Source organism: Streptomyces sp. NPDC027962 (assembly GCF_055566095.1).
This window is the reverse complement of record NZ_JBVHTA010000002.1, coordinates 293,095-345,455: the sequence shown is the minus strand read 5'-3', so window position 1 is coordinate 345,455 and position 52,361 is coordinate 293,095. Positions and strand designations below refer to the sequence as shown.

Sequence of the window (52,361 nt, the reverse complement as noted above, 5' to 3'; positions counted from 1 at the left end):
GAGGCCCTACTTGTATGCGCCGAGCACTCCGCGATCACCCAATCGGGACTCGCGTTCGATCGACAAGCCTCAAGATCGGTACGACAACAGCTACTCACACAGCACCCAAACGCAGGACGCCCTGATCTGGTACATCGCCTTGCAGGCGAACCTCTCCTACCTGGTGTCCGGTTGGGTCAAACTGCTCGGCGAGCCGTGGCGCGACGCCACAGCCCTCGGCGGCGTCATGCGGACCCGGACCTACGGCCACGAGCCCACATTCCGTCTGGTCGAGCGCTTCCCCAGGCAAGCCAAGTATCTGACGCACGGCGTACTGGCACTCGAATGCCTCTTCCCCGTGGCCTACCTGGCGGGCGGCCGCCTCGCTCGGCCGGTCATCGCCTCCGCTGCCGCCTTCCACGTCGCCAACGGATTCGTGATGGGACTCGGCCGGTTCGTCACCGCGTTCGTCTCCATGCACCCCATGGTGGCCTACACCTCGGCCCCCAAGTCCCATCCCTCCATCGCCGGACGGGACGACCGGGCGTTGGGTACGGCCGCCGTGCTGCTCGCCGGCTCTGCCGCCGCGGCCGGAGTGACCGCTGTGCAGCGCAGGATGCGCGCCCGAGACGGATGGCCGAGCTCACGTGTCGTCACAACTCGGCACGGGAACACACTGCAATACGAGACGGGTGGCGGCTCCGACCCGTCCAAGCCGGTCCTCGTCTTCGCGGCCGGCCTGGCGTCCACCTCGGAACACTTCGCATGGATCACCGAGCGGCTCGTCAAGGACTCCGGCTACGGCGTGCTGTCCTACGCACGCGCCGGGTACGCAGGCAGCGACCGCAGCAGCCAGGATTCCTACAGCCTTGACGAGTCGGTCGAGGACCTGGTCGACCTCATCACGCAGGCTGTCCCCTCCCACCGCCGGATCGTCCTCGTCGGCCACTCGCTCGGCGGCGAGATCTCCCGCCGAGCTGCCCCCCACCTCGACAACCGGCTGAGCGGCATCGTCTACCTCGACTCCTCCCACCCGGATGAACTCAACCGGTCGGCGACGCAGCGCGAGGCCGGCGACCAGCTCGGCCAGTCGATGTCCCTGATCACCTGGTCCTTGCGGCTCGGCATGGGCATCTTCATGGCGCGTCCCGATTGGCTCGAGAACCTCCCCCTCAACTACCGCAAGCGTGTGTTCGCTCAGTACACCGACGCCCGTATGTGGGTTGCCGCCCGCCGCGAATGGGACGCCGTCGAAGCCGATTTCAAGGCATTCCGTGGAGATCTGGACCCGGTTGATGCCAACGCCCTGGTGATCTCCGCACAGCGCAGCATCGACCAGTCGCCGGAGCAGCTGCTCATGCACCACGAGATCGCCGAAGCTCACCGTGGTGGCCGACGTCATGTCGAGACCTGGGTCGTCGAAGGCAGCGATCACGACACCATGCTCACTGACAGCAGGTACGCGCTGCGGATCGCAGACCGCATCATCGATTTCCTCGATGACACCCCGAACGGCGACGCCGCTGTTGCTGCCTCGCCCGGCGACGCCTCCACCACCACGTCACCAGGAGCGACCAAGTGAGGGCACTTCACCACGCCAAGTCGTTGTTCACCGGCCCCGGCGCCGCCGCGCGCATCCTCGGCGCTGCCTTCGTGGTCGGCACCGTCGCGGCCCAGCACCCCAACCCCGTCTTCAACCGGCTCCAGGCCAAGGACACCTTTTCGGTGCTCCCTAACTGGCGCTTCTTCGCACCCTCTCCGGCCATGCACGACTACCACTTCCTCTACCGCACTCTGGACGCGGACAACGTCACCTCGCCCTGGCGCACTCTGGAGGTCATCGCCGGACGGAAGATGAGCCAGATCTTCTGGTTTCCCGATCGCCGCCCGGAGAAGGCTGTCTTCGACGTGTGCGGCGAAGTCCTGCAGATGATGGACAAGGGCGGCTTCGACGCCGGCCTGCAGTCACCGCCGTACCGGCTGATCACCACCCACCTGCGGCATCTGCTGCGCTCCGAGGGACAGGAGACGGTCAAGGGATTCCAGTTCGCCCTGGCTCGCGACGGCGGATACGACACCTCGGTGGAACCAGACATGATCTTCATGTCGCCCTACACGTCCATGGATGCGGAGGCTGCGCTATGAGCGGTACCACGGTCATCATCTTCGCGATCGGCATCATCGTTGCGCTGTATTTCCTGTTCAGCACCACATCGAATAACAAGGACAAATGAGCGCCATAGATGACATCGGCTACGGTCAGCAGTTCCAGGGCTGGTACGACCGGATCTTCCCAAAGGACGCCCACGCCGACGCCACTGCTCATGTCCTGGCCGGGCTGCACCCCGACCCTGCCTCCGGGACCCTCGAGTTCGGCGTCGGCACGGGCCGCATCGCCATCCCGCTGTCCCATCGCCTCGGCCCGGTCACCGGCGTGGACTCGTCACCCGAGATGCTGCAGGCGCTGACAACCGACAGCACGGCCAAGAAGGCACCCGTCACAGCAGTGCACGGTGATATTCGCACTTACACCGATGACCGGACCTACGGCCTGGTGTACTGCGTGTGCAGCGTCGTCGGCCTGGTCACCGATCCCGACGACGAACAGCAGATCATCAGCCAGGCGGCCGGCCTCCTCGCCCCAGGTGGGCGGCTGGTCGTGGAGACCCACAACAAGCCCGGCATCGTTGCGCTGCACGAAGGGCGCCGACAGGCCACTTTCTTCACCCGCTACCCGGAGCCTGGCACCGGTCTGCAGACGCACGCCACGCTGCTAGGCGACATCTGGCAATGCCATCAGGTCTGGTTCGAAGCCGACGGCACTACCCGGGTCGGCTCAGAAGCCGTACGCCTTCTCGACCCCGACGACGTCGACGGCTACGCCGCCCAGGCAGGGCTCACCCCGCGCAGACGGCTCTCCTCCTGGGACGGCACCCCGTACACATCCGAGTCGCCCCTGTTCATCACCATCTACGAACGGGGAGACACCGCGTGAATGTATGGGAGACCGCGAAGCGGCACAGACCGCTACTGATCACCGGTATCATCCTCGGCCTTCTGGGGGCGGTTGCCTCGCTCGCCCAGCCGCTGCTCATCGGCGAATTGATCAGCGCCGTGGCCGAAGACAGCTCGCTCGTTTGGCCCATCGCCTCGATCGTCGCGCTGTTCTGCGCCGATGCCGTTCTCGCCGCAGCGCACGCCTACGCGATCGGCCGCGCCGGCGAGCACATCGTCTTCGACATGCGCCGGACACTCGTCAGCCGACTGCTGCGAGCCGACATGGCCGCCTTCGCACGCCTCGACCATGGGGACGTCTTCACCCGGGTCGTCACAGATACCTCCATCGCGCGCGTCTCCCTCTCTCAGTCACTGGCCCAGATCGTCACCTCTGGATTCATGGTTGTCGGAGGCATTGCCGCCATGGCCTGGATCGACTGGCCGCTGCTGCTTCTCAGCCTGGGCTGCCTCGGCGCGGCCAGCGCGGTCTCGCTCGTCCTGGCACGGCAGGTGCGGCTGGCCTCCCTGGGCAACCGGGAGGACACCAGTTCGTTCGGCTCTGGAGTGCAACGCGTCATGGTGGGGATGAGCACCGTCAAGACCTCACGTGCCGAGGAGCGTGAGAACGTCCGCATCACCGCCCTCGCCCGGCGCGCCCGCCGCTCCGGCATCCGTGTGAGCGCGATCTCCGCGATGCTCACGCCCGCCATGAACGTGGGCACCCAGGTGTGCCTCGCCGCGGTCGTGGGCTGGGGTATGTCCCGGGTCGCCACCGGGGCGATGCAGCTCTCGGACCTGACGGCCTTCGTGATGTACCTGTTCTACCTGGTCGCCCCCTTGGTAATGCTCTTCCTCGCCATTGGGGAGTTCCAACAAGGCCGGGCCGCGATCGACCGGGTCACCGAACTGTCATACCTCGATCAGGAGGAAGTCGTCGCGCCGCCCCCGGCCATGCTCCTCCCTGGGCCCGCCGTACGGTTCGACGAGGTGACCTTCGGCTATGCCCCGCCCCCCGCCGCACCTGTCGTCGAGGGGGTCTCGTTCACCGTGCCGGACCGCGGCCTGACCGCGATCGTCGGACCGTCCGGGGCCGGCAAGACCACCCTGTTCCAGCTCTTGGAGCGTCTCCACCGGCCCGGTGCAGGCTCCGTCCACCTGCGCGGCGTCGACATCGCCACGATGCCGCTGGACCAGGTTCGTAGCCTGGTCGGCTACGTCGAACAGGAGAGCGCGCTGATCCGCGGCACAATTCGGGAGAACCTCACCTACGCCAACCCGGACGCCGACGACACCGCCATCGCCCTCGCTGTCCAACTGGCCGGGCTCGCCGGCATCCTCACCAGCCTTCCCCAGGGGCTCGACACCCCGCTCGGCGAACGGGGCGCGGGGCTGTCCGGCGGTCAGCGCCAGCGACTGGCCATCGCCCGCACGCTGCTGCAGCGGCCCCAGGTGGTCCTGCTCGACGAAGCCACCGCCCACCTCGACAGCGATGCCGAAGCCGAACTCCGCGACACCATTGCCACGATTTCCCGACACTGTGCCGTCATCGCTATCGCCCACCGCCTCTCCACCGTCGTCGACGCCGACCGGATCATCGTCCTCGAAGCCGGCCGGGTACGCGCCACTGGAACCCACTACGAACTACTTGAATCCGACGAGCTGTACCAGCGCATCGCGACCCGGCAGTTGCTGACCGAGGATGCGGCCCGATGAGCGGCATGGTTGCGGACGCTGCCATTGTCGGCACCGGTCCGAACGGCATGGCCGCCGCCGTGACACTCGCGCGCGCGGGGCTGCGCGTGGCGCTGTACGAGGCGGCCGACACCATCGGCGGTGGCCTCCGCACCGAAGCGCTGTTCGACCAGGACGTAGTTCATGACCTGTGCTCCGCTGTGCATCCCATGGCGGCTGCCTCACGCTTCTTCCGCGACTTCGACCTGCCCGCCCGGGGCGTGGACCTGCTCCATCCCGAGATCAGCTACGCCCACCCCTTGGACAACGGACGGGCCGGCCTCGCCCACCGCGACCTGGAGAGAACCTGCTCCGAACTCGGACGGGACGGCGCCCGTTGGCGAAGCCTTATGCAGCCCCTGCTCGACCACAGCCAAGGAGTCGTCGACTTCGTTCTGTCCGGGCAGCGCACCATGCCCAAGGATGTGGTGGCGGCCGCCCTGGTCGCGCTGCGAACCCTGGAGCACGGTACGAGACTGGGCGCCGCCCGGTTCCACGGCGACCAGGCTGCGGCGCTGCTCACCGGGGTCACCGCACACGCAGTTGGCAAACTCCCGAGCATCGCCTCCGGTGCCGTCACCGCCCTGCTCGCCCACCTCGCGCACGGCACCGGTTGGCCCCTGCCCCGCGGCGGGAGCCGAAGCATCGCCGAGGCGATGGCCGCGGACATCACCGCGCACGGAGGCGTGTTCCACACCGGCCACCGCATCACCGACCTGAGTGAACTCGACGGCACCCGACTGCTGTTGCTCGACATCAGCCCTCGCGGCCTGCTGGAACTTGCCGGAGACCGGCTACCTCCACGCTACGCACGCCAGCTCCGGCACTTCCGCTACGGACCAGGAGCCGCGAAGGTCGACTTCCTCGTCTCGGATCCGATCCCATGGGCCAACCCCGACGTCGGCAGGGCGGGGACTGTGCACCTTGGGGGGACACACGCCGAGATGGTCCGGCAGGAGACGCTGACAGCACGGGGTGTACGCACCGACGAACCGTTCGTGCTCGTCGTCGACCCGGCAGTCACCGATCCCGGCCGTGCCATCCCAGGCAAACGTCCCGTCTGGGCGTACGCCCATGTCCCACATGGGGACCGCACCGACCCTGTACCCCTCGTCCTTTCGCGGATCGAACGGTACGCCCCGGGCTTCACCGACACAGTTCTCGCCGCACTCGGCACCCCGGCCGCCGAGATGGAACATCACAACGCCAACTACGTCGGCGGGGACATAGGTACGGGGGCGATGACCCTGACCCAGTCGATTCTCCGGCCAGTTCCCCGCATCGACCCCTACCCGACACCTCTGCCGGGGGTCTACCTGTGCTCGGCAGCGACCCCGCCCGGTCCCAGCGTCCATGGCATGTCGGGTCATCTCGCCGCACTCTCCGCCCTACGCCGCGAGTATGGCGTTCGCACCCGGCCCTTTCTGGGCCCTCGATCCTGATCCGTCAGCTTCGGGCTCCGTCAAGCACATACACCAGGAGATCCATGTCCACACACATGCTCCGTGCCGCCGTCTGCGCGGCCACAACGGCGGCTATCGCCGTCCTCACCGTTTCCCCAGCGACGGCTTCGAACAGCGACCAGGCTGCCGCGGAGACGCCCAAGGGCGTCGCCTTTGCCGCGACGCATGGAACGGCCGTCGCGGAAGGAACCCGGTGGCTTGAGAACGGGGCGGGCACCACCCTCGTGCTCCGTGGGCAGCTGAAGAACAGTGGTAGCGACTGCTACTCCGTGTGGTTCCAGTTCACCAACGACTTCATGCCTCGCCCCCCGCAGAAGCACGTCACCCAGTGTGGTCGCGGCACGGTTCTCATCGACTTCCAATTGCCCTCCTACCGGCCCACGACTACGGGAACCACCTTCGTCTGCAAGGGACAGGATCTGAAGGACTGTGGGCAGCGGAACAGCGTGACGTCTTGGCCAGTCGGTAACATCCCGCCGACAGCCGGATGACCTCTGGCCCGAGGAGGGGGCGGGCGTCCGCCTGCTCTCAGGCGCCTCCGCCCCCACGCGGCCAGATCCGTGAGGACAGCTCTCAGCCTCTCGGTGTGCAAGGGAATCGAGAGCACCAAGGACAGCAGTCCATGGCAGAGCATCACCTCATGGCCCATCAAGCACGACTGAACAGTCTCAGCCAAGAAGGAGAATCAGCATGAATGGGATCGACATCAACGAACTGGACGCGGTCATCGCCCAGACCTACAACGAGGTCAAGACCGCCATCAACACGCACAGCGAGAAGAGCATCCACATGTACAGCACCGCCCTGCGCACCTTGGTGGAGCTGCGCCAGCAGATTCTGACCGAGGAGCGCGTCGGCAGCTAGGCGCTGCAAGGCGTCGTCGGTCATCAAGACCCAGCCGTGGTTCTGAGGACCGAAGTGCCGCCAGGGGAGGCCCCGACCCTCTTGGCATCAGCACCAGTCACACCCGACACCAAGTTATCGTTGTGCATGACCGACGCCGTGGGCGCAGGCCCAGATCTCGAAGAACATATCGACCTGCAGAAGAGTGCCTCGCGGAACAGGAAAGCGGCCGCCGGATGGAAGCGACCCAAGAAGGAACGCATCAAGCGGATGGCTCATCCGACGAAGCCCTGAGACTCCGCGCGATGGCGCAGCTTGCCGAAGCCGAGCGGTCCGGAGCGGTAGATCTCTTGAAGGCGCTCGGACAACCTGTGCGCCTGCGCCTCATAGCGGCCACACTCCAAGGTCCACGCACCGTACGGGAACTAGCCACTCTCGACGGCCTGGGAACGAGTGGACAGCTCTACCACCACTTGCGACTGCTGACAGACACTGGCTGGCTGCACTGCCCGCGCCGCGGGCAGTACGCCATCACCGAAGAACGCGCCGAGCGCGTGGGCCTGGCCGTCGCAACCGCCCAGGCCGCATCCCGACGCCGCACCGAACGCAGAGCCTGACTGCACCTTCCCTGGCCGTTGCCAGGGCAAAGCGTCTCCAGAGATCGAACTCCGTCGGCATGCCCATCCCGCAAGACCTCCCTGCATGGCACGCCTCTGAGCGCTCCGTGCCACTACGTGCCATTCGTGGGGGTAAGCAGCGGTCACTACGGGCATCGTCCCGCCGTTGACCAACAACACACCTCGCCAGCGTTCGCGCTGGTCTCAGGGCCATGTCTGGCGATCAAGTACTGGTTGATTCCCAAGCTCAGAGCGCGGGTTCGATTCCCGTCACCCGCTCCACGAGAAAAGCCCCAGGTCAGCGACCTGGGGCTTGTTTGTTCCTCGGATCCGGCAGGACGACTGCCGAACTCACACAGCCCCGGACGGCAGCCCGCACATCGAGGACGGCAGCTACCCCGCGGCTGCTGCAGTTCGATACGAAGTCGGCACGCTCCGTATCAGGACCTCTCGCCGTACTGCCAAGCGCGGGCGAGTGCCCGGCTGCAGGCAGCCCCTGCCGACCGGTTCGGCCTCACCCGCGTCTGTCTCCCGCGCCGGCGACCTGGTGCTTGAACCGAAACCGCCGGCGAGGCGTACAGATAGGGGCGGACCGCGACCTCCCGGCCTGATTCGCGGGCCACCGCCGGGCTTCGCACGGAAGGACCTTCGGTGTCGCTCTGGACGCGCTCTCGTCAGCTGCCGACTACGGACAACACAATCATGGGGAAGGGCCTGACGCCGGGCGGGCCCCCGGAGCACACGCCGGACAACTCCGCCGCTGTTCCGGACGCCGCCGCACGTGACGACGCCGACGTCGGCGGGAACGCCACCGCAGGGGGCCCTGCCCGTGGCGACTCGGGCGAAACGGTTGCCACTGGCCGCCGGGACAAGCACTCGGCCGCTGCGCTGGTGACCGCTGCCCTGGCCGCCCTCCTGGTGCTCTGCGCTCTCCTCCTGCCGAACGAGCCCAGCCGCCTCACGCCCGGCGCGTTCGTGCGCATCCCGGTGGAGGGGATCTTCGGCACCGCCGTGCTGCTCACCCTGCAGCCGAGGGCGAGACGGATGGCAGCGGTGTTCGCGGGGGCGGGTCTGGGCCTGCTGACCATCCTGAAGCTCCTCGACATGGGCTTCCACTCGGTTCTCGACCGGCCATTCGACCCGATGCTCGACTGGATCCTGTTCGACGACGCCGAGGCGTTCCTCGGGGACTCTGTCGGCCAGGCCGGTGCATTCGGTGCAGTGGTCGGGGTCGTGGTCGCCGTCCTTGCTCTGCTCGTCCTCATGACACTGGCAGTCGTCCGGCTGAGCCGTCTCGTCGTCCGGCACAGTGCCGCGGCAACCCCTGGCATCCTCGTACTCGGGACCGCCTGGATCACCTGTGCGACGCTCGGCGTACAGGTCGGGGGCGTACCGGTCGCTTCCAGGAGCACCGCCACGCTCGTGGGGAACCATGTGCAGCAGGTGCGTGCGGGCTTGAAGGACGAGCAGGTGTTCGCCAAGGAGGCCCAGGTCGACACCTTCCGCGACGCTCCGGCCGACCGGCTGCTGACCGGGCTGCGCGGCAAGGACGTCATCTTCGCCTTCATAGAGAGCTACGGGCGCAGCGCGGTCCAGGACCCGGAAATGGCGCCGCAGGTCGGCGCGGTGCTCGCGGACGGGACCAGCCGGCTGCGCGCGGCCGGGTTCTTCTCCCAGAGCGCCTTCCTCACCTCACCGACGACGGGGGGAGGCAGTTGGCTGGCCCACTCCACCTTCGCGTCGGGCCTGTGGATCGAGAACGAGGAGCGCTACCGCAGCATCACCTCGAGCAAGCGGCTGACCCTGACCGGCGCCTTCCAGCGCGCGGGCGGATGGCGGACAGTCGGCATCATGCCGGGCGTCACCCGGGCCTGGCCGGAGGGACGGCTCTACGGCCTCGACAAAATCTACGACTCCCGGCAACTCGGATACGAGGGACCGAAGTTCAGCTGGACGCCCGTACCCGATCAGTACAGCCTGTCGGCGTTCGAGCGCCTGGAGCACGGCAAGCCGGGCCGCAAGCCGCTGATGGCATCGGTCATCCTCGCCTCCAGTCACCAGCCCTGGGCGCCCATACCCAGGATGATCGGCTGGGACGAGGTCGGTGACGGCTCGGTCTACCACGCCATCAAAGAAGCGGGCAAGGACCCCGAAGAGGTGTGGAAGGACCCCACCAAGGTGCGCACCGAGTACCGGCATGCCATCGAGTACTCGCTGAACAGCCTCATCTCCTACATGGAGAAGTACGGCGACGACGACACCGTGCTCGTCTTCCTCGGCGACCACCAGCCCGTCCCGGCCGTCACCCGCGGCGACCTCGGCCGGGACGTGCCGATAGCGATCGTGGCCCGCGACCCGGCCGTGATGGACCGGATATCCGGCTGGGGCTGGCAGGACGGTCTGAAGCCAGGGCCGAAGGCTCCGGCCTGGCGGATGGACACCTTCCGCGACCGGTTCCTCACCGCCTATGGTCCGAGGCCCGGCCCTGTCCCGTCTCCGCCGACCCGGTGACCGCCGGGTCGCACCAGGAGGCGCCGTACGAATCGTCATATGTGCCGGCCTCCGTCGTCGACCTGCCGCCTTGTCGCCGCGCGTCGGGCCGCTGTCGCAGTCAGGGCCGGTCAGGCGACAGCGAATGCCTCTGCGGGGGCCGATCGACAGCAGGGCAGAGATCGTCCATGTGTCTGCCGGCCTGTGACCGGCGGCTCCTGACCGAGCACGCCTCAGGGGGTTGCAGTTGTCTGCCGGGAAGCGTGTACGGGTGCGGTTGCACTCGAGCGTGGGATGGTCGGCTTTCGGGCCTGCCGGGTCCTGGGCCGTCCGGGCAACGTGGTCGTGCGATCTGGGCCGCCGGGTACGGTGCCGGTGAGCGGGGCCCTGCTCCACCGGAGTGATGGTTCAGGGCCTCCCCGTCACCTCTGGCCGTGTCCAACTGGACAGGTCGTGCAGGGAACCGGCCTCCCGGGCCCGGACCGCGCACAGGATGCGTGTCGCCGCCCCGGGGTCGAGTACGCCGGGGACCAGTGCGCCCAAGACCGTTCGGGGCGTGCGGCCGAGCGGACTCACTCCCGCTCAGTCCAAAGGACGGTAGGTGCCACGCCGTCAACAGGGTGACAAGGAGGCGCTCCCGGTCTTCGTGGTCCCGGCCGTTGCGCATCCCCGCCGGCGCGGGGCGGTCAAGCCCTCTCGTGCCTCGGGTCCCGGACCACCGCTGCGCTGTCACGGACGCTGACGCGCCACAGCCACCTGATGTCACGCGCGAATGACCAGACGAGCAGCGCCAGCGCCACGAGGACGGCCGTGTATGCGGGCAGGCGCGGGATGATCCCGGTGCCGACCACGAGAAGGACGATCCCCTGCAGCGCGGCCACCGCCTTGCGGGCCGTGCTCGGAGGAAGTGGCCCGTGCAGCCACGGCAGTACCCGGGCCGCCACGACGAAAGCATAGCGCATGGCGCCTATCAACAGCACCCACGCGCCCAGCGACATGGCGACGTAGACGCTGAGCACCAGGATGAGGAAGGCGTCGACCTCCATGTCGAAGCGTGCGCCCAAGGGAGACTCCGTCCCCGTGCGCCGGGCGACCTGGCCGTCGACCGCGTCAAGGATCAGCGCCACCGCGGCGAGGGCGACCATGACCGCGACCGGCGGCCGGCTCATGAAGGAATCCGCGATCAGCGCGGTCACGCCGCCGACGAGCGTCGTCCGGGCCAGGGTGACACCGTTCGCCGGGCCGAAGGGGCCGGGCCACCGCCGGCGCAGGGCACGGGTGAGCACGGCCCAGGTGGCGAGCGTGAACGCCAGGCCTGTCAGCCATCCCGCGAGCCCCAGCCCGACCACCGTGGCGAGAAGGGCAAGCAGGAGCGTCTGCGCCCCCGCCCCCGCGGCCGTCTCCGGGCGCAACAACCTCGCGTCGTAAGTGCCGCTCAGGGCCACTGCGTACCATCCTCCGGCCGTGTGACAGAGTCGATGAGTGCCGCGTACCGTTGCGGCCTCGTGATTATCAGAACGTGAACCGTCACCCGAGCGTTCACCAGGAGGATGCCGATGGAGCGCGCCGCACGCGCCTTCTGGCTCCGCTCACCCGGCCACGGCGAGATTCGCGATGCTTCCCTGCCGGAACCGGCCGACGACGATGTCGTGGTGCGCACGCTGTTCTCCGGCGTGAGCCGTGGCACGGAGAGCCTCGTCTTTCGCGGCAGCGTACCGGAGAGCCAGCACACCGCGATGCGGGCGCCGTTCCAGGACGGCGGGTTCCCCGGGCCCGTGAAGTACGGCTATCTCAACGTCGGCCTCGTCGAGGAAGGACCGCCGCACCTCGTCGGCCGCACGGTCTTCTGCCTGTATCCGCACCAGAGCCGGTACGTCGTCCCGGCGAGAGCCGTGACCCCGGTGCCGAACACCGTCCCCCCAGGTCGAGCCGTGCTTGCCGGGACGGTGGAGACCGCGGTGAACGCCCTGTGGGACGCCGCACCGCTGATCGGCGACCGGATCGCCGTCGTGGGAGCGGGCATGATCGGCTGCTCCGTCGCCGCGCTGCTCGCCCGGTACCCCGGCGTCCGCGTCCAGTTGGTCGATGCCGAGCCCGCCCGCGCCGCCGTCGCCGGGGTGCTGGGCGTCGACTTCGCGCTCCCCGAGGACGCCTCGGGCGACTGCGATCTTGTGTTCCACGCGAGTGCCAGCGAAGCCGGACTCGCGCGCTCACTGGAGCTCCTGGCCCCGGAGGGAACCGTCCTGGAGCTGAGCTGGTACGGCGACCGGCAGGTCAGCCTGCCGCTCGGGGAGGCCTTCCACTCCGGCCGGCTGGTGCTGCGCGGCAGCCAGGTGGGGAGGGTGTCACCGGCACGGCGCTCCAGTCGGACGTATGCGGACCGGCTCGCGCTCTCGCTCGAACTGCTCGCCGACCCCGCCTTCGACGCACTGATCACCGGTGAATGCGCCTTCGAGGAACTCCCGTCGGCGCTGGGCGAAATCGCCTCCGGTGCCCTTCCCGGGCTCTGCCACCGCGTGGTGTACGACACGGCCGCTGCCGCTGGTTCTGCCTGAACATCGAACGACCTGGGCCTTTGAACACGCAGTACGCTCCGGCCGTACTCAAGTGCAAGGGCCGTCAGCGGCCCGAACGCCTCGGAGACCGGGAGGTCGCAGCCGTTGTTCAGCGTCACCGTCCGCGAGCACCTCATGATCGCCCACAGCTTCCGCGGGGAGGTCTTCGGTCCCGCACAGCGTCTTCACGGAGCGACGTTCCTTGTGGACGCCACCTTCCGCCGTCCCGAGCTCGACGCCGACAACATCGTGGTCGACATCGGCCTGGCCGCCAAGGAACTGGGCGAAGTGGTGGGTGAGTTCAACTACCGCAATCTCGACGACGAATCCGAGTTCGCCGGTATCAACACCTCGACGGAGTTCCTGGCCAAGGTCATCGCAGACCGCCTGGCCGACCGGGTGCACGCCGGGGCGCTGGGCGAGGGCGCCCGCGGTCTGGCCGGCCTCACGGTCGCCCTGCACGAGTCGCATATCGCGTGGGCCAGCTACGAGCGCGTCCTGTGAACCGCACGGCCGCCACCGCCACGCCCGAGCGCTCGGTCCGGGTCGTGATGCCCGGCGGGGTCGACGATCCGGCCGCGCCGAGTGGCGGCAACACCTACGACCGCCGGGTGTGCCGGAAACTGCCCCGGCTCGGCTGGCAGGTTCACGAACACACCGTCGCCGGTGACTGGCCACGGCCCGGAGCCGCCGCACGTACGGAACTGGCGCGGATACTCCGGGAGTCGGCGGACGGCGCCCTCGTCCTCCTCGACGGACTCGTCGCGTGCGGGGTCCCCGACATCATCGTCCCCGAGGCCTACCGGCTGCGCCTGGCGGTACTGGTGCACCTGCCGCTGGGCGACGAGACCGGTCTCGACCCGGGTACGGCAGCGGCTCTGGACGCCGGGGAACGCAGGACGCTGCGAGCCGTGGCTGCGGTCGTGGCAACCAGCGAATGGGCCGCCGGCAGGCTCGTGGACCACCATGGGCTCGACCCCGGCCGGGTCCACGTCGCCGTCCCCGGAGCCGACATCGCGCCTCTGTCGACCGGCACCGCATCCGGCGCCGGCAGCGCTCCGCGTCTGCTGTGCGTCGCCGCGGTGATCCCGCGCAAGGGGCAGCACGAGTTGGTCAAGGCCCTCGGAGGCGTCGCCGACCTGCCGTGGAGCTGCTCTCTCGTCGGCGGACTGGGCCAGGCTCCCGGATACGTGGCCCGGCTACGGGAGCTGATCGAGGAGAACGGCCTCGGCGAGCGGGTACACCTCGCGGGCCCCCGGACCGGCCCCGAGTTGAACGCGAGCTACGCCGCCGCCGACCTCCTGGTGCTCGCCTCGCACGCCGAGACGTACGGCATGGCCGTGACCGAGGCGCTCGCGCGCGGCGTTCCCGTACTGGCGACGGCCGTCGGCGGCCTCCCGGAGGCGCTCGGGCACGCGCCCGACGGCAGCGTCCCGGGCGTCCTCGTGCCGCCCGAAGACGTGGCGGCTCTCGCTGCGGCGTTGCGCCACTGGCTCCGCGAGCCCGGCGAACGCCATCGCTCGAAAGCGGCCGCGCGACGGCGGCGCATCGCGCTGGCCGGCTGGGAGACGACCTCGCGGAGCCTGGCCAAGGCGCTGGAACTACTCCACCAGGACTCGCGGAGGACCGCATGAGTGGCACCGGCACAGCTCGCTACGCCCCACAGTGGCTTGCCCTGCGGGAGGGGGCCGATGCCGCCGCCCGTTCACCCGAACTCCTCGCCCCACTACGGCAGCAGCTGGCCGTTCAGGCGAAGGCGGGCGATCCGCCGGGATCGGACACGGCGTTGGTGATCCGCGACCTCGGCTGCGGCACCGGTGCCATGGGACGCTGGCTCGCCCCCCGTTTGAACGGTCCCCAGCATTGGATCCTGCACGACCACGACCCCGCTCTGCTCGAGCTGGCCATCGAACGGATGCCCCGTACGGCCGCCGACGGCAGCCGCGTGACGGCCACGGCGGAACGCGGTGACATCGCACACCTGACCGCGGACAACCTCCGTGGCACCTCGCTGATGACGGCATCCGCTCTGCTGGACCTGCTCACCCGCGACGAGTTGGACGCTCTCGCCGCCGCCTGCGCCGGGGCCGGATGCCCGGCACTGCTGGCGCTCTCCGTCGTGGGGCGGGTCGACCTCACCCCGCAGGACCCGCTGGACGCCGAGTTGGCCGAGGCGTTCAACTCCCACCAGCGCCGCGAGGATCAGGGCCGCAAGCTCCTCGGACCCGACGCAGTCTCGGCGGCCTCCGTGGCCTTCGCCCGCCATGGCATGACCGTACGGGCGCACAACAGTCCGTGGCGGCTCGGACCCGGTTCCCCGGGCGCCCAGGACCGGGCGGCCCCTGGCGACGACGGATCCGCGCTGATGGCGGAGTGGCTGCGCGGCTGGGTCGACGCCGCCGTCGAACAGTCGCCGGAGCTTGCGCCGCGTGCCCATGCGTATCTGCGGCGCCGCCTTGCGGCGTGCGAGGCGGGTGAGTTGCAGGTCGTGGTGCACCACGGCGATGTACTGGCCCTTCCCCGGCTGACGGGGGGCGCATCGTGATCAGGGCGGTCCGGGCGCGTGTGGGCATGCTTGCCGGAGCGGCCATCCTCGCCTCGATGGTGTGCTGGCAGGGCGGCGCCGTCCTCGAAGGTCTGCGCAGGATCGACGGCCCGACCCTGCTGGCCGCTCTCGGCCTCGGCCTGTTCACCACCGTGTTCAGCGCGTGGCGCTGGTGCCTGGTGGCCCGAGGGCTGAAGATCCGGATTCCGCTGGCCGGGGCCGTCGCCGACTACTACCGCGCTCTGTTCCTGAACGCGGCGCTGCCCGGCGGTGTCCTCGGCGACGTGCACCGCGCGGTGCGGCACGGGCGAAGTGCCGGGGACGTGGGGCGGGGCGTCCGGGCGGTCGTCCTCGAAAGGACCGCCGGCCAAGTGGTGCTTTTCGCCGTCGGCGTGACGCTCCTGGTCACGCACCCCTCCCTGCCCCTGGGGGAAACCGGCCACCTCCTCGCGACCCCGGGTGCCGCGGCGGCCCTGGCCGTGGCAGGCGGGCTGGCGATCGTCTGTGCCGTCCGGCTCCGCGGGAAACCGGGCGCCTCTCGATGGCGCCGCGCGGTCCGCGGCACGCTCGCCGAAGCGCGCCTCGGACTGCTCGCCCGTGGGACCTGGCCAGGGGTGTTGATTTCGTCCGTCGCGGTTCTGGCGGGCCACCTCGCCCTGTTTCTTCTCGCCGCCCGAGCCGCGGGATCAACCGCGCCCACGGCCGAGTTGCTGCCCCTGATGGTGCTGGCGCTGCTCGCCATGGCGCTACCGCTGAACATCGGCGGCTGGGGGCCCAGGGAGGGAGTCACCGCCTGGGCCTTCGGAACGGCGGGCCTGGGCGCTGCCCAAGGGCTGACCGTTGCCGTCGTGTACGGGCTGTTGGCCTTCGCCGCGAGCCTGCCCGGCCTCGGCGTGCTCGTCACCCAGTGGTTCACCGGGACGCGCCGTCCGCAGGTCGAGTTCGAAGAGAGTGTCCTCGCCGAGGGCGGCGCGTCGCGTCGGCGGACGGAGCGCGTCCCGCATCAGCTCCGGACCGGGGAAACCGAGCCCCGGGACGCCGTCACCGAGCAGCACCGGTGCCACGGTGACATAGAGCCGGTGCAGCGCACGCGCGTGGAGAAAACGCGACACGGTGACGCCGCCGCCCTCGACCAGCACGCGCCCCAGGTCGCGCCGCGCGAGCTCCCGCACCAAGCGGTGAGGGGCGAACGCGCTGTCGGGCAGGGGCAGTACGTCAACACCGTCCATGTCCGCAGCGGCCTTTCCCCGCTCGCTGCCTGCGCCCACCACCCACAGGGTCGGCGCTGCCCCGTCGGTGAACACCCTGCGCCGCAGCGGCACTCGGCCGTGCGGATCGAGGACGACGCGCACCGGGTTGGCCCCCGTACAGGAGCGGACCGTCAGTCGGGGATCGTCCGCAACGGCGGTGCCGGCCCCGACGATCACCGCGTCGGCGAGCGCGCGCAGCCGGTGCAGGTGCTCGCGGTCCTCCTCGCCGGTGACGTAGTCGGCGTCGCCCGTACGGCTCGCGATGAAACCGTCCAGACTCTGCCCCAGCTGAGCGAACGTGAAGCGGGGGCCGGCCAGGCACAGCGACAGATAGCGGTCGGCCAGCGTCTCCGCCTCGGGCGAAGCGTTTCGCCACTGGCGTCGGCCGTCCGCGCCCCGGAACAGCCCGGCGGCCTCGGCGTCCGCCTCGGATCGGATGCCACGCAGCCGCTCCCAGGCTGCCGGTGCGTCGAGCATGCCGACACAGTGCCCTGCGGCGCGGCTGGTCACCGCGTCCCCCGTCGGATGTCAGCGGGTTGCCCGATGTCTGCGGTGGCGGACGGCCGAGGCGGGGACTGCGCCCCTGCCGACGGCTCTTCCGGTGCCAGGAGTGAAAGGTATTCGGCGAATGAATCGACAAGGCCGGCCAACAATTCTTTACCCTTCCCGGGCGAAGCCTTCGACGGGCAACCGACCACGCCGGATTCCGTGTAGGCCCGCATACCGAGAGTGAGCAGATGCTCGCGGTCGTCGGCGAGGAAATCGGACGTCTCGTAACCGGTGCGGACGAGTTCTGGATGGTCATGCAGCAGGATGGACGTCTCCACTTCACCCGCGTGCATATCGCTCTGGGGGGACGTCTGCACACCGGCTCTGTCCCGCGCCGCACTCCAGTCGGCCGGACCGGGGAAAAGCGCCATGCGAATTCCACAGCCGGCGGACTCCTGAACCACGTTGCGCAGTACGTAGTTTCCACCGTGGCCATTGATCAGAACCAGGCTGTTGATACCGGAACGGCGGAGTGATTCGGCGATGTCCCGCACGACGGCAGAGAGCGTCGTTGCAGAAATGCTGACGGTTCCCGGCCAGGCAGCGTGCTCGTGCGAGCAGGAGATCGTCACGGGAGGGAGACAGTGGACCGGATACGCGGAGGCGACCTCCCTCGCGATGGCGCAGGCTATGACCGTGTCGGTCATCAGGGGGAGAAACGGCCCATGTTGCTCGAAGCTGCCGATGGGGAGGACAGCCACATCAGCTCGGCCGACCCTCACGTCCTCCGTCGTTGTTTCAAGCGGCAACAGACCCATTGTCGGCAGCCGCACGTACGGGGCACTCATGCTTCCCGACCCTCCCCTTCTTCGTTCCAGAAGTTGTGATCGCTGGGCGACCCGAATTGAAAGCGCGCGGACGGACGCTCCGCACATGCCTCCATGAGAGCAGGCTGCGCCAGCCTATGCACATCGATCGGTCGAACGTGATTAACGAATAGGTCAGTTGACTCCGTCACAGATTCGGAGCCCGACACCAGAGGTTACCCGATAGGATCTGGCCATGATAGATATGGATGACGCGTACCACGAAAGTGATCGTTCATCAGGCGTCGAACGCGTGGCAAGTGTCCGACTGTCCACCGAGCATGGCGATTTCCTCGCTGTCGGCTACCTGGACCGCGCTCGCGGGGATGAACAAATAGCCTTGATATACGGCGATGTTGAGGGATCCGGAGCGCTTACCCGCCTACATTCGGAGTGTCTGACCGGGGACACCCTCGGATCCAAGCACTGCGAGTGCGGCGATCAGCTGTCCGCGGCACTGCGAGCCATCGTGAGCGAAAGACGTGGCGTTCTCGTCTACCTCCGGGGTCACGAGGGGCGAGGTATCGGCCTGTTGGCCAAGCTTCAGGCGATGCAGCTCCAGGCGGAGGGGCTGGACACCGTCGAGGCGAATCTCGCGCTCGGGCTCCCGGCCGACTCCCGCGACTACAGGGTGGCGGCGGACATCCTGCACGACCTCGGCGTGCGATCCGTACGGCTGCTGTCGAACAACCCACGTAAGCGGGCGGCGCTGCTGCAGCACGGGATCGAGGTCACCGAACAGGTTTCGCTTCTGGCATCACCGCGCGAAGAGAACATCTTCTACCTGCGGACCAAGCGCGAACGCCTCGGTCACCACCTTCCGCACCTGGACCACGCGCCCGAACCGTCCTGAAACCTGGGCGACCCGCTGATCATCCGTATGCGGTTGGTGCTGCGCTGCGGCTCAGGGCCACGGACTGGATCGGCGACCTCGACCGAAGAGCTGAGGCCAGGCGTAACCGCTTGGGCCCTCCGGCTTCCCGAGCCTTGTTCCTGCAACGGCCGTTGTCGGGCACGCGCCGGCACAAGAGAAGTATCCAGCATCAGAGCCCAGGAGCAGTGACGAGGCCGCGTCCGCCGTGTTCGTGCCCCATCCGTGCCCTTCAGAGCGGTAACCAGCGGTCAATGAAGGTGCTGAGACGCCCCACCGACCGTATCCCCTCGAGGTGATATGTACAGGTCAGGGCATGCTTGGGCACTGGAAGCCCCGTTGATTCCCAAGCTCGGAGCGCGGGTTCGATTCCCGTCACCCGCTCGTGAACGAAGGCCCAGGTCAAAGACCTGGGCCTTCGTCGATGTGCCGCGGGATTCCCGCACTGTCCGGTTGAACCCGGCCGCCGCCTCCCGCTACCGCTCCATGTCGGAGCGCTGGTACATGAGCGCGGCCCGTTCGGCCGACTGGCCGGCGCGCACCATCGTGCTGCCGTTCTCCGGAGCGGCCGTTGCGCCCCTTGTTGCCCCTCCGGCGATCAACGCCGACGATCCGGCGCGCCTCGATGTTGCCGTATCCCTGCTGCACGAGCCGGGAGTGTGCCTCCCGCTCCCGGGACAGCTTCTTGCGCTCTTGCGGCTTCCGGTCCACTCGGATCTCGAAGTCCATCGCACCTCTTGAACCGGGGTGTTGCGACGACCGCTGGAACCCAGGGCACACGCTCAACGCCCACAGTCCTCGCAACTCCCACAGACGCGGGTGTTGCGAGGACCGTTAGAACCCAAGGACGGCGGGGCCCTTTCGTGTTCAGCGCGCGAATCGCCGCCGGTCGGCCTAGCCGGTGGCGTCCTGTCGCCTGCGGCGCGTCCACCACACCAGGGCCGCACCGGCGGCGACGACCGCCGCGGCGATGCCGGAGATCAGCCCGATCGGGGTGCTGGAGCCGGTGTCGGCAAGGTCGCCGTCCGGGTCCGGCCTGTTTGCCGGCGGGGTCGGCTTCCCGTCGTCGCCCGGGGTGGACGGGTCCGGGGCCGGGGTCGACGGCGGGTCGGTCGGCTTCGGGTCGTCCGTCGGGGTCGGAGTCGGGGTCGGAGTGGGGTCCGGGCCCGGGTCCTCGCCGCCGGCCTCGATGTTGCCGCTGCCGCCGAGGTAGAGGGTGTCGGTGTCCCGGTAGGACACGTCATCCGACTGGAGAGACGTCTTCGTCGTGGTGTCCAGGGTGCGGTGTTCGACGTTGAACCGGGTCCGGGTGATGTTCCGCTTCGGCTGCTTGGAGAAGTCCACACCGCCAACGCCCTGGTTGAAGACCTTGCCGCCGTACTCCAGCTCGAACCACTCGATGCCCTCGCGCAGCGACTTCATGTACTTCTGGTACACGTCTTCGCGGGTCCACTTGTCGTGCGGGGCGCGCAGCGGCCACGCGGCGACGTCGTTGGAGTTGATGATCTCGCGGAAGTCGGTCGGCGCCTTGGCATCCTGCTGGCGGATGTATTCGGCCGCGACACGCGCGGTGTAGACGGCGCGCAGGTCGGCGTAGCGCTTGTCGTTGTTGACCCTCTCCTCCATGAGGGGAACGATGTTGACGCGAACGCTCGCTTCCATCGACTTCTTCTGCGCGTCGGTCAGGCCCTTGCACTCGGTGCTGCCGGGCGCTTCCCACTCGATGTCGAGCCACTCGGCGGACACCTTCAGGGGCGCGTCGAGGATGTAGATTCCGCCGTCCTGCTCGCGGACCTGGGCGGTCTTGGGCTCGGCCCAGAACCGGACGCCGGGGAAGCACGGAAGGCCGTTCTGTCGGGGGGCGGTGTCCCAGTACCGCTTGCCGCCGGCGTGCTTCTTCGGGTTGAGGGCTTCGGCGAAGTCCTCCTTCATCAGATAGTCGGCCTCAAGCAGGACCCGGCCGGCGTCGGTCTTGCCGAACTTGGCATCCATGATCTTGTCCGGCTGGTCCGGGTTGAGGTTGACCCAGAACTTCTCCGGAGTGAGCGCGAGCCAGGTGAACAGGGCGTCGGAGGAGAGCTGCATGCGCGCCTCGCCGTCGAAGCCGGGGTTCTCGTCGGGGTTGGGCATCTGGTCGGCACGCATGGAGTACTGCATGCCCTTGCCCTTGCCCAGGCCGCCGACGTACCGCAGTTCCAGGGTGGTGAAGTCGACGCCGCCCGGGCCGCCGCGCGGGAGGGTGCCCCGGGGGTCGAGTCGGCGGGCGTCCGCCTGGATCTTCTTGGCCTCTTCCAGGGTCTTCCCGGAGCCGTTGATGCGGTCGTTCAGCGGGCCGCGCGTGCCGCACGAGGACGCGGCAGCGAGCTGCATCCTGCCCTGGCCGCCCTGGCAGCCCGGGGCGAACCACCGCTGATGGTCCGAGTACCCCCGGATGGGCTTGGTCCGCGGGACGGGGTTGTAGATCCGCTGGTTACCGCGTACCTGGTTCGTCTGACCGGGGCGTAGCCGGTTGACGTACCGGTTCAGGTTGTCGATCTTCTTGCGCTGACCCTCGGTGAACGGCTTCGCGCCGGTGAACCGGAACTTGTGGTCCGGCATGAACCGGGCGATCTTCCGGTCCTTCGCGAGCTGCTTGTTCGTCAGCTCCGAGTTCGACTTGAACTCGTTGAACTCCTTGGTCTTCTGGTTGTAGGCGTCGTACCGGCGTGTTTCGACGACGTTGCCCTGTGCGTCGATGAGCTCGACGGTGACCTCACACAGCCAGTCCGGCCCGACCAGGCGGAAATCACGGACGAGCTGACGTTCGAACGCCGATCCCTTGTGGTTGTTGGTCTGGTTGCGGATGAACCGGTGCTCGAACCAGTGGTCGAAGGTCAGGCCCTCCGTGTTGTGGAAGTACCGGGCGTAGATCTCGAACTTGCGGTCCTCCGGGTTACCGGACTTGTCCGCGATCTTCTGCCACGCCTTGTAGTTCTTCTCGGTGTCGTTCGCGACCTGCGACAGGGCCTTGGTCTTGTCGGCGGCCGTCGGCGGCTTCACCCCGTCGTACGCCTTGCCGGGCAGGTCGTAGTTGAAGTTCTTCGGGTTGCCCTTCCAGGCGGAGAAGTTCGAGCCGGTGGGGTCGTTGGGGAACCCCGAGTTCGTCGGCGTGCTCTGGTACGGCTTGCCGAGGTTCTTCACGTCGCAGCGCTTCGCGCCGGGCTTGACCCTGGCCGCGACGGCGCGCGGCGCGGCGGTGGCGGTGTCGGTCTCGATGCCGGGCAGACCGGTCACGGTGACCGCCGAGGCGATCCCGACCACGGCCAGAACACGGCCTGCCAGACGCCACCGCTCGGGTATGCGCAGTGCTCTGTTCAAGTGTGATCTTCCCTCACGTGTGGGGCCTGAGGGGATGCCGGGCGGCGCGCGAGGCCCCCATGACGTGTACGCGTCGCCCGTCCGACCCTAGGCCCATCCGCCGGCAGGAAGGAAACGGATATGGAGGTGTCGGCGTGTCAACTTGGCTAGAACAGAAGGAGATTGAGGCAACATCAGCTGCTGAAGTACAGGGCTTCCATGTGGCTGGTGGCGTGCTCGCTGTGCCGTACCCGCAGTGAGGAGGCGTCCAGGTCGGCCCTTCCCCACGGGTCCGCGCCGGCGAGGCAGGCCGTGGCGAGGGCGCCCCAGTCGTTCTGGTTCGGTTCGTCGTCCAGGTCGAAGTACACGTCGAGGTCTTCGAGGACTTCCGTCGTGATCCCGAGGGCGGACATCACCGCCTGCGGGTCGCCGGTCACGACGAACGGTTCGTCACCGGGCCAGCCGCAGGCATGGAACATGGTGCCGTCCGGCAGCCACACGAGGTCTTCGGTGTGCTCGGCGCCGCAGTGCACCTCTACCCGACCCACGATCCGTGCGTCGGGGAAGCGCTCCCGCAGCCGAGTGGCCTCCGCCAGAAGCGGCATGTCGTTGCCGTCGTCCGCGAACGCCGGATCGGAGATCGACACGAGGTTCCCCCACGCCCCCGCCTGCACGAGGTCCAGATCGGCTCTCGTGGCGACCGTGATCGTGTCGCTCTGCTTACGGGGGCCGAGGTCTGCGATCACCGCGTCGATCGTGCCCAGGGAGCGAGCGAACTCCGTGGCCCGCTCCGGGTCGTTGGGAGGAAGGTCGGCAGCTTCCACGGCGAACGGCGGGTGCAGGACGGTCAGTTCGTAGCGGGTGCCGCTGCCATGGGTTATGCGATCGGGCGGGAGGGTCCAGAAGTCGGTGTCAGACATGCCCGTCACCGTAACGGGTTCCTCACGTCCGTCGAGGCACTTGGCGTACCGGCTGAGTAGCACCTCGACGCCATGGCCGGCGCGTTCGGCCACTTCGGTGGCGTCCACTCCGGCGTTGAGCCATGTGGAGAGCACGCATGCCGGCCGGCCGTCCCCATCGGCCTGACCGCCTCCTGCTCGGCCACGCTCCAGGGAAGCGGCGGACGCCTCTTGCCCGACCCCTGCCCCCGCCCAAGCCGAGGCGAAAACCGCCTGCTACGGGCGGGGATGCCGACCGAAGAAGCAATCGGGGCCGCCTCGTGGACAGCACGGGACCGGCTCGGGCTGCCTGGCCTGACCGACGGAGCGCCCGCTGACGTTTCGGCAGCACCGGATGCGGCAGCGTGCCTCGGACAGCCTGGCACAGCACCACGGCGATGCGGCTTCACCCGGCGCCCTCCGAGCCGATGCGGGCGAGCAGCGCGGCGGTGCCGTCCTCTGCGGCGATCCCGCGGGCGAGTTCGGCCGCGCGGCGACGGTGGGCCGGCTCGGCCAGGCAGGCCGTGATCGCGTCGCCGAGGGCTTCGGCGGTAAGGGCCTGGAACGGCACAGGCTGCGTGGCAACTCCCAGCTCGTACAGCCGAGACGCCCAGAAGGGCTGGTCGGCCATGACGGGTACGGGCACGGCGGGCACCCCGGCTCGCAGTCCGGCTGCCGTGGTTCCCGCCCCGGCGTGGTGGACGACGGCGGCGGTTCGAGGGAACAGCCAGTCGTGCGGGACGTCGCCGATGGCCAGGACGTCGGCGCCGCAACCGCTCAGCTCGGCCCACCCCGCCTGCACCAGCGCACGCACACCTGCCCGCTTCACCGCCGCAGCCACCAGCTCACTGAGCCGTTCCCCCTGCCCCGCCGCCATACTGCCGAACCCGATGAACACCGGGGGCGGACCGGCCTGAAGGAAGTCGACCAGTTCGGCCGGGGGTTGCCAGCCGTCCGGCCGCGCGGGCCACCAGTAGCCCGCCACTTCGACCCAGGACGGCCAGTCCTCGGGGCGCGGCACCACCAGCCGACTGAAGCCGTGAAAGACCGGCCGGACATCCGCCGGTACCGAGGGCGCGCCGGCGGGCAGCCCGAAGCGGGCCCGCAGCCGGGTCACGGCGCCCGCCAATACCCCCTCCGCGCGCCTCAGCACGTCCTGGCCCGCGTCGAGGTTGCCCTCCGGTCCCAGGCCGTCGGTGCTCCGTGCATTGGGCAGCGGGAAACGTCTGGTGGCGAACGCCGGTACGAGGTAGGTGCCGATGACGGGGATGCCGAGCGCTTCGCCGGCCGTCCGGCTGAGCGGTGCCGGTCCGAAGGCGGTGAGCAGCAGGTCGGCTCCGCCCGCCACGGCCTCTGCCACCCCGTCGGCGAGCCCGTCCGCGTATGCCCTTGTCAGCGCCTGGGCCTCCTCCCGCGAGGCCGCCCGGGACCAGTCTCGGATCAGCCCCTGCGGGTCTCCCGGCACGGGCCGGTGGTCGAGACCGCATCCGCCGACGAGTGCGGCGAAGGACGGGTGAGCGGCCACGGCGACCTGATGGCCCGCGTCGAGCAGGCGTCGCCCCAGGCCGGTGAAGGGCGAGACGTCTCCCCGTGAACCGGCGGTGGTGATCAGAATGCGCATGGAGCGATTCTCCTCGGCGCATGCCACCCGGTCACCGTCGCCGGCTCGTCGACGACTGCTTCGAGGACTACTGGGGCCCGCAGTTCACCGACGGGCAGTGGCCCTCCCAGGCACAGCACTTGCGGCTCGGTGTTGAGGGGCGCGTTCAGGGTGACCTCGCCGGTCGCCTTGTCGTGGGGACCGGTCAGGGGGCGCGTCCGCCGCGCACGGCGCGGCGACTCGGGCCGCGCTCCTGGCCGTTCCGCAACCCGATGACGACGTCACCGGACGGTCGACTTGGCAGAGGGGAGCAGAGGCGGCCGACCGAGGTGCCCGTTTCGTACGCGAAGTCACGCGACCAGGGAGCCCTGCACCGGCGGGGGGCCTCCCCCGAGCGGTGGGGTGGTGCGCGACATGCGGTCCGGAGGTATTCACAATATTTTGGGGCAAAATAGTGCGCCGGCTTGCCGCCGGAGCCGCAGAACGGAGACGCCGTGGTCCGCCCCCGCCTCGCCCCCGCCGTGCTGGCACCGCTCATCGCCGTCTCACTTGCCGCCTGCGGCGCCGGGAGCGACGAAGGCCCCGGCACTCCCACGGCCACAAGCCCTCCCGGCGCGACCGAGTCCGCGTCGCCGACGGATACGAGTACAGCCACGCCGCGCACCCAGAAGGACCTCGAGGAGTCCGTGTCCGCGGAGTCGGCCCGGGTCCGGGCCTCCGCGTCGGCCGAGCTGAGCACCGTCGAGGGCCGCGGCAACGCGACGAAAGACGTGTCCCTGCAAGGAGTGGCCACCACCCGCTCGGACGGGCTGCGCACCGGTCTGGTCAGGGTGACCAACTCGACCGACACGACGGCCTTCTACTCGGTCCAGGTGGACTTCGTCACCGGTGACGGAACCGTCGTCGACTCCGTGGTGGCCGGCTTCCCGGACGTCGGGCCCGGCAAGCGGGCAGAGCGTTACATCTCCAGCCGCAAGGCAGGAGAGTCGGACACCCCGACGACCCCGCGCATCGTCAAGGCCCAGCGCAGCTGACTCTGCGGACCGACGTGTTCCGGAAGTCGCCGAAGCGTCGGCCTCTGCATCCCTTCCCGCGGGGACACGACGCCGAGGCCGACGGCTCCAGTGCTGGTGTCAGCGTGTCAGAGGTGTGCGGAACGGCCCTTCCTCCTGGCGGCGACCGACGCCGCAGCGAGCAGTCGCCGGACCGGCCGGGAGGGGCGCTCCATACAGACACGACGGCCCCGGCGGGGCCAGAGCTCCAGCCCGCAGTAGAGCGGAGTCGGCGAAGGTGACCCGCGACGCGTCAAGGGTCAGGCCCAGGTAGTCGTGGGCGGCCGCCGAGGCCAGCAGGACCCGCAGCGGGGCGGCACTCGCATGGTCGATCTCTCCCTGCAGATGCACATGCAGGACGGCGCCGTGGCCGATGCAGGAGCGGACGATCGTTATGTCGCCGGGCGCGGCGCTGTCCGCGCCCGTCTCGGCCGTCAGGGTGGGGGCGGTCAAAGGTTTCGGTGCCAGTATCAAACTGGTGCTTGCCGTACTCACGCCGTGATCAACCGCCTCCGCCGCGGCCGGGGAACGCACGGTCACCCCTGAGGAGTCGCGCGCCCCCCTGGCGGGGGAAATCCGCCACCCACAGGAAGCAACCGGGTCCCCGCCGTGAGTCTGCCACCGAATGAGTGAGCGGAGACCGCCGGATCGCCGCTCCCGGGCTCGTCTCAGCGAGCGTGCGCGGCCGCGAGCCGGCCGACGAGGGTGGCGAACGGCATGTCGGGATCGGCGTGCACAGACCCCCTCCGAGCAGGGGCTACGGGCCGTTGGGCGGAGTACAGTCGAGGCACCGGGCGCACTTCATGGTCCCGCCTTCGCGCGGGGTCGTTCCCGGCGATCAACAACACCGGACGTCCTTGACGCGCCCGGCCGCGATGCCCGCCGCTGCCGCCGTGGGTGGCCTCGCACCCGCGAGCGGTCCGACGGCCGAGGCGGCGACGACGAGTGCCGACGACGGGTGACGTTAGGGACGCCCTGAGCAGGGAACTCGCAGGGTGGACGGACGGTGGTGCAGCCCCCCGGCTGCCGGGGCAGCCGCGCGGGGCGAGACCGTCGGCCTGCGGCCGAGGGATGTGAGAAGCCATGGAGACGGTCATCACCGTGGCGGCGATCCTCGTCATGATCGCTGTGGGAGTCGCCCTGATCCGGCGCCTCGACGCGCAGCACGGAGCACGGATCGCGTCCTACCACTACAGCGACGTCAGGCCGGGGATCCGCCGCCGTCGGTCGCACAAGCACCGCCGGCCGGCCGACCGGGCCGCCGACGGCACGGAGCAGCGCGACGGCGACCCCGGATGACAGCACGGCCCCTCACAGGCGCTCGCCGCATCGGCCACGCCGGGGAAAGGGGCAGGGTCGACCGGGTGTCGGCCACCGGCATGACCTCACTCGAAGGACGACGTCCATGAACGAAGCCGTCGAATCCATACCGGCCGCCGGGCACGCCGAGGTCCGCATCGTCGCCGCCGACCCGGAGACAGCCCGGCGCGTCGCGCAGGTGCTCCGCCGCTGCTTCGCCGCCGGCGAGCAGCGCAGCTACCCCGCGGCGCGTGAGGGAGGCACGAGGCTGCAGCTGTCCTTGGACACCACGCGTGCCGCCGAGCCGGCGAGATCCTGGTTGTCCTCCAGCAGGCCGCCGTCCGACGACACCCCGGAAGGGCCGCCCGCTCCGGGTGCCCCCGATCCGCTGAGGGAGCAGAACGCATGATCCAGCCGACCGATATCCGCGAGTGGCGCGACCACGACGTCGTCGACGAGAAGGACAACAAGATCGGTTCGCTCGAAGCGGTCTACGTGGACACGAGCACCGACGAACCGGCCATGGCCACGGTCCGCTCAGGGCTTCCCACCCGCCAGCGCCTGCTCTTCGTCCCGATCGTCGACGCGGTCGTCGGGCCCCGCTACCTCCGGGTCCCGTACGCCAAGGGCCAGGTCAAGAAGGCCCCGTCCATCGACACGGACGGTTTCCTTCCCGCCGAGGACGAGAAGGCGATCTTCACGCACTACGGCATGCCCTACCGGCCCGGTGCGAACGGCGAGAGGAAGCTCGCGCGCCGCTGAACGACTCCTCTCCACCACCAACAACCGCTTTCCACCGAAGGAGGTGCTCGTCGTATGGGGGTCTTCCTGTTCCTGATCCTCGTCGCCGTCGTGCTCGGGCTCATCGGCGTCCTGGCCGCGGGCCCGATGTACCTGCTGGACATCGGCATCGCCGTCCTGGTGCTCGGCGTGGCCTTCTTCGCCGCCGGCCGGTCCCGGCGCGCCCGCCCCGCCCGCCAGGGGCGCTGATGCGCACGGCCCATGGCCCGGGCAGGGGTCGTCCATGCCCGTGATCGTCGGAACCTCGGGGTGGCAGTACAAGGACTGGCGAGGCGTTCTCTATCCGCCCGGCGTCCCGCAGCGGCTGTGGCTGGAGGAGTACGCCGGGCAGTTCGCCACCGTGGAGAACAACAACGTCTTCTACCGGCTCCCCACCAAGGAGGTTTTCGCCTCGTGGCGTGAGCGGACACCCGACGGCTTCGTGATGGCGGTCAAGGCCAGCCGTTACCTCACCCATCTGAAGCGGCTGCGCGACCCCGAGGAGCCGGTGCACCGGCTGATGGACCGCGCCGACGGGCTGGGCGACCGGCTGGGGCCCGTCCTGGTGCAACTGCCGCCGAACTTCCAGGAGGACGCCGACGCCCTCGACGCCTGCCTGAGCCACTTCCCGCGCACGGTCCGCGTGGCCGTCGAGCTGCGCCACGCGTCGTGGTGGGAGGCGGAACGCCGGCTGCGGGTCGTGCTGGAGCGGTACGGCAGTGCACTGTGCTGGGCCGACCGGGGCTCCCGCCCGGTGACCCCGCTGTGGCGGACCGCGCCTTGGGGATACGTACGCTGCCACGCCGGCCTCGCGCAGCCGGCGCCGCGCTACGGCCACCGGGCGCTGCGGTCCTGGGCGGGCCGCATCGCCGACGCGTGGCCGGACGAGGACGACGTGTACGTCTACTTCAACAACGACCCCGGCGGTGCTGCCGTCCTGGACGCCACGGAGTTCGCCCGCGCGGCGACCGCGGCCGGCCGCACGGTGAGCCGCACGCCTCCGAGGCACCAGGTGGGCGGGGCCTGACCTGGGGTGCCTTCGCAGGAGGGGTGGTCCGCCCGTTGTGCCAGGGCATGACGTTGCGCCAGGGCACGACGGGACGCAGAGCCGTCGCGTTCAGAGCGTACGGTCGACGCTGTAGGACGACAGGGCCCAGATGACGAAGAGGTCGATCGCGATCACGATCACCGACCAGACCGGGGCGTACGGCAGGAACAGGAACTGCAGGATCAGGCTGAGGGAGACCAGCACGATGCCGGTGTAGCGCGCCCAGGCCGCACCCTTGAGCACTCCCGCGCCGGTGAGGGCGACGGCGAGACCGAGGACGATGTGGATCCAGCCCCAACCGGTGAGGTTGATGCGGTACACGTAGTCGCCGACCCTGCCGTACACGTCGTCCTCGACGACGGCGGCGATGCCCTGGAGCAGGGCGATGACGCCGCCGCAGAGCATGAGGACGCCCGCGAAGGCTACTCCGCCCCTGACCCAGCCGCTGATCGGTTCGGTGTGCGGCGCACCTGAGCGGCTGTGCGGCGCGTTGCCGGCCGTTCGTTGCTCGTGGCTCATGAGGAGTCCTGTTCGTCGTCCCGGCCACCGGGCGTGGACCGGGGCTTCGAGCCTGTGCCCCCGTACGTGCGCCCGCCATCGGGGTACGGCCGTACGGGTGATCCGGCCGAGGCGGGGCCGTGTGCGCCGTTCGGCGGTGCACGGGTGGCGGACGACCGTCGGCGCCGCCGATCGTGGGGGCAGGCGGACGCGGACGGGCGCGTCATCCGCGACGTCGGGCGGGAGGCAGGCAGGTGGCGGACCGCACACCCGGCGGGGGGTCGATGCGGCTGAGGCTGGTCGGCGGCTGCCTGGCCGTCCTCATGACGGTGGCGTACTTCCTGCTGCCCCTCGAGGAACTCGGCCCGCACCGCCCCGTCATCAGCTGGACGCTCTTCACGCTGGCCCTCGCGTTGGTCGCCCTGCTGCTGGTGATCCAGATGAGGGACGCCATCACCGACAGACCGGGCACCCGCCCCGGCATCGCCATCCCGCTGCTGATGTGCCTGTCCCTGCTCGTCTTCTCCGGCGGGTACCACGCCCTGGCCAGGGATCCGGGCCAGTTCGCCGGGCTGCGGACGAGGTTGGACGCGCTGTACTTCACCGTCATCACGGTGTCGACCGTCGGTTACGGCGACGTCACCCCGCGGGGGCAGACGGCCCGCACGGTGACGATCATTCAGATCCTCTACAACTTCGTCTTCCTCACTGCCGCCGCGACCGTGCTGTCCCGGTCGCTTCGCGAGCGGCTCGCCTCCGGCCGCGGGCGGGACGGCGGTGCCGGCCAAGGCGGAGGCGACGGAGAGGGTGAAGGGGGGAGTGACGGCCCCAGCGGGGATGTCAGTGGTCGCCGCGATGATGGACGGCATGACTGAGAAGCGTCTCCCCGCTGCCGCCGTCAGCGAGTACGCGACGAACGATGTGCGCTCATCGCGGTCGCCGGACCCGTGACGGACGGACCCGCGACGGACGGGCAGCCGACGGAAGCGTGACGGCCGGGCCGGCGACGGAAGCGGGAGAGGTCCTGGTGTCACCGACGGTCTCCGCCGACGGCGGCGCCTGGAGCGACGAGGAGCAGGAGGAGCAGGAGGACGGGGGGTCACAGGACAGGAAGCGACCACAAGAGGGGCACGATCGCCACGACGAGGACTGACACGCCGCTGCTTTGTGGTCGATTCCAAGTCACCTTTCCGAGAAGGAGAGTTGAGCGACCGGATATGCGCCCGGGGCGCGTGGGGCGGGGGTAGTCTCGCGACGACCGAGCCAAGTACGCCGCGATGTCGGAAGAGGCGGAGAGCGCGCTGTGATCGACGACCACCGGCCCGAGAAGGCCTCGATACCGTACGACGTGCCCACGTCCGCGCGGGCGTACGGCTGGATGCTGGGCGGCAAGGACAACTACGAGGTCGACCGCGACTTCCTCCTCTCCACGCTGCCGGACTTCCCGGAGTGCGTCGACATCGCCCGCCAGAACCGCCAGTTCCTCTACCGCGCGGTGCGCCACCTGACGCAGGAGGCGGGCATCCACCAGTTCATCGACATGGGCTGCGGACTTCCCACCGACAACAACGTCCACCAGGTGGCGCAGCGCTTCGCCCCGGACGCCCGCATCGTGTACGTCGACATCGACCCGATCGTGCTCGCGCACGGCCAGGCGCTGCTCGCCGACAACGCGACCACCAGCGTCATCACCGCCGACATGCGGGACCAGCAGTCGGTGATCGGCCATCCCGATGTGCGACGGCTGATCGACTTCCGTGAGCCGGTGGCAGTGCTGTTCCTGTCCGTGGGCCACCACCTCGTCGACGCGGACGACCCGCGCCGGATTCTGCGTACCCTCGTCGACCAGGCAGCGCCCGGCAGCTTCGTGGGCTTCTCCCAGGTCGTCGCCGACGACCCCGTCCGGGGCGCCGAGATGACCGCCCACATCTCGGCGGGGGGCATTCCCTGGCAGACCCGCACACCTGCGGAGGTCGACGCACTGGTGGAGGGGCTGGAGCCGGTGGAGCCGGGACTGGTCGACCTGGCCGACTGGCGGCCCGACCCCGACCAGCCGCCCCTCGCTTCGGTGCACCCCGCCCTGTCCCCGTACCTCGGCGCCACCCAGGACAGCAAGGGCATCTACGAGTACGGCGGGCTGCTCCGCAAGCCCCGGTCGTAGCATCCCGAGCGGTGTTTCCGCCGGGGCAGGTCGCACCGGGTCGGTTCAGGTCAGCGCGATGAACAGGCCGAGCGTCAGCACGGCGAGACCGGCACCGTACAGGGCCGGCGTCAAGGAGCGTGCCTCCGTCGACGGGTCGGCGCCGCCCGCGCGGGCGAAGCCCACGGCGGCTTTCAACAACAGGGCGAGAGCGGCCACGCAGAAGGCGGCGATCAAGGAGTCCGTCACGCGGCGACGATCTCACGGGGCGTCAGGTTCCGCATGTCGGGAGGGCACGGCATCCGGGCCCGCGAGCTCCGCCAGGGTGTCCGTCAGCCACGTCGTCCAGAACGTCTCCAGTTCGATACCGGCCCGCAGCACCACATGGCGCAGCCGGTCCTCCCTGCTCGCCCGGCGCTCGGGCGGGAAGTCGCGCTCCTCGATCGCCACGTAGTCGGCCAACTGTGCCCTGTGCAGCTCCAGATGGCGTACGAGCTCCGCGTCCATGCCCGCGCCTCCCACCACGGCCGCCGCGCGCAGACGCAGCAGCAGCGGGTCGCGGATCTGCCGGGGATCGTCCGAGCGGTTCACCCAGGCCGCCAGCTCCTCCCGGCCCGCGGGCAGGACCTCGTAGTCCTTCTTCTGCCCGCGGGTGGGCTGTTCGGACGGCAGGGCCCTGATGTGCCCGGCCTGCTCGAGCTTGCCCAGCTCCCGGTAGATCTGCTGGTGGGTGGCCGACCAGAAGTAGCCGATCGACCGGTCGAACCGGCGGGTCAGCTCCAGCCCGGAAGAGGGCTTCTCGAGCAGGGCCGTGAGGATGGCGTGCGGGAGGGACATGGGCGCATCGTAGGACTCGCGTCACCGGGGCCTGCCACGCACCCGGCGCGGCCGGTGCCTCGTTGAAGGCCGCCGTACCTCGGCGAACCCGGCCCGGGCTCGCCGAGACGGGCGCGCCCGCGTCCGCGCCCGCCCTGCAGTGCGTCAGCCCGCCCAGACCTCGGCGTCGTCGGCCGGAACGGTGGTGGCGAGGCCGAGTTCCTTGCGGGCCGCGACCGTCTTGTTCGGGTCGATACCGGTGAAGGCCGGGTCGTAGGCGAGGTAGAACGCGTCGGCGTCGGCGGCGTTCGCGGCCTTCTTCCAGTGGCCGGCGGTCTTCTCCAGCTGCGCGCGCAGCTTGCCGGTCTCCGTGCCCTTGATGTCCTGCATGCCCTTGATGTGCGCGTCGAGGGCGGCGGCGACGGCCTTGGCCTGTCCCTTGTAGCCGTCGAGGTCGTCCTCGACGCTCTCCGCCTCGGACTGGTTCATCCACAGAGCCTCGTAGACGGCGTTGGCGCCCTTGAGGTAGGCGGCCTGCTCCGGCTTCGACGAGTCGGCCTTCAAGGAGCCGGTGAACGTGCCGTTCTCCTTGGTGTAGGTGCAGCTCACGGCGCGGTCGCCGGTGGTCCAGCTCTCGGTGGTCGGCGTGTAGTAGAACATCTCGACGCCCTTGGGGAGCGCCCAGGTGTCGGGGGCGAACTTCGCCGCCTCTGCCGGGCACCGCTCGTCGGCGATCTTCGTGACCGCCTCGTCGCCGGGGAACGCCTTGCCTTCGTCGAGCGTGAACTCTCCGACGACCTGGGCCTGGTGCGCCTCGCCGCAGGGCACGACCTCGATGGCGAGCGCCTCGCCCTCGGCCTTGCCGTTCGGGTTGTAGCAGTCTCCGGTGCTGAGGGAGAACACCGAGCGCTGGCGCGCCACCTTCTCCGCGCCGTCCTTGGCGCTGTCGACGACGGAGCAGCCCACCGCACCGACCGCGAGCAGGGCGACGACGGCGGGTATGCCGCGCAGGGGGTGTGACGGGGTGCGGAGAGCCATGACGCGTACATCCTCTTACGAAAGTCTTATGAATGTCGTGCGCATGGTATGCCACCGGTGTGACCGGGCCGTGGACGGGTGAAACGGCCCGGAGAGGACGCGAAATGCGCCGCCCACCGGACCGGACACACCGGGTCGTACCGGCGCATCAATGCCTCCCGAGCACCGGTAGGCGACGCGTCATCAGAGGGCGGCCGCCAGCCGCGTCCCCTGGTCGATGGCGCGCTTGGCGTCCAGTTCGGCCGCCACGTCCGCGCCGCCGATGAGGTGGACGGTCCGGCCGGCGGCGGAGAGCTCGTCGTACAGGCCGCGCTGCGGCTCCTGACCCGTGCAGAGCACCACCGTGTCGACGGGCAGCACCGACGCCGTGCCGTCGACGGTCAGGTGGAGGCCTTCGTCGTCGATCCGCCGGTAGGTGGCGCCCGCCGTCATCGTCACCCCGCGGTGCTTGAGCTCCGTGCGGTGGATCCAGCCCGTCGTCTTGCCGAGGCCGGCGCCGACCTTGCTGGTCTTGCGCTGGAGGAGGTGCACGGTGCGCGGCGAGGCCGGTCGCACGGGCGCGGTCAGTCCGCCCCGGGCCGTGTAGCCGGTGTCGACTCCCCACTGGCGGAAGTACGTCTGCGCGTCCAGGCTCGCGCCCTCGCCGCCGTCGGTGAGGAACTCGGCGACGTCGAAGCCGATTCCGCCGGCGCCGATGACGGCGACCCGCTCGCCGACGGGCGCGCCGTCGCGCAGCACGTCGAGGTAACTGACCACGTTCGGGTGGTCGATGCCGTCGATCTCGGGCATCCGCGGCGTGACGCCGGTGGCGACGACGACCTCGTCGAATTCGGCGGCCGGAAGGTCGTCGGCGGTGACACGCACACCGAGGCGCACCTCGACGCCGTGTTCGCGAAGCTGCGTACGGAAGTAGCGCAGCGTCTCGTCGAACTCCTCCTTGCCCGGGATGCGCTTGGCGATGTTGAGCTGGCCGCCGATCTCGTCCGCCGCGTCGAAGAGCGTCACGGTGTGGCCGCGTTCGGCCGCGGAGACGGCGCAGGCCAGACCGGCGGGCCCCGCGCCGACGACGGCCACGCGCTTCTTCAGACGGGTGGGCGCGAGGACGAGTTCGGTCTCGTGGCAGGCGCGCGGATTGACCAGGCAGGACGTGATCTTGAGGCTGAAGGTGTGGTCCAGGCAGGCCTGGTTGCAGCCGATGCAGGTGTTGATGGTGTCGGAACGGCCGGCCCGTGCCTTCGCCACGAAGGCGGGGTCGGCGAGGAACGGCCGGGCGAGCGAGACCATGTCGGCGCGCCCGTCGGCGAGAAGTCCCTCCGCGACCTCGGGCGTGTTGATGCGGTTGCTCATCACCAACGGGACCGAGACGGCGCCCATCAGCTTCTTGGTCACCCAGGTGTACGCACCGCGCGGAACGGACGTCGCGATGGTGGGGATACGGGCCTCGTGCCAGCCGATTCCGGTGTTGATGATCGTCGCGCCGGCCGCCTCGATCCCCTTGGCGAGCGTGATGACCTCTTCGAACGAGGAGCCGCCGGGCACCAGGTCCAGCATGGACAGCCGGTAGATCAGGATGAAGTCGGTGCCGACCGCCTCGCGCGTGCGGCGGACGATCTCCAGGGGCAGCCGGACGCGGTTCTCGTACGAGCCGCCCCAGCGGTCGGTGCGGTGGTTGGTGGCGCTCGCGATGAACTCGTTGATGAAGTAGCCCTCGGAGCCCATGATCTCGACGCCGTCGTAGCCCGCCGACTTCGCCAGCCGGGCGGCCCGTACGAAGTCCTCGATCGTCTCCTCGATCTCGGCGTCGGTCAGCGCGTGCGGGACGAAGGGGCTGATGGGGGCCTGGAGGGCGCTGGGCGCGACCAGGTCCTGGTGGTACGCGTACCGGCCGAAGTGCAGGATCTGCATGGCGATCCGGCCGCCCTCGGCATGCACGGCGTCCGTGACGACGCGGTGCTGCGCGGCCTCGTCCTCGGTGGTGAGCTTGGCGCCGCCCTCATAGGGACGGCCGCGGTCGTTGGGTGCGATGCCACCGGTGACGATGAGCCCGACACCGCCGCGGGCGCGCTCGGCGTAGAAGGCGGCCATGCGCTCGAAACCGCGCTCCGCCTCCTCGAGGCCGACGTGCATGGAGCCCATCAGGACGCGGTTCGGCAGGGTGGTGAACCCGAGGTCGAGCGGGCTGAGCAGATGCGGGTACGCGGCCTGTCCGGTCGCGGCGGTGCTCGTGCTGCTGCTGGTGCTCGTACTCATCGGGTGCCTCCTCGCACGGGTGTCCTCTGATTTCTAGCCTCACCGGGAGCCTTTTGCAACAAAGTGCAAAATGATCCGCGCCACAGGATCGTCCATGCGGTCGCACAAATTCACCCATCAGCCATACGGGTGATCCTGGTCATACGATCACGTTCCGGACCTCTACCGTGTCCTCGTGGCGGGATGGCAGCACGTGAGCGCACTGGGGATCGCGGCGATCCTCGGAACACAGGGGGCCGTGATCGGCACTCACGCACCCGAAGAGGCCAACGGGTCGGGGCACGCCGAGGTGTCGGCCGGTGCACCCGAAAACGGCCCGGAGCCGGAACCCGGTGCGGAGTCCGCCCCCGGACCGGAGTCCGCCCCCGGACCGGAGCCCGCACCGGGCCGGCCGCCGCCGACCCTGGGCGTGGCGGTGTCGCTGCCCGGCCTGGGCGGGCTCGCGCTCTCCGTGACCGTCGGACTCGGGGACTGCCCGAGGCACCCGCCCCCTCCTCCCCCCGAGCCCCCCGCTCCGGAACCACCGGCACCCGCACCCACCCCCACACCGCCTCCGCCTCCGCCTCCCCCTTCCCCTTCCCCTTCACCTTGGCCTTCGCCTCAGGCGCCCTCGCCTTCCGGCGAGCCCTCGCCCGTGGTGCCGGCCGCCCCGCCCCCGGAAGAGCCCCCGCCCACCCCGGTGCCTCCGGAAGAGCCTGAACCGGACCCGGCGCCGCACGCCGCCGGCCCTCCGCCGGAGCGGGTCGAAGCCGTCGCCATCCGCACGTACCGGCCCACGACCGGAGCGCCGGAGCCCACGGGGACGCCCCTCACGATCCTGATGCTGGTGACCACGATTCCAGCCGTGCTCGCCGCGGCCCTGCTGCGTCCCCGCTCGCAGTCCGCCGCCAACCGGCGCGGGCGCGCCTGAACCACACCCCGCACCCCAGCCCTCCCCACACCACCGGAGACCCCCATGTCCGAATGGCTGGTCCTGGCCGTCGCGATGGCCGCCGCCTGCGCCGTCGTCCTCGTCGTCACGCTCCTCAGTCAGCGCAGGCCGCGCGGCGCGGACGCGGCGGACGAACTTCCGGCACGGGACTCACCCGAGACGCCCGACGTCCTCGAGTACATGGTGATGATGGTCGGCGTCGTGTACGCGATCGTGCTGGGCCTCGCGATCGCGGGCGTCTGGGAGGCGAGGGGAGCGGCTCAGGACGCCGTACGTACGGAGGCTCAGGCTCTGCACGAGGTGACCCAGCGCGCGCAGGTCTATCCCGCCGACTTCCGCGACCGGCTCCGCAAGGACATCGACACCTATGTCTCCGAGGTCGTCGACGACGAGTGGCCGCGGATGGTCAGCCACGAGGAGCTGTCGCCCCGCGGGACGGAGCTGCTGGCGGTCGTCCGGACCGATGTCGCGGAACGCGAACCGACGAACGAGCTGGAGGCGCAGGCGTACCAGCCGATGCTGGACCAGGTGGCCGCCGCGGAGGTCGCCCGCAACGCCCGCGCGGCGGGGGCCGGCGAGACGCTGCCGGGCATCGTCTGGTTCGGCCTGATCAGCGGAGCCGTCATCACCATCGGACTGATCTTCACGATGCAGATCGGCCGGACGTTCCGGGAGCTGCTGCTCGCCGGCCTCTTCAGCGCACTGATCGCCTTCCTGCTCTTCCTGGTGTGGGACTTCGACGCGCCCTTCGGCCGCTCGGGCTCCGAGTCGGCGGACGCCTTCCGCCAGCTCTTCCCGGGCGCCGCCGGGCCCGGCTGAGGGCAGGGCACCGCGGCTCGGAGCAGCCTTGGAAAGCGCGGAGCGGCCTTGGAACAGGGGTCGGGGTCTGACGGTTGAGCGGCTCGGCTTCCGCGACGCCGTCGGCGACTACCAGCGCCAGCTGTTCCTGATGGACCACGCTGGACTGTCGCTGAAGACGGTCCTCGAGCAGCTCGGCCTCCTCGGCGAGGAGGTCGTGCCGGTGCTGCGCGAGGAGTTCGCGAAGCTGCGACCCGCCGGAGTGCCGGAGGCTGCGCCGCCGCACCCGGCCGTCCTTCGTCGAAGCGCGAGCGGCGACCCGAACGACGACACGCCGGGCACGGAGAACTCAAAGGAGACGTCATGACACAGCAGGCCGCACCCCTGAACCTCGTGGTCGTCTCCGCCGGGCTGGGGGTGCCGTCCTCCAGCAGGCTGCCGGCCGACCGGATCACCGAGTCCGTACGCCGCGAACTCGCCGACAGTGACCGTCAGGTGCGGGTGGGTGTCGTCGAGTTGCGCGACCTCGCCGTGGCGATCGCCGACAACCTGGTGACCGGCTTCCCGGCGAAACCGCTCGCCGACGCCATCGAGGAAGTGACCGGCGCCGACGGGCTGACAGCCGTGACACCGGTGTTCACCGCCTCGTACAGCGGACTGTTCAAGTCGTTCTTCGACCTGACCGAGCCGGACGCGCTCACCGGAGAACCGGTGCTCATCGCGGCGACCGGCGGGACGGCACGGCACTCTCCCCGAGGCCCTGGGGCCTGGGAGGCGCCCCCAGTGCTGGAGCACGCGCTGCGACCGCTCTTCGCCTGCCTGCGGGCGCTCGTGGTGCCCACCGCCGTGTACGCCGCGTCCGAGGACTGGGGCGGCACGGGCGACGCGCTCACCGACGCCCTGCCGGACCGGATCGCCCGCGCAGGCCGCGAACCGGCCGCCCTGATGGCCCCGCGGACCACGGCCGAGCCGGACCACGCCACGCCCACTGCCGACCTCTTTGCGTAGTTATACGTGCTCTTGATCCGTTTTACGTACGCTTGCACCGGGCTACAGCTACGGAGGTGGCGGGTATGGCGGACGAGACCAACACGGCGGGCGCAGGCAGGATCGTGGTGGGCGTCGACGGCTCCGAGCCGTCGATCAGGGCCCTGAGATGGGCCGTACGGCAGGCGGGGCTGACCGGGGACCCCCTGGAGGCCGTCATCAGCTGGGAGTACCCGTCCGCGGGCTGGGCCGCGATGGTCCCCGCCATGCCGGCCGACTTCGACCCGGAGCAGCTGGCGGCCAAGGTGCTCGCCGACAGCCTGGAGCAGACGGTCGGCGCCGAGGCCGCCGCGGCCGTGACCCGGACGGTCATGATCGGCAGCGCGGCGCAGGCCCTGATGGACAGGGCGGACGGCGCCTCGCTTCTGGTCGTCGGCGACCGCGGCTACAGCGGCTTCAAGGCGACCCTGCTCGGCTCCGTCGGCCTGCACCTCACCCAGCACGCGCCCTGCCCGGTCGTGGTGGTGCGCGGATCGGCCGACTGACGTTCTCCACCGGCGGGACGAGCCCGGCCCGCCCGGGCAGAAGGTCGAGCAGATGTGCCCCCGCCCGTCGGGGGCACCTCTGTGCGCGCGGGGGCGCCGCCAGTCACTTGCGGTTGTAGAGGCGCATCGTCACCGAGCCGAAGACCACCACGAGCACGGCCGACCAGCCCAGCGACCAGGCGATGTCCGCCGTCGGCCAGTTGCCCGCCATCAGCTCCCGGACGCCGGTGGCGACATGGGTGACCGGGCTGTTGTTGACGAAGGCCTGGAGCCAGCCCGGCATCGTCTTCGGGTCGACGAAGACATTACTCAGGAACGTCAGCGGGAAGATCACCATCATGCTGACGCCCATGACCGACTTCTCGGTCCGCAGCAGCAGGCCGAACATCGTCCAGATCCAGGAGAAGGAGAAGGAGAAGACCATCAGCAGCGCGACGCCGAGGACGACGCCCACGACACCGCCGTCGGCCCGGTAGCCGATGAGCATGCCGACCCCGAGCATCACGGCGGAGGCGATCAGATAGCGCACCACATCGCCGAGGAGATAGCCGACCATCGGCGCCGGCCGCCAGATCGGCAGCGTACGGAAGCGGTCGAAGACGCCCTTGGAGATGTCGGTGTTCACCGCGACGCCCGTGTACATCGTGATCATCACGACGCTCATCGTGAGGATGCCGGGCAGCAGGAACTGGATGTAGTCCGAGACGGAGCCCGCGATGGCACCTCCGAAGAGATACGTGTACATCAGCACCATCATGATCGGGAACGCCGTCACGTCGAACAGCTGCTCCGGCACATGTTTGATCTTGAGCATGGCCCGCCAGCCGAACGTCACCGACGCCGAGAGCGCGCTGGGTCGCGGCGGGCGCTCCGTGGCGACCAGCAGCGCGGCGAGATCCTCCGCCTTCGGGGCCTGCAGATCGAGGTCGATGGCGTCCTTCGTGGTGGCAGCGGTGCTCATGCCGGCTCCCCCTTCTTGTCGGTCAAGGCGAGGAAGACCTCGTCCAGGCTGGGCTGTCCCAGCGCGAAGTTGTCGACGGTGATTCCACTGCGGGCCAGCTCGGCCAGGGCGTGCGCCGCCTGCTCGGCCGCGCCGCGGTCGGTTCCGTGGCCGTTGACACGGGCGGTGAGCGCGACCGGGTCGGCGTCGAGCAGCACCTCTGCACCGAGCGCGGCGGCCAGCACCCGCTCCGCCTCGGACCGCTGGTCGGCCTCGCGCAGCCGCAGATGCACCGCGCCGGAGCCGACGGATGCTTTCAGTTCGCCCTTCGTGCCCTCCGCGATCACCTTGCCGTGGTCGATCACGGCGATACGCGAGGCCAGATGGTCGGCCTCGTCCAGATACTGCGTCGTCAGCAGCACGGTGGTGCCCTGGGCGACGACGGCGCGCACGATGTCCCAGACCTGGTTGCGGCTGCGCGGGTCGAGGCCGGTGGTGGGCTCGTCCAGGAACAGCAGGTCGGGGGTGTTGAGGATGGACGCGGCGATGTCGATCCGGCGCCGCATGCCGCCCGAGTAGTTCTTCACCTGCTTGTCGGAGGCCTCGCGCAGACCGAACGCCTCCAGCAGCTGGGCGGCGCGCTCGCGAGCCGCGGGCTTCGCGTGGCCGAGCAGCCGGGCGAGAAGGACCAGGTTCTCCGAGCCGGTGAGGTCCTCGTCGACCGAGGCGTACTGCCCCGTGAGGCTGACCCGGCTGCGGACGGCGTCCGCGTCCTTCTGCACGTCCTTGCCGAATACCAGGGCCTCGCCGCCGTCCGGGCGGAGCAGGGTGGCCAGCATCCTGACCGTGGTCGTCTTGCCCGCGCCGTTGGGACCGAGGACTCCGTAGACCGTGCCGGCCGGCACTCGGAGATCGACGCCGTCCACGGCGCGATTGTCACCGAAGACCTTCACCAGCCCGGTGGTCTCGATTGCCAGATCTGTACTCATCGTCAGTCCTTCGGTTCCTTCTCGTCCGTGCGATGCAATGCAGACGCGGCCGGATGGGGAAAGTCATCGGTCGGGGGCATGTGGTGCCGGAAGCCACAGGGGCGATCGCGCGGGCCTCGCGCAGGGCAGGGCCCCGCCGACTCGGTTGGCCAAGCATGAGGGCCGCGGCCGGTGTGGTCGAGGCGCTGGAACACAGCGCGCGGCCGCCGGATCCGATCCGGCGGCCGCGCGAGACGTGGGGAAGCAGATGGTGCACCAGCTCGCCACCCCTCGGCAACGCCTTTTGCACAGGTCAGGCCCGGCCAGGGCTAACCACAGCACGAAGCCCGAGGGCAGCGCCCCCGGGCTTCGCCCGCGTCACACGTGCGTGCCGCACCCGCGTCACTCGTGCGTGTAGAAGGCGTAGAACGCCGTCAACCCCACCCCCACCCCCACCGCGATGCCGATGCCCGCGGATCTCAGGACGCTGCCGCCTGCCAGGCTGGTCAGGAAGCCGATGGTCGCCGCGGCCAGCACGCCGTAAGCGAGGGCGCGCAGTTCGCGCGGCAGCGAGTGCTGGATGCGGCCCAGTCCGAACGAGAGCGCCCCGAGGACCACCGCGGTGATCACTCCGAGGACCCACTGACCCCAGGTGGCGACGCCGCCGTCCTCGACGCGCTGGATGAAGGCGGCCCAGATGCCGAACGTCAGGCCCAGGGTGAGGGGCACCGCCCAGGCGAGGGGGCTGTGGTGCCGGTCTCCGTGTGTCCGATGCCGCCGGTGGGTCGGCAACGCTGCGTGTGTGGCCATGGCGGAGAGCTCCTTCCCTGTCCCCCCACACCCCTCTTCAGAGCACACCCGCAGACGCGCGCAGGCAAGTCCTGGGAATGGGAGGGATACCGCAACGATCTCGTGAACGGCGGCGTCTTGTGAACAGCAGCATCTTCACGACGAGCAGGAAGGCGGCCGGTGTGGACAGTGCGTACCAGGAGCAGGCCGACGAGGCACCGTACGACGCCGGACCGCGCTCCTCCGGCCGCCGGCGGGCGGGCCGGCGCGCCACGGCATGGTTCGCCGGGCTGCTGCTCCTCGGCCCCGCCGTCGTCGCCGCATGCCGCACCGCGGACAGGGACGGTGTCACGCCGGTCCCGCAGTTGCTCGCCTTCCTTCCGTGGCTGCTGCTGCCCGCGGGCGCCGCCCTGCTGCTCGCCCTTCTCGCACGCCGGCGTTTCCTCGTCGGCTGGGCGGTCACCGTGCTCGCGGTCATCGGGTGGTTCGTCAGGCCGTACGACACCGGGCTGACCGACGAGCCGCCGGGACCGGTCGTCGCAGGTGTCGAGGTCCTCACGTCGAACGTCGAGTTCGGGCAGGCCACCGAGGCCCTCGTGACCACGGTGCGCCGCGAGCAGCCGGACCTGGTGTTCGTCCAGGAGTGCGACCGCACCTGCTCGGCCGTCCTGGAGGCGGACGTTCCGCGCGGCGACTACCCGTACCGCACCGTCGTCGACGGCGATGCGGCCTCCGGTTCGGCGATCCTCAGCAAGCATCCGCTGCGCGCCGCACCCGGCGTCGACGGCACACTCGCCATGCCGGGTGCCGTCGCCGAGATCTCCGGCCGGTCCGTCGAGCTCCAGCTCGCGCATCCGCTGCCGCCCGTGCCCGGCGCGGTAGAGGACTGGCGCCGTGAGCTGGGTCTGCTGCGGGCTTACGCGGCAGGGACGAACGGGCGTCCGACGGTCGTTGCGGGCGACTTCAACGCGGGTCAGGACCATGCCGCCTTCCGCCGCGTCCTGGAGGCGGGCCGGCTGCGCGACAGCGCCACCCTCGCCGGTGCGGCCCGCACGCCGTCCTGGCCGGCCGATCTGCGCCGTCCGCTGGGCACCCAGATCGACCATGTGCTGGTCAGCGAGGACTTCTCGGTGCGCGGGGCCCGCTTCCTCGACCTGCCGGAAACCGACCACCGCTCCCTCCTCGTCGAGCTGGAACTGCACGATGTGCGCTGACCGCCCGGCCGGGTGAGAGTGGGGACGTGGTGCGAGCCACCGGGGGCCGTTCGGTCAGGAGGCATGGCGGATGCGTGCTGTCGCGGTCAGGGAGTACGGTGCGGAGCCCGAGCTGATCCAGGTCCCGAAGCCCGAGCCCGGTCGGGGCGAGGTCGTCGTCAAGATCGAGTACGCGTCCCTCAACCCCCTCGACTGGCAGATCGCCGACGGCGCACTCCCGTCCGGTGGTCCGGGCCGGGTCCCGCCGGAGTTCCCGCAGAGCTTCCCTCTGGTGCTCGGCACCGACTTCGCCGGCAAGGTGGACGTCGTGGGCCCGGGCGACAACCGTTTCCGGGTGGGCGACGCCGTGTTCGGCCGGACCTCCGGCCCACCCGCGGGCAGCTACGCCGAGTACGTGTCGGTGCCGCAGGACGGCCCGGTCGCGTTCGTACCGGACGGCCTCGCTCTGCGTGACGCGGCACTGCTGCCCACCGCCGGGACAGCCGCGGCGCAACTGCTCGCCGTGACCGGCGCAGGGGCCGGTGAGAGCCTTCTTGTCCTCGGCGCCGCCGGCGGCGTCGGCTGCCTGCTCACCCAGCTCGCCGCGGCCCGCGACGTGCGCGTCGTGGCCGTGGTGCGCGGCGACGAGCGGCGGCGGATGAGCGGACTCGGGGCGGCCGTCACCGTCGACGCCACCGCGCAGGACACGGCCGGTGCGGTACGGCGGGTGTGCCCCGACGGCGTCGACGCCGTGGTCGATCTGGTCGCCGGGACCCCGGAGTCGTTCGCAGCCCACGCGGGGCTCGGCAGACCGGGCGCGGTGGCCGTCGCGACCCGCTTCGACGGCGGTGCCACGCCGCTCGCGGGCGGTGTGGAGGGCATCGGCTTCCGGCTGGCCCCTTCGTCGGCGCCGCTCGACACGCTCGCCGCCGCAGCCGCCCGCGGGTCGCTGCAGACTCCGGTCGACACCGAACTGCCACTGGAGAAGGCACCGGACGCGCTGGCGCAGAACCGGGCGGGAGGTGCGCGGGGCAAAACGGTCTTCGCCCTGTGACTCCCACCCGTGGGGAACACGGGAACACGGGGCTCCCCCGCCGTCACGAAGCACGGAGCAGACGCCATGGACAACGAACACGTCGACGAGCAGATCATCGACGACATCGGCAATCTCGTCGCGGAGGAACGCGCCCTGCGCGACCGCTCCACCGAGCAGCAGGGCCTCGGCCCGGACGAACAGGCCCGCCTGCGAGAGCTGGAGATCCGGCTCGACCAGTGCTGGGACGTGCTGCGCCGGCGCCGCGCCAAGGCCGAGTTCGGCGAGGACCCCGGCACGGTGAAGGAACGGCCGGCGGACGAGGTGGAGAACTACCGCAGCTGAACGGGACCGCGCGGGCGGGCCTGCGGAGCTTGCGCCCGACGGCCTGTTCGGGATCTCTTGAGGACCATGGGAGAACCGGACGACGGCACGGGCGGACGCACGGGACGGCTGACGCCGCCGGACTGGCTGGTGCAGGGCCTGCTGCCCCACTCCGCGCCCGTCCCCAAAGCCGCCGTCGGCCGTGCGGCCGTCGCTCTGGCCGCCCCACTGGCCGTCGGGCTCGCCGTCGGCCGCCCCGAGTACGGGGCGCTGGTGTCGATGGGCGCGCTGTCCGGCGTCATCGGTGACACCGCCGACGCCTACCGGATGCGGCTGCTCAACATCGCCGTCCCCCAGTTCTTCGGCGCGGTCGGAGTCACGCTCGGCTCCCTGGTGTACGCGGAGGGCTGGTGGGCGGTCGGCGCGCTGACCCTCATCGCGCTCGTCTCCGGAATGATCTCCTCCATCGGCGCGGTGGCCTCCGTGTCCGGGCTGCTGCTCCTGCTCAACGCGGTGGTCGGAGCCGGACTGCCGATGCCGGGGCCGTGGTGGTACGCGCCGCTGCTGCTCATGGCCGGCGGACTGTTCGTCCTCGTACTGGCGCTGCTGGGCTGGCCCTTGCGCGGACGCGTCCCCGAACAGTCGGCGGTCGCCGCGACCTACCGGAGCGTCGCCGACCTGCTCGCGGCCGCGGGCACCACCGGCTACGACGCCCGCCGTCAGGACGTCACCCACGCGCTCAACACCGCGTACGACCTGATCCTCGCCCGGCGGGCCCGCGACCACGGGCGGCGCAGTCCTCTGGTGCAGCTGATCGCCCAACTGAACGTGGTGATCCCGCTGGTCGAGGCGGCGGCCGCGGCACACCGGTTCGGGCGTGCCTCGCGCCGCCCCGAAATCGCCGCCGCGGTACGTGACTTGGCCGACTCGGTGGCACAGGACCGCAAGGTTGCACCCGAGCTCGTCCTTCCGGCGCCGGAGGGCCCCGCCGACCGCGCGGTCAACAGCGCGCTGCGCCACGCGTCGGCCGTCGTCCACAAGGCGGACCACGACCTGACAGGCGTCGACGACCGGCTCGGCCGACCCGCCGCGCCGGGCGTCAGGGCACGGAGGGCAGTGCGCAACATGCTGCTCTCGGAGCCCTCCTGGCGGTACGGGCTACGGCTCGCGCTCTGCATCGGGCTGGCGCAGTCGCTGGTGCCGGTGACGCGCTCGTACTGGGTGGCGCTCACCGTCACGTTCGTGCTCAAGCCCGACTTCGGCTCGGTGTTCTCGCGCGCGGTGCTGCGCGCGCTCGGCACGGCCGCCGGGCTGATCGTGGCGGCGGCCGTGCTGGCGGTCGTGGAGCGCGGCTGGTGGGACGTGCCGGTGATGATGCTGCTCGCGGCGCTGATCCCGGCGTTCTCCGCGAAGGGGTACGCGTTCCAGACCGCGGCCGTCACCCCGGTGATCCTGATGCTCTCGGACATCCTCAACCGCCAGGGCTTCCACCTGGTGCTGCCGCGGCTGGTGGACAGCCTCATGGGCTGTGCGATCGCGCTGGTGGCGGGCTATCTGCTGTGGCCGGAGAGCTGGCACACCCGCGTCGGGGACCGGCTCGCGCAGTGCGTCGAGGACACCGCCCAGTACGTGGCCTGTGCGTTCGGCGGCATGGACCACGCCGAACGGGTGCGTGCCCGGCGGCGGATCTACCGGGACCTGTCCTCCGTGCGCTCCGAGTTCCAGCGCGCCCTGACCGAGCCGCCCCCGACCGGCGCGCGCGCCGCGGCCTGGTGGCCGCTGGTCGTCGCCGCCGAGCGGATCGTGGACGCGACGACGGCGGCACGGGTGCGTGTGGACCACGGGGCGCGGCCGCCCGGCGACGAGGAGGTCGCCGGGATCGAGCGGCAGCTGCGGGAGCTGGCGGACGGGCTGCGCTCGAGCGAGGTGCTGGTGGAGGTACGGGCCGAGCTGCCCGGCGACGAGGAGGGTGTGCTGGCGCCGCTGCGGCAGGAGGTCAGAGCGGCGCGGGCGATCGCGTCGCCCGCGCCGCCGTCGTGATCCGCGACGGGCGCGAGGGCCCGCCGCCGGGCCCTTCAGGCCTTCGGCCGGCCGCCGTGGAACCGCTCCAGCTCTCGCCGGTCACGCTTCGTCGGGCGGCCGGCGCCCCGGTCCCGTACCGCCGCAGGGGCCGTGAACTCCTTGGGCGGGGGCGGCGGGCTGTTGTCCACGTAGGCCTGCACCGCGACCGGCGGGCCGACCCGCTTGCGCACGATCTTCGAGACGACCACAAGGCGCTCCCGCCCGGCGTGGAACACCCGCACCTGGTCACCGACGCGCAGCGCCTGGGCGGGTTTGACGCGCTCGCCGTTGACCCGCACATGGCCTGCGCGGCATGCCGCGGAGGCCTGCGAGCGGGTCTTGGTGAGCCGTACGGACCAGATCCAGACGTCGACCCGTACGGTGCCCTCGCCTGACACGGACGAACCCTCTGCAGCCATGTACCGACTCTACGACGCCGGGCCCCGCCCACGGGGGGACCGGACCGGCACCCGGGACCGCGTACCCCGCACCACCGCGTGCGGGCCACGTGCGGGTGGGCCCGGACCCCACCCCCTCACCACAGCGCACACATCCGACTACGATGCGCACGATCTCCCATGACGGAGGCGTTCACTCCGTACGCGGGCGTTCGGTTTCTGACGTGTCGCCATACCCCATGCCGCACAAGGGCATTCGGAGATTTCATGCGCAGCAGTTCCGGCAGAGGGCTACGGCCCAATGTCCTCGGGACGTTCGACACCGTCGTCATGGCCGTGGCGGGCAGCGCCCCCGCCTACTCGATCGCGGCCACCACGGCCGTGCTCGTCGCCACCGTCGGGCTCGCGGGTCCCGCCGCGCTGCTGTACTGCGCGATACCCATGCTCGGTATCGTCCTGGCCTTCGGCAGGCTCGGCCGTATCGACGTCAACGCCGGTGCGGGCTACTCCTGGGTCGGCCGGACCCTCCATCCGTTCCTCGGATTCCTGTCCGGGTGGGCGCTGGTCGTCTCGACGACGATCTTCATGGTGGCGGGTTCCCTGCCCGCCGGCGCGATGACGCTGGCACTCTTCGACCCGGAGCTCGCCGAAAACAGGGCCCTCGCGACGACCGTCGGCGCGGGCTGGTTCCTCGCGATGCTGCTCGTCGTGCTGGGTGGAGCGCGACTGACCGTACGGGCCCAACTGCTGCTGACCGGTGTCGAATCGGCGATCCTGCTCTTCTTCATCGGCGCCGCGCTGCTGCACAAGGGGGCCGCTGCCGCCTTCGACTGGTCGTGGTTCGGCTTCTCGCACTTCGACGGCCCGGCGGGCTTCGCCTCCGGGGCGCTGATCGCCACCTTCTACTACTGGGGCTGGGACGTCACCAGCAACCTCAGCGAGGAGATCCGCGACAACCGCCGCACCTCGGGGCTCGGCGCGCTCGTCGGCGTCGGCGTGGTCTTCCTGCTCTTCGAGGCGTTCACCGTCGCCGTCAACGTCATCCTGACGGCCGGGGAGATCCAGGCCGCCGGATCGAACGTCCTGGCCGTTCTGGGCGCCGCGATCTGGCCGGGGGTGGGCGGAAAGCTGCTGGTCATCGCCGTGCTGCTGTCGACCGTCGCCACCCTTGAGACGACGCTGATCCAGGTCACCCGCTCGCTGTTCGCGATGGGCCGCGACCGTACGATGCCCGCCTCGCTGGGTCTGGTGCACCGCCGCTGGAACACCCCTTGGGCGGCTGTCCTGGTGGTCGGCGCCGTCGCGCTCGCCATGTTCGTGGCGTCCACCGCGCTCGGCTCCATCAGGGACGTCGTCACCGCCGCGGTCGCCGCGATAGGCCTCCAGATCGCCCTCTACTACGGACTCGCCGGCATCGCCGCGGTCGTCGCCTACCGCAGGACGCTGCTGACGTCCGTACGCGATTTCCTGCTCGGCGGCGCCTGGCCGCTGCTCGGCGCCCTGTTCATGCTGTGGATCTTCTTCGAGTCGCTCGGCGAGCTGAGCGCCGCGTCGATCGCGATCGGCATCGGGGGCCTCGCCGCCGGACTCGTCCCGATGATCCACTACTGGCGGCGGGGCAGCACCTACTACCGGCCCGCCCGCCTGGACGCGACCTGCGCGGTCGAGTCCGACGGCGGTGGGTGCCGCGATCCGCACCGCGCCGACTACGCCGACAAGGCACTGGCCACGGACTTCTGAACGAACGCCTTACGCACGCATGCACCGCCGAGGGAAGTGCCGCAGATGGTCGCACGCCGCCGCTTCGTACCCGACTTCGATCCCGCCTTCGGGGACCGGCCGCTCGCCGAAGCCCTGCACGACATCGTTATCGGCCGCTGGCAGGGCGTCCGCGACCTGCTCGGCGCCACCGGCGACGACTGGTCCCTGCGCACCCACCGGATCCGGCTGCTCGCCCACGCCGCGGCAGGCTCCTCGGCCACCGAGATATGGCGCGCGGCGGAACCGGCCAGCCCCGACGCGGCGGTCCTGCGCGCGGCCACGGAGGTCGTACGGGCCTTCCAGCTGGCGATCGCCATGGGCCGTGGAGCCGGTACCGACCGTGCACGGCTCGATGCCGCGCTCCGTTCCTGCCTCGCCGCCGCCGACGCCCACCCCGCCGACCCGATGCCGTGGGTGTCGCTGCTGACGATCGCCAGGCTGTACGAGGACGGGGTGCCGCGTCGTGAACTGCGGCGCTGGTGGGACGAGATGCGCCGACGCGACCCGCACAACGTCGAAGGTCATGTGCAGTTGCTGCGCTACCACTCGGCACGCTGGCACGGCACGCACGGCAGGATGTACGACTTCGCACGGGACGCGGCCGGCGCGTCGCCACCCGGGTCACCGCTGCCGGTGCTGGTGCAGATCGCGCGGGCGGAGGAATACCGGTACGTCGCCGACGCGGCACAGGGCCGGGCGGTACGCGGCTTCGACCAGCACTGGAAGCACGAGCTGGCGATCACGGAGATCCGCCGCACCTGGGAGCGGTGGATCCTGTGGCGCACGGACGGCCCGGTCGCGCCCCAGGAGATCGGCGAGCTCAACTATCTCGTCCACGCCGCCTGTCACGCCGGCCTGCGGCTGGAGGCACGCGGACTGTTCCAGCTGCTGGGAACGCGTGCCGCGCATCTCCCGTGGGCGTACACGGGAGATGCGGCGGAGCAGTTCACGAGGTGGCGCACACACCTGGACGCCACCTCGTGACCGCTGCCGGTCAGGCTCCGATGTCGCGCCCGTCCTTGCGGTAGACGGCGACGACCGACGGGCGGACCAGCCGGCCCGGCCCGTCGGGCCAGGCGCTCGCGGGCTTCTCGACGGACGCGCCGTCGACCTCGCCCGGGTGCTGCACGGCCACCAGGACACGGCGGTCCTGGATGATCGGGCCGCAGGTCTCCGCGCCGGTCGGCACGGTCAGGAACTGCTTGAGCTCACCGCGGCGCTCACCGCGGGTCGCGACGCCGAACAGGCCGTCGTGCGAACCGAGCTGAGCTCCGTCCGTGGAGATCCACAGGTTGCCGTGCGGGTCGAAGGCCAGGTTGTCCGGGCAGGAGATCTGGCTGACCTTGTCCTTCGGGTAGCCCGCGAAGTACGTGGCCGGGTCGTTCGGGTCGCCGGCGACCAGGAACAGGCGCCAGGCGAAGCCGTCGGAGGTCGGATCGTCCCAGTTCTCGGCGAGCTCCAGGACCTGCCCGTGCTTGTTGAGGTTGCGCGGGTTGGCCTCGTCGGCGCCCGCCTTGCCGGGCTTGCCGCGGTCGGTGTTGTTCGTGAGGGCGACATAGACCCGGCCGGTGCGGGGGCTCGGCTCGACGTCCTCGGGGCGGTCCATCTTCGTCGCGCCGACCTTGTCACCGGCGAGACGGGTGAAGACGTACACCTCCTCCGCGGTCATTCCGGGCACGTGCGAGACGTCACCCGTCGCGAGCGGGATCCACACGCCCGAGCCGTCGAACTCGCCGTCGTTCGGGAGCTTGCCGGTGCCGTCGACCTCGCCCGGCGAGTCACCGGTGAGCTTGGCGACGTACAGGGTGCCCTCGTCGAGCAGCGTGCGGTTGTGCGCGCGGGCGGCGCGGCTGCGGCCCTTCTGCATCCGCTTCGACGAGACGAACTTGTAGAAGTAGTCGAAGCGCTCGTCGTCACCCATGTAGACGACCGGGCGGCCGTCGTCGGTGAGCCGGGGCTGTGCGGCCTCGTGCTTGAAACGTCCCAGCGCGGTGCGCTTGGCGGGGGTGGAGTCGGGGTCGTACGGGTCGAGCTCGACGACCCAGCCGTGCCGGTGGATCTCGTTCGGCTCCTGCTTGACGTCGAAGCGCTTGTCGAAACGCTCCCACTTGCGCTCGGTGGCGCCGGAGCCGACGCCGTAGCGCTTGTCCGTCGCGCTCGAGCCGCCCGCGAAGTACTGGTTGAAGTTCTCCTCGCCCGACAGGATCGTGCCCCACGGGGTGGTGCCGCCGGCGCAGTTGTTGAGCGTGCCGAGCACCTTGGTGCCCGACGGGTCGGCGCTCGTACGCAGCAGCTCGCCACCTGCGGCCGGGCCCGTGAGCTCGAACTCGCTCGTCGCCGTCACACGGCGGTTGAGCGGGTGGCGCGTCACCGGGGTGAGCCGGCCGGAGCGGTGCTCCTCCTGGACGACGACAACCGACAGACCGTGCGCGGCCCAGGCGATCTCGACCTGCTCGCGGGTCGGGTTCTCGGGGTCGTACCCCTTGAACATCAGCATCTCGTCCGTGTACTCGTGGTTCGCGACGAGGACCTGACGACCGCGCTCGCCCTTCAGCGGCAGCAGGCTGAGGAAGTCGTTGTTGTAGCCGAACTGGCCGGCCTGTGCCTTCGCCGACTGCTTGTCCGGGTCGAAGGCGGGGGCGCCGCGCAGGATGGGCTCGCCCCAGCGGATGACGATGCTCTGCGCGTAGCCCTCCGGGACGGTGACCTTGTCGTCCTTGTTGGGCGCGACGGGCGCGAAGCGGAGGCCGCGGGCGCCGCCGGACTTGCCCGGCTTGCCGGGCTTGTGCCAGGCCGGGGTTGCCGCCTGCGCGGGCTGGGCGCCCTGCGCCACGGCCGCACCGCCGGCGGCTGCGGCGACGGTCACGACGGCGGCGGCGCGCATCATCGAGCGGCGCGACAGGGCGCTCGCTATGACATTGCCGACGTACTCGTTGTCGCTGGTGTTCGGGACCTCGTGGAAGCAGGCGTCGCCGCAGCGGTAGCGGCAAGTGAGGGCTGAACGTCCGCCCGCGTGCGGAGTCGTGTTCAACAGCGGCAGCAGTTTGCGCACTTCGTCCTCCTTCGGCGCACCTGCGCCGACATGGTGTCGGAATGTTTCCGGCCATGACGCTAAGGGCGTACATGTGCACGACGGCGGACGCAGGGTGAACGAGGGATGAATGCGGCACGGACGAAGCGCGGTTGGGGTGTGCGGGCGGAGCTTGTGGGTGCCTTGTGGGTGCCTTGTGGGTGCCTTGTGGGTGCCTTGCGGGTGCCCTCCCCAAAGGCGAGCGGGGCGGCCGCTAACCTTACGTGTCCGCCCCTGGCCTGCGTTGCCCGGGCAGGAGCGGACAGTCACACCCAACTCATGCGAAAGGCCTCGCCCATGGGTATTCGGAGCTTGCTGCGCAAGGTGTTCGGACGCGACCGTGCTGAGCATAACGAGTCGGCGGCAGCCTCGGTTCCGGCCCAGACCGAGCGCACGGAACCGGCCACGGAGGCGTCGGCGACGGTGCCTCCGCAGACGGCGACCGACCGGGCTGCGGATCTGGTCTCTGCGGCCTTCGACAACGCGCCCCCGCGCCACCGCGGCCAGTCGGTCCCGTCGGTCCCGTCGCAGTCCACGGGCACGCCTGCGACGAAGCCGGCCGCGGCCGGCGCGAAGTCCGCGCCGGAGTCCGTCGCGCCCGACACGGAGGCCGCGCCCGAGGCAGAGGCCGTCGCGCCGGACGCACTCAAGCCGCAGAACGACGCCCCCACCTCTGAGGCCACAGCCGCGGAGAGCGCCGCCCCCGACGCCGCCGAGCCCCAGGCAGAGGCCAAGGCCGCGGACACCACAGCCGCGGAAGCGGTCACGCCCGACGCAGCTGAGCCGCCGACCGAGCCGGAGGCCGTCGCGCCCGACGCCGAGCCGGCGCGGGACGAGGCCGGACCGCGGGCCGACGACGCAGAGGACACCGGCACCCCCATCGCGGCCAAGCCCGCCACGACGGTGCCCGACACCACCACGCCCGACCCGGCCGAGCCCCAGGCAGAAGCCGCGGACGCCACCGCCGCGGAGGCAGTCACGGCCGACGCAGCCGAGCCCCAGGCAGAAGCCGCGGACGCCACCGCCGCGGAGGCAGTCACGGCCGACGCGGCCGAACCCCAGGCAGAGGCCC

50 protein-coding genes and 4 pseudogenes are annotated in these 52,361 nt (G+C 70.4%); 36 read left to right on the top strand and 18 right to left on the bottom strand.

Annotation, left to right across the window (positions count from 1 at the left end):
• From ACZ4SA_RS03255 to ACZ4SA_RS03215, 9 genes are all read left to right on the top strand, one after another.
• The coding region (locus ACZ4SA_RS03255; RefSeq protein WP_468269248.1) for an alpha/beta fold hydrolase at positions 1 to 1,561 on the top strand (1,561 nt) is incomplete at its 5' end.
• Positions 1,558 to 2,124, top strand: a complete 567-nt coding sequence (locus ACZ4SA_RS03250) for a hypothetical protein (protein ID WP_468269246.1) — start codon at positions 1,558 to 1,560, stop codon at positions 2,122 to 2,124. The genes ACZ4SA_RS03255 and ACZ4SA_RS03250, both read left to right, overlap by 4 nt.
• Positions 2,125 to 2,209: 85 nt before the next feature.
• On the top strand, positions 2,210 to 2,974 hold the full coding sequence (locus ACZ4SA_RS03245) for a class I SAM-dependent methyltransferase (protein ID WP_468269244.1): 765 nt from the start codon (positions 2,210 to 2,212) through the stop codon (positions 2,972 to 2,974).
• Positions 2,971 to 4,689, top strand: coding sequence for an ABC transporter ATP-binding protein (locus ACZ4SA_RS03240; RefSeq protein ID WP_468269242.1), 1,719 nt, complete (start codon positions 2,971 to 2,973; stop codon positions 4,687 to 4,689). Before ACZ4SA_RS03245 ends, ACZ4SA_RS03240 begins: the two co-directional genes overlap by 4 nt.
• 5 nt (positions 4,690 to 4,694) lie before the next feature.
• Positions 4,695 to 6,149: a phytoene desaturase family protein gene (locus ACZ4SA_RS03235; RefSeq protein WP_468269286.1), complete on the top strand. Its 1,455-nt coding sequence runs from the start codon at positions 4,695 to 4,697 to the stop codon at positions 6,147 to 6,149.
• A gap of 44 nt (positions 6,150 to 6,193) precedes the next feature.
• On the top strand, positions 6,194 to 6,661 hold the full coding sequence (locus ACZ4SA_RS03230) for a hypothetical protein (protein ID WP_468269240.1): 468 nt from the start codon (positions 6,194 to 6,196) through the stop codon (positions 6,659 to 6,661).
• Between the two features lie 199 nt (positions 6,662 to 6,860).
• Entirely contained in the window at positions 6,861 to 7,034 is a 174-nt protein-coding gene (locus ACZ4SA_RS03225) for a hypothetical protein (protein WP_468269238.1), read from the top strand.
• Positions 7,035 to 7,318: 284 nt separating this feature from the next.
• The gene (locus ACZ4SA_RS03220; protein ID WP_468269236.1) at positions 7,319 to 7,630 is read left to right on the top strand and encodes an ArsR/SmtB family transcription factor; all 312 of its coding nucleotides are present in this window, start codon (positions 7,319 to 7,321) and stop codon (positions 7,628 to 7,630) included.
• Positions 7,631 to 8,332: 702 nt separating this feature from the next.
• A complete protein-coding gene (locus ACZ4SA_RS03215; protein WP_468269234.1) occupies positions 8,333 to 10,141 on the top strand; it encodes an alkaline phosphatase family protein in 1,809 nt (602 codons plus the stop codon).
• Between the two features lie 665 nt (positions 10,142 to 10,806).
• Here ACZ4SA_RS03215 and ACZ4SA_RS03210 read toward each other — a convergent pair.
• On the bottom strand, positions 10,807 to 11,565 hold the full coding sequence (locus ACZ4SA_RS03210; RefSeq protein ID WP_468269232.1) for a CDP-alcohol phosphatidyltransferase family protein: 759 nt from the start codon (positions 11,563 to 11,565) through the stop codon (positions 10,807 to 10,809).
• Between the two features lie 111 nt (positions 11,566 to 11,676).
• Here ACZ4SA_RS03210 and ACZ4SA_RS03205 point away from each other — a divergent pair, with 111 nt between their 5' ends.
• From ACZ4SA_RS03205 to ACZ4SA_RS03185, 5 genes and pseudogenes are all read left to right on the top strand, one after another.
• Positions 11,677 to 12,675 (top strand): zinc-dependent alcohol dehydrogenase, encoded by a 999-nt coding sequence (locus ACZ4SA_RS03205; RefSeq protein ID WP_468269230.1) that lies wholly within the window; start codon positions 11,677 to 11,679, stop codon positions 12,673 to 12,675.
• Positions 12,676 to 12,780: 105 nt separating this feature from the next.
• The gene (locus ACZ4SA_RS03200) at positions 12,781 to 13,179 is read left to right on the top strand and encodes a 6-pyruvoyl trahydropterin synthase family protein (protein ID WP_468269228.1); all 399 of its coding nucleotides are present in this window, start codon (positions 12,781 to 12,783) and stop codon (positions 13,177 to 13,179) included.
• A gap of 47 nt (positions 13,180 to 13,226) precedes the next feature.
• The gene (locus tag ACZ4SA_RS03195; RefSeq protein WP_468269284.1) at positions 13,227 to 14,309 is read left to right on the top strand and encodes a glycosyltransferase family 4 protein; all 1,083 of its coding nucleotides are present in this window, start codon (positions 13,227 to 13,229) and stop codon (positions 14,307 to 14,309) included.
• The gene (locus tag ACZ4SA_RS03190; protein WP_468269226.1) at positions 14,306 to 15,220 is read left to right on the top strand and encodes a methyltransferase domain-containing protein; all 915 of its coding nucleotides are present in this window, start codon (positions 14,306 to 14,308) and stop codon (positions 15,218 to 15,220) included. The genes ACZ4SA_RS03195 and ACZ4SA_RS03190 overlap by 4 nt, the downstream gene beginning before the upstream one ends.
• Positions 15,221 to 15,246: 26 nt before the next feature.
• Positions 15,247 to 16,038, top strand: a pseudogene (locus tag ACZ4SA_RS03185) (lysylphosphatidylglycerol synthase domain-containing protein); the annotation flags it as partial.
• Here ACZ4SA_RS03185 and ACZ4SA_RS03180 read toward each other — a convergent pair.
• Both ACZ4SA_RS03180 and ACZ4SA_RS03175 read right to left on the bottom strand, forming a co-directional pair.
• Positions 15,967 to 16,947, bottom strand: a complete 981-nt coding sequence (locus tag ACZ4SA_RS03180; RefSeq protein ID WP_468269224.1) for a RibD family protein — start codon at positions 16,945 to 16,947, stop codon at positions 15,967 to 15,969. The pseudogene ACZ4SA_RS03185 and the gene ACZ4SA_RS03180 sit on opposite strands and share 72 nt — an antisense overlap.
• Before the next feature lie 29 nt (positions 16,948 to 16,976).
• Positions 16,977 to 17,807 (bottom strand): creatininase family protein, encoded by an 831-nt coding sequence (locus tag ACZ4SA_RS03175; RefSeq protein ID WP_468269222.1) that lies wholly within the window; start codon positions 17,805 to 17,807, stop codon positions 16,977 to 16,979.
• Positions 17,808 to 18,021: 214 nt separating this feature from the next.
• Here ACZ4SA_RS03175 and ribA point away from each other — a divergent pair, with 214 nt between their 5' ends.
• Positions 18,022 to 18,678, top strand: a complete 657-nt coding sequence (gene ribA / locus ACZ4SA_RS03170) for a GTP cyclohydrolase II (RefSeq protein WP_468269220.1) — start codon at positions 18,022 to 18,024, stop codon at positions 18,676 to 18,678.
• A gap of 582 nt (positions 18,679 to 19,260) precedes the next feature.
• On the opposite strand, the pseudogene ACZ4SA_RS03165 reads toward ribA, so the two are convergent.
• From ACZ4SA_RS03165 to ACZ4SA_RS03150, 4 genes and pseudogenes are all read right to left on the bottom strand, one after another.
• Positions 19,261 to 19,425 (bottom strand): annotated as a pseudogene (locus tag ACZ4SA_RS03165) (IS30 family transposase); the annotation flags it as partial.
• 165 nt (positions 19,426 to 19,590) lie between these two features.
• Positions 19,591 to 22,053: an LAETG motif-containing sortase-dependent surface protein gene (locus tag ACZ4SA_RS03160; RefSeq protein ID WP_468269218.1), complete on the bottom strand. Its 2,463-nt coding sequence runs from the start codon at positions 22,051 to 22,053 to the stop codon at positions 19,591 to 19,593.
• A 173-nt stretch (positions 22,054 to 22,226) separates the two neighbouring features.
• Positions 22,227 to 22,952, bottom strand: coding sequence for a DUF6333 family protein (locus ACZ4SA_RS03155; RefSeq protein WP_468269282.1), 726 nt, complete (start codon positions 22,950 to 22,952; stop codon positions 22,227 to 22,229).
• 424 nt (positions 22,953 to 23,376) lie between these two features.
• The gene (locus ACZ4SA_RS03150) at positions 23,377 to 24,591 is read right to left on the bottom strand and encodes a glycosyltransferase (RefSeq protein ID WP_468269216.1); all 1,215 of its coding nucleotides are present in this window, start codon (positions 24,589 to 24,591) and stop codon (positions 23,377 to 23,379) included.
• Positions 24,592 to 25,064: 473 nt separating this feature from the next.
• Here ACZ4SA_RS03150 and ACZ4SA_RS03145 point away from each other — a divergent pair, with 473 nt between their 5' ends.
• Positions 25,065 to 25,604 (top strand): hypothetical protein, encoded by a 540-nt coding sequence (locus tag ACZ4SA_RS03145; RefSeq protein ID WP_468269213.1) that lies wholly within the window; start codon positions 25,065 to 25,067, stop codon positions 25,602 to 25,604.
• Between the two features lie 99 nt (positions 25,605 to 25,703).
• On the opposite strand, the gene ACZ4SA_RS03140 is transcribed toward ACZ4SA_RS03145, so the two are convergent.
• Positions 25,704 to 26,075, bottom strand: coding sequence for an STAS domain-containing protein (locus ACZ4SA_RS03140; RefSeq protein WP_468269211.1), 372 nt, complete (start codon positions 26,073 to 26,075; stop codon positions 25,704 to 25,706).
• Between the two features lie 630 nt (positions 26,076 to 26,705).
• On the opposite strand from ACZ4SA_RS03140, the gene ACZ4SA_RS03135 reads away from it, so the two are divergent.
• The 5 genes from ACZ4SA_RS03135 (at position 26,706) to ACZ4SA_RS03115 (ending at position 28,728) form a co-directional block, all read left to right on the top strand.
• Positions 26,706 to 26,921, top strand: coding sequence for a hypothetical protein (locus tag ACZ4SA_RS03135; protein ID WP_468269209.1), 216 nt, complete (start codon positions 26,706 to 26,708; stop codon positions 26,919 to 26,921).
• Positions 26,922 to 27,027: 106 nt separating this feature from the next.
• The gene (locus ACZ4SA_RS03130) at positions 27,028 to 27,330 is read left to right on the top strand and encodes a hypothetical protein (RefSeq protein WP_468269207.1); all 303 of its coding nucleotides are present in this window, start codon (positions 27,028 to 27,030) and stop codon (positions 27,328 to 27,330) included.
• Positions 27,327 to 27,683 (top strand): PRC-barrel domain-containing protein, encoded by a 357-nt coding sequence (locus ACZ4SA_RS03125; protein WP_468269205.1) that lies wholly within the window; start codon positions 27,327 to 27,329, stop codon positions 27,681 to 27,683. The genes ACZ4SA_RS03130 and ACZ4SA_RS03125 overlap by 4 nt, the downstream gene beginning before the upstream one ends.
• 54 nt (positions 27,684 to 27,737) lie before the next feature.
• Positions 27,738 to 27,911, top strand: coding sequence for a hypothetical protein (locus tag ACZ4SA_RS03120; RefSeq protein ID WP_468269203.1), 174 nt, complete (start codon positions 27,738 to 27,740; stop codon positions 27,909 to 27,911).
• Between the two features lie 34 nt (positions 27,912 to 27,945).
• Positions 27,946 to 28,728 (top strand): DUF72 domain-containing protein, encoded by a 783-nt coding sequence (locus tag ACZ4SA_RS03115; protein WP_468269201.1) that lies wholly within the window; start codon positions 27,946 to 27,948, stop codon positions 28,726 to 28,728.
• Between the two features lie 90 nt (positions 28,729 to 28,818).
• On the opposite strand, the gene ACZ4SA_RS03110 is transcribed toward ACZ4SA_RS03115, so the two are convergent.
• Positions 28,819 to 29,268: a DUF7144 family membrane protein gene (locus tag ACZ4SA_RS03110; RefSeq protein ID WP_468269199.1), complete on the bottom strand. Its 450-nt coding sequence runs from the start codon at positions 29,266 to 29,268 to the stop codon at positions 28,819 to 28,821.
• Positions 29,269 to 29,531: 263 nt separating this feature from the next.
• Between ACZ4SA_RS03110 and ACZ4SA_RS03105 the strand changes: the two genes are divergently transcribed.
• From ACZ4SA_RS03105 to ACZ4SA_RS03095, 3 genes are all read left to right on the top strand, one after another.
• Positions 29,532 to 30,122 (top strand): potassium channel family protein, encoded by a 591-nt coding sequence (locus ACZ4SA_RS03105; RefSeq protein WP_468269280.1) that lies wholly within the window; start codon positions 29,532 to 29,534, stop codon positions 30,120 to 30,122.
• A gap of 113 nt (positions 30,123 to 30,235) precedes the next feature.
• Positions 30,236 to 30,400: a hypothetical protein gene (locus ACZ4SA_RS03100; RefSeq protein WP_468269197.1), complete on the top strand. Its 165-nt coding sequence runs from the start codon at positions 30,236 to 30,238 to the stop codon at positions 30,398 to 30,400.
• Positions 30,401 to 30,550: 150 nt separating this feature from the next.
• The gene (locus tag ACZ4SA_RS03095) at positions 30,551 to 31,408 is read left to right on the top strand and encodes an SAM-dependent methyltransferase (protein WP_468269195.1); all 858 of its coding nucleotides are present in this window, start codon (positions 30,551 to 30,553) and stop codon (positions 31,406 to 31,408) included.
• A gap of 45 nt (positions 31,409 to 31,453) precedes the next feature.
• Here the strand turns inward: ACZ4SA_RS03095 and ACZ4SA_RS03090 are convergent, their stop codons facing one another.
• The 4 genes from ACZ4SA_RS03090 to ACZ4SA_RS03075 form a co-directional block, all read right to left on the bottom strand.
• A complete protein-coding gene (locus tag ACZ4SA_RS03090) occupies positions 31,454 to 31,636 on the bottom strand; it encodes a hypothetical protein (protein WP_468269193.1) in 183 nt (60 codons plus the stop codon).
• 12 nt (positions 31,637 to 31,648) lie between these two features.
• Positions 31,649 to 32,224: a PadR family transcriptional regulator gene (locus ACZ4SA_RS03085; RefSeq protein WP_468269191.1), complete on the bottom strand. Its 576-nt coding sequence runs from the start codon at positions 32,222 to 32,224 to the stop codon at positions 31,649 to 31,651.
• 144 nt (positions 32,225 to 32,368) lie between these two features.
• Entirely contained in the window at positions 32,369 to 33,241 is an 873-nt protein-coding gene (locus ACZ4SA_RS03080) for a septum formation family protein (RefSeq protein WP_468269189.1), read from the bottom strand.
• Positions 33,242 to 33,424: 183 nt separating this feature from the next.
• Entirely contained in the window at positions 33,425 to 35,491 is a 2,067-nt protein-coding gene (locus tag ACZ4SA_RS03075; RefSeq protein ID WP_468269187.1) for an NADPH-dependent 2,4-dienoyl-CoA reductase, read from the bottom strand.
• Positions 35,492 to 36,170: 679 nt separating this feature from the next.
• On the opposite strand from ACZ4SA_RS03075, the gene ACZ4SA_RS03070 reads away from it, so the two are divergent.
• From ACZ4SA_RS03070 to ACZ4SA_RS03050, 5 genes and pseudogenes are all read left to right on the top strand, one after another.
• Positions 36,171 to 36,401 carry a hypothetical protein gene (locus ACZ4SA_RS03070; RefSeq protein WP_468269185.1) on the top strand — a complete coding sequence of 77 codons (231 nt, stop codon included), beginning with the start codon at positions 36,171 to 36,173 and terminating at the stop codon, positions 36,399 to 36,401.
• Between the two features lie 45 nt (positions 36,402 to 36,446).
• Positions 36,447 to 37,241, top strand: a complete 795-nt coding sequence (locus ACZ4SA_RS03065) for a bestrophin-like domain (protein WP_468269183.1) — start codon at positions 36,447 to 36,449, stop codon at positions 37,239 to 37,241.
• A gap of 73 nt (positions 37,242 to 37,314) precedes the next feature.
• A pseudogene (locus ACZ4SA_RS03060) lies at positions 37,315 to 37,587 on the top strand (5,10-methylene tetrahydromethanopterin reductase); the annotation flags it as partial.
• Positions 37,584 to 38,228: a CE1759 family FMN reductase gene (locus ACZ4SA_RS03055; protein ID WP_468269181.1), complete on the top strand. Its 645-nt coding sequence runs from the start codon at positions 37,584 to 37,586 to the stop codon at positions 38,226 to 38,228. The pseudogene ACZ4SA_RS03060 and the gene ACZ4SA_RS03055, both read left to right, overlap by 4 nt.
• Before the next feature lie 65 nt (positions 38,229 to 38,293).
• A complete protein-coding gene (locus tag ACZ4SA_RS03050; protein WP_468269179.1) occupies positions 38,294 to 38,752 on the top strand; it encodes a universal stress protein in 459 nt (152 codons plus the stop codon).
• A 103-nt stretch (positions 38,753 to 38,855) separates the two neighbouring features.
• Here ACZ4SA_RS03050 and ACZ4SA_RS03045 read toward each other — a convergent pair whose 3' ends face one another.
• The 3 genes from ACZ4SA_RS03045 to ACZ4SA_RS03035 form a co-directional block, all read right to left on the bottom strand.
• Positions 38,856 to 39,713 (bottom strand): ABC transporter permease, encoded by an 858-nt coding sequence (locus tag ACZ4SA_RS03045; RefSeq protein ID WP_468269177.1) that lies wholly within the window; start codon positions 39,711 to 39,713, stop codon positions 38,856 to 38,858.
• The gene (locus ACZ4SA_RS03040; protein ID WP_468269175.1) at positions 39,710 to 40,681 is read right to left on the bottom strand and encodes an ATP-binding cassette domain-containing protein; all 972 of its coding nucleotides are present in this window, start codon (positions 40,679 to 40,681) and stop codon (positions 39,710 to 39,712) included. The genes ACZ4SA_RS03045 and ACZ4SA_RS03040 overlap by 4 nt, the downstream gene beginning before the upstream one ends.
• A 381-nt stretch (positions 40,682 to 41,062) precedes the next feature.
• On the bottom strand, positions 41,063 to 41,470 hold the full coding sequence (locus tag ACZ4SA_RS03035; RefSeq protein ID WP_468269173.1) for a hypothetical protein: 408 nt from the start codon (positions 41,468 to 41,470) through the stop codon (positions 41,063 to 41,065).
• Between the two features lie 161 nt (positions 41,471 to 41,631).
• Here ACZ4SA_RS03035 and ACZ4SA_RS03030 point away from each other — a divergent pair, with 161 nt between their 5' ends.
• The 4 genes from ACZ4SA_RS03030 to ACZ4SA_RS03015 all read left to right on the top strand — a co-directional run bounded on the left by ACZ4SA_RS03030 (position 41,632) and on the right by ACZ4SA_RS03015 (position 46,039).
• Positions 41,632 to 42,663, top strand: coding sequence for an endonuclease/exonuclease/phosphatase family protein (locus tag ACZ4SA_RS03030; RefSeq protein WP_468269278.1), 1,032 nt, complete (start codon positions 41,632 to 41,634; stop codon positions 42,661 to 42,663).
• A gap of 70 nt (positions 42,664 to 42,733) precedes the next feature.
• Positions 42,734 to 43,696 carry an NADP-dependent oxidoreductase gene (locus ACZ4SA_RS03025; RefSeq protein WP_468269171.1) on the top strand — a complete coding sequence of 321 codons (963 nt, stop codon included), beginning with the start codon at positions 42,734 to 42,736 and terminating at the stop codon, positions 43,694 to 43,696.
• Positions 43,697 to 43,762: 66 nt separating this feature from the next.
• Positions 43,763 to 44,020 (top strand): DUF2630 family protein, encoded by a 258-nt coding sequence (locus ACZ4SA_RS03020; RefSeq protein WP_468269169.1) that lies wholly within the window; start codon positions 43,763 to 43,765, stop codon positions 44,018 to 44,020.
• 66 nt (positions 44,021 to 44,086) lie between these two features.
• The gene (locus tag ACZ4SA_RS03015) at positions 44,087 to 46,039 is read left to right on the top strand and encodes an FUSC family protein (RefSeq protein WP_468269167.1); all 1,953 of its coding nucleotides are present in this window, start codon (positions 44,087 to 44,089) and stop codon (positions 46,037 to 46,039) included.
• Between the two features lie 35 nt (positions 46,040 to 46,074).
• Here ACZ4SA_RS03015 and ACZ4SA_RS03010 read toward each other — a convergent pair whose 3' ends face one another.
• Complete coding sequence (locus ACZ4SA_RS03010; RefSeq protein ID WP_468269165.1) at positions 46,075 to 46,479, bottom strand: RNA-binding S4 domain-containing protein; 405 nt, start codon at positions 46,477 to 46,479, stop codon at positions 46,075 to 46,077.
• 246 nt (positions 46,480 to 46,725) lie between these two features.
• On the opposite strand from ACZ4SA_RS03010, the gene ACZ4SA_RS03005 reads away from it, so the two are divergent.
• Together ACZ4SA_RS03005 and ACZ4SA_RS03000 are read left to right on the top strand one after the other, a co-directional pair.
• The gene (locus ACZ4SA_RS03005; protein ID WP_468269163.1) at positions 46,726 to 48,198 is read left to right on the top strand and encodes an APC family permease; all 1,473 of its coding nucleotides are present in this window, start codon (positions 46,726 to 46,728) and stop codon (positions 48,196 to 48,198) included.
• 45 nt (positions 48,199 to 48,243) lie between these two features.
• Positions 48,244 to 49,203: a hypothetical protein gene (locus tag ACZ4SA_RS03000; protein ID WP_468269161.1), complete on the top strand. Its 960-nt coding sequence runs from the start codon at positions 48,244 to 48,246 to the stop codon at positions 49,201 to 49,203.
• A 10-nt stretch (positions 49,204 to 49,213) separates the two neighbouring features.
• Here ACZ4SA_RS03000 and ACZ4SA_RS02995 read toward each other — a convergent pair whose 3' ends face one another.
• Positions 49,214 to 51,271 (bottom strand): PhoX family protein, encoded by a 2,058-nt coding sequence (locus ACZ4SA_RS02995; protein ID WP_468269159.1) that lies wholly within the window; start codon positions 51,269 to 51,271, stop codon positions 49,214 to 49,216.
• A 315-nt stretch (positions 51,272 to 51,586) separates the two neighbouring features.
• Here ACZ4SA_RS02995 and ACZ4SA_RS02990 point away from each other — a divergent pair.
• A pseudogene (locus ACZ4SA_RS02990) lies at positions 51,587 to 52,361 on the top strand (hypothetical protein); the annotation flags it as partial.

Bases quoted from the DNA above. Each gene is read 5' to 3' on its own strand.
- ACZ4SA_RS03245 (WP_468269244.1), top strand. From the start codon at position 2,210: ATGAGCGCCATAGATGACATCGGCTACGGTCAGCAGTTCCAGGGCTGG.
- ACZ4SA_RS03235 (WP_468269286.1), top strand. From the start codon at position 4,695: ATGGTTGCGGACGCTGCCATTGTCGGCACCGGTCCGAACGGCATGGCC.
- ACZ4SA_RS03230 (WP_468269240.1), top strand. From the start codon at position 6,194: ATGTCCACACACATGCTCCGTGCCGCCGTCTGCGCGGCCACAACGGCG.
- ACZ4SA_RS03225 (WP_468269238.1), top strand. From the start codon at position 6,861: ATGAATGGGATCGACATCAACGAACTGGACGCGGTCATCGCCCAGACC.
- ACZ4SA_RS03220 (WP_468269236.1), top strand. From the start codon at position 7,319: ATGGCGCAGCTTGCCGAAGCCGAGCGGTCCGGAGCGGTAGATCTCTTG.
- ACZ4SA_RS03215 (WP_468269234.1), top strand. From the start codon at position 8,333: ATGGGGAAGGGCCTGACGCCGGGCGGGCCCCCGGAGCACACGCCGGAC.
- ACZ4SA_RS03205 (WP_468269230.1), top strand. From the start codon at position 11,677: ATGGAGCGCGCCGCACGCGCCTTCTGGCTCCGCTCACCCGGCCACGGC.
- ACZ4SA_RS03195 (WP_468269284.1), top strand. From the start codon at position 13,227: ATGCCCGGCGGGGTCGACGATCCGGCCGCGCCGAGTGGCGGCAACACC.
- ACZ4SA_RS03190 (WP_468269226.1), top strand. From the start codon at position 14,306: ATGAGTGGCACCGGCACAGCTCGCTACGCCCCACAGTGGCTTGCCCTG.
- ACZ4SA_RS03180 (WP_468269224.1), bottom strand. From the start codon at position 16,947: ATGCTCGACGCACCGGCAGCCTGGGAGCGGCTGCGTGGCATCCGATCC.
- ACZ4SA_RS03175 (WP_468269222.1), bottom strand. From the start codon at position 17,807: ATGAGTGCCCCGTACGTGCGGCTGCCGACAATGGGTCTGTTGCCGCTT.
- ribA (WP_468269220.1), top strand. From the start codon at position 18,022: ATGATAGATATGGATGACGCGTACCACGAAAGTGATCGTTCATCAGGC.
- ACZ4SA_RS03155 (WP_468269282.1), bottom strand. From the start codon at position 22,952: ATGTCTGACACCGACTTCTGGACCCTCCCGCCCGATCGCATAACCCAT.
- ACZ4SA_RS03150 (WP_468269216.1), bottom strand. From the start codon at position 24,591: ATGCGCATTCTGATCACCACCGCCGGTTCACGGGGAGACGTCTCGCCC.
- ACZ4SA_RS03135 (WP_468269209.1), top strand. From the start codon at position 26,706: ATGGAGACGGTCATCACCGTGGCGGCGATCCTCGTCATGATCGCTGTG.
- ACZ4SA_RS03130 (WP_468269207.1), top strand. From the start codon at position 27,028: ATGAACGAAGCCGTCGAATCCATACCGGCCGCCGGGCACGCCGAGGTC.
- ACZ4SA_RS03125 (WP_468269205.1), top strand. From the start codon at position 27,327: ATGATCCAGCCGACCGATATCCGCGAGTGGCGCGACCACGACGTCGTC.
- ACZ4SA_RS03120 (WP_468269203.1), top strand. From the start codon at position 27,738: ATGGGGGTCTTCCTGTTCCTGATCCTCGTCGCCGTCGTGCTCGGGCTC.
- ACZ4SA_RS03115 (WP_468269201.1), top strand. From the start codon at position 27,946: ATGCCCGTGATCGTCGGAACCTCGGGGTGGCAGTACAAGGACTGGCGA.
- ACZ4SA_RS03110 (WP_468269199.1), bottom strand. From the start codon at position 29,268: ATGAGCCACGAGCAACGAACGGCCGGCAACGCGCCGCACAGCCGCTCA.
- ACZ4SA_RS03105 (WP_468269280.1), top strand. From the start codon at position 29,532: ATGCGGCTGAGGCTGGTCGGCGGCTGCCTGGCCGTCCTCATGACGGTG.
- ACZ4SA_RS03085 (WP_468269191.1), bottom strand. From the start codon at position 32,224: ATGTCCCTCCCGCACGCCATCCTCACGGCCCTGCTCGAGAAGCCCTCT.
- ACZ4SA_RS03080 (WP_468269189.1), bottom strand. From the start codon at position 33,241: ATGGCTCTCCGCACCCCGTCACACCCCCTGCGCGGCATACCCGCCGTC.
- ACZ4SA_RS03075 (WP_468269187.1), bottom strand. From the start codon at position 35,491: ATGAGTACGAGCACCAGCAGCAGCACGAGCACCGCCGCGACCGGACAG.
- ACZ4SA_RS03065 (WP_468269183.1), top strand. From the start codon at position 36,447: ATGTCCGAATGGCTGGTCCTGGCCGTCGCGATGGCCGCCGCCTGCGCC.
- ACZ4SA_RS03055 (WP_468269181.1), top strand. From the start codon at position 37,584: ATGACACAGCAGGCCGCACCCCTGAACCTCGTGGTCGTCTCCGCCGGG.
- ACZ4SA_RS03050 (WP_468269179.1), top strand. From the start codon at position 38,294: ATGGCGGACGAGACCAACACGGCGGGCGCAGGCAGGATCGTGGTGGGC.
- ACZ4SA_RS03045 (WP_468269177.1), bottom strand. From the start codon at position 39,713: ATGAGCACCGCTGCCACCACGAAGGACGCCATCGACCTCGATCTGCAG.
- ACZ4SA_RS03040 (WP_468269175.1), bottom strand. From the start codon at position 40,681: ATGAGTACAGATCTGGCAATCGAGACCACCGGGCTGGTGAAGGTCTTC.
- ACZ4SA_RS03035 (WP_468269173.1), bottom strand. From the start codon at position 41,470: ATGGCCACACACGCAGCGTTGCCGACCCACCGGCGGCATCGGACACAC.
- ACZ4SA_RS03025 (WP_468269171.1), top strand. From the start codon at position 42,734: ATGCGTGCTGTCGCGGTCAGGGAGTACGGTGCGGAGCCCGAGCTGATC.
- ACZ4SA_RS03020 (WP_468269169.1), top strand. From the start codon at position 43,763: ATGGACAACGAACACGTCGACGAGCAGATCATCGACGACATCGGCAAT.
- ACZ4SA_RS03015 (WP_468269167.1), top strand. From the start codon at position 44,087: ATGGGAGAACCGGACGACGGCACGGGCGGACGCACGGGACGGCTGACG.
- ACZ4SA_RS03010 (WP_468269165.1), bottom strand. From the start codon at position 46,479: ATGGCTGCAGAGGGTTCGTCCGTGTCAGGCGAGGGCACCGTACGGGTC.
- ACZ4SA_RS03005 (WP_468269163.1), top strand. From the start codon at position 46,726: ATGCGCAGCAGTTCCGGCAGAGGGCTACGGCCCAATGTCCTCGGGACG.
- ACZ4SA_RS03000 (WP_468269161.1), top strand. From the start codon at position 48,244: ATGGTCGCACGCCGCCGCTTCGTACCCGACTTCGATCCCGCCTTCGGG.